The organism is Nocardioides aquiterrae, assembly GCF_039526625.1.
GTDB lineage: Bacteria > Actinomycetota > Actinomycetes > Propionibacteriales > Nocardioidaceae > Nocardioides > Nocardioides aquiterrae.
This window is the reverse complement of sequence record NZ_BAAAJE010000017.1, coordinates 1-55,928: the sequence shown is the minus strand read 5'-3', so window position 1 is coordinate 55,928 and position 55,928 is coordinate 1. Positions and strand designations below refer to the sequence as shown.

Below are 55,928 nucleotides of genomic sequence, written 5' to 3'. Positions count from 1 at the left end.
CACCCAGCGAGGTGTCGCCGTCCTCGTCGACGGGGGAGTCCAGCGAGACGTGCTCGCGGCCCCACGCCATCAGGTCCAGCACCCGGTCGACCTCCATGCCGAGCTCGGCCGCGATCTCCTGCGGCTCCGGGTCCCGGCCCAGCTGTCGCTCGAGGGTACGGCGCGCGCCGCCGACCTGGTTGAGCTCCTCGACGACGTGCACGGGCAGCCGGACCACGCGGGCCTGCTGCGCGATGCCGCGGGTGATCGCCTGGCGCACCCACCAGGTGGCGTACGTCGAGAACTTGTAGCCCTTGGTGTAGTCGAACTTCTCGACCGCCCGGATCAGGCCGGTGTTGCCCTCCTGGATCAGGTCCAGCATCGGCATCTGGGCCCGCCCGTACTTCCGCGCGATCGAGACGACCAGGCGCAGGTTGGCGGTGATGAACGTGTCGACGGCCTTGCGGCCCTCCTCGGCCAGCCACTCGAGCTCCTCCTGCGTGGCCTGCATCGGGGCGCCGCCCTTCTTGCGGCCCACGCGGCCCTCCTTGAGCAGGTGCTCGGCCATCAGGCCGGCCTCGATCGTCTTCGAGAGCTCCACCTCGGCGGCGGCGTCGAGGAGGGGGTTGCGGGCGATCTCGTCGAGGTACAGTCCGACGCTGTCGCGGCCTTCGATCTCGCGCACGCCGGCGGTCGCAGTACGTGTTGCCATGGGACGCCCTCCTCTTCCTAGCAGTGGACGGCGCCGCTGCGCCCCCACACGTCCTGTACAACGCCCACGGTGACCGGTGGATTCCCCGGCCAAACGTCGGCCTGTCAACCGGATCGACGGATGAGGGGCCGCCCGAGTTGCGTGGGGAGCGAACTCTCAGGGACTTTTCAGGGGCGCCGGCTCAGGCGCGGCCGGCCAGACCCATCCGGTCCAGCATCCACGCGAGGGTGAACGCGCGGTCGTGCCAGGACTTGTACCGGCCCGAGACGCCGCCGTGTCCGGCGGCCATCTCGGTGCGCAGCAGGAAGTCCCGCCGGCCCACCGCGGTGGCCCGCAGCCGCGCCACCCACTTGGCCGGCTCGACGTAGAGCACCCGGGTGTCGTTGAGCGACGTCTCCGCCAGGATCGGCGGGTAGTCGACGGCGGCGACGTTGTCGTACGGCGCGTACGCCGCCATGTAGTCGTAGACCTCCGGGTCCGCCTCGGGGTTGCCCCACTCGTCGTACTCGGTGACGGTCAGCGGCAGCGTCGCGTCCAGCATCGTCGTGAGCGCGTCCACGAACGGCACCCCGGCGACCACGCCCGCGAACAGCTCGGGCGCCTGGTTCGCGACCGCCCCCATCAGCAGCCCGCCGGCGCTGGCGCCCTCGGCGAGCAGCATCTCCGGGGCGGTCCAGCCGGCGTCGACGAGGTGGCGGGCCGTGGCGACGAAGTCGGAGAACGAGTTCTGCTTGCGGAACAGCTTGCCGTCGTCGTACCACCGCCGGCCCATCTCGCCGCCGCCGCGCACGTGCGCGATCGCGAACGCCGCGCCGCGGTCGAGCAGCGACAGCCGGGCGATCGAGAAGTACGGGTCGATCGAGGTCTCGTAGGCGCCGTACCCGTAGAGCAGCAGCGGCACCGGCCCGGTCCGGCCCTTCCGTGCGACCAGCGAGATCGGCACCCGCTCGCCGTCGTCGGCCGTGGCCCAGAGGCGGTGCTCCTCGTAGTCGTCGGGGTCGTAGCCGCCGAGCACCGGGGCGCGGCGCAGCAGCGTGAGCTCGCGGCTGCGCACGTCGTAGTCGTAGACCGACGAGGGCACCGCCATCGTCGTGTAGCCGAGCCGCACCACCGGCTGGTGGAACCCGGGGTTGCCGGCGGACCCGACCGTGTAGATCTCGTGGTCGAACTCCACCAGGTAGTCGTCGCCGAGGCCATCGACGCCCAGTTCGACGATCCGCAGCTGGGTCAGGCCGTCGCTGCGCTGGTGCACGACCAGGTGCCCGGCGAACGCGTCGACGTCCTCCAGCCGGACGGCGGGGTCGTGCGCGATCAGCGGCCGCCAGTCGTCGGGTGCCGTCGGCTCGACGGGCGCGGTCGCCAGCTCGAAGTCCGGGCCGGTGCCGTTGTGCAGCACGAGGAAGACGTCCTCGCCGGCGATCACGGCGTGGTCGAGGGAGTACTCCAGCCCCTCCCGGCGCTCGCTGAAGACGCGGAGCCCGAGCTCGGGCCGGTCCGCGTCGAGGACGCGGTACTCCGAGGTGGTCTTGGAGCCGCTGGCGACCACGATGAACCGGTCGCTCCGGGTGCGGCCGACCCCGACCCAGAACCGGCCGTCGGTCTCGTGGTGCACGAGCTCGTCGTCGGCCTGGGCGGTGCCGAGCCGGTGCCGCCAGATCTTGTCCGCGCGCCAGGTCTCGTCGACGGTCGTGTAGTAGAACGCCGTGCCGTCGCGCTCCCAGGTCGCCCCGCCGAGCACGCCGGTGATCTCGTCGGGGAGGAGCTCGCCGCCGGCCAGGTCCTTGACCCGGATCGTGTACCGCTCGTCGCCGACCACGTCGGTGGAGTAGGCGAGCAGCATGCCGTCGGGGCTGACCGACGAGCCGCCGAGCGAGAAGAACTCGTGGCCCTCCGCGAGCCGGTCCAGGTCGAGCAGCACCTCCTCGCCGGGCAGCGCCGGCTGGTCGGGCGCGGTGTCCTCGGCGGGCCTCGGCGGCGTCCAGTCGTCCGGGTCCGCGACCGGGACGCGGCAGCTGGCGCCGTACTCGCGGCCCTCGAAGGAGCGCCCGTAGTACCAGTACCCGCGGTTGCGGGTGGGCACGGAGAGGTCGGTCTCCCGGGTGCGGGCCTTGATCTCGTCGAAGATCGCCTGCCGCAGGTCGGCGAGGTGGGCGGTGCGGTCGCGGGTGTAGTCGTTCTCGGCCTCGAGGTACGCCGTGACCTCGGGGGACTCCTTGTCGCGGAGCCACTCGTAGTCGTCGGTGCGCGTGCGCCCGTGGTGCTCGGTGGTGTGGGGGCGCCGGTCGGCGACGGGGGGCTGCATGGGCGCGACTGTAGCGTCGGCCGCATGGCGCGCATCGACCTGAACGCCGACCTCGGCGAGGAGGTCACCGACGACGCCGGGCTGCTCGCCGTCGTGACCAGCGCGAACGTCGCGTGCGGCTACCACGCCGGCACGCCCGCGATCATGCGCGCGGTGTGCGAGCAGGCGGCCGACCGCGGGGTCGCGGTGGGGGCGCAGGTGTCGTACGCCGACCGCGCGAACTTCGGCCGCGTCCCGCGCGACGTGCCGTTCGAGGTGCTGCGCGAGCAGGTCGCCGACCAGGTCGGGACGCTCGCGGCGATCGCGCGGGAGTGCGGCACCGAGGTGCGCTACCTCAAGGCGCACGGCGCGCTCTACCACCGCGTGCAGGCCGACGAGGAGCAGGCCGCGGCCGTGCTCGCCGGCTCCGAGCCGCTGCCGGTGCTCGGGATGCCGGGCGCGCTCCTGACCCGGGCCCGCGAGGCGGGGCGGGGGGTCTTCCACGAGGGGTTCCCGGACCGCGGGTACACCGCCGACGGGCGGCTGGTGCCGCGTTCGGAGCCCGGCGCGCTGGTGGAGGCCGAGGCCGACATCGTGGTCCAGGCCCTGGCGCTGGCCGGGACCGTCCACTCGCTGTGCCTGCACGGCGACTCGCCGGGGGCCGTGCGGCACGCGACCGCGGTCCGGGGCGCGCTGGGCGAGGCGGGCTGGGAGATCCGCCCGTTCGTGTGAGTCCACAGGTCTGGACCGGACCCTGTGGAGTGTGCACTCGTGTTGTGGATGGGCGCCGTCCGGCTGTGGACGAGCCTGTGGGTTACCGGCACCCCTTGTCGCGGGTGACCGGGACCACGTAGAACTCTGCCTACCGAGTCCGCCGCAAGGCGGGGTCGGCGATCGGACAGGAGCGAGGATCCGTACCGCGAGGCAACTCGCGGCGTCGGCCCGGTGACGGGGTCGGCGGGGTCGGAGCGAGGGTCCGGTGGACCGGGCGTCACTCGAAACCGGTCGATCCGAAGGGCCCCTGGTGCTCATACCACCGGGGGCCCTTCACCATTTCCGGCCATTTCCGGCCATTTCCGACCGCGGGCACCGAGAGGATGGTGCCCATGGAGCTGCGCCCGGTCGGACCGAAGGCGGTCCTCGCGGAGGTCGGTGACCCGGCCACGGCGCGCGCGCTGGCGACCTGGGCGCGCGGGCGGGTCGCGGCCGCGGAGATCGTGCCGGCAGCCACGACGGTCCTGTTCGACGGCGTCACCGACGTCTCGGCGCTCGCGGACTGGACCCCGGCCGCCGCGCCGCCGCTCGGCGCCCTCGTCGAGATCCCGGTCGTGTACGACGGCCCGGACCTGGCGTTCGTCGCGGCGCGGTGGGGCACCGACGAGGCCGGCGTGGTGCGCCGGCACACGTCGTTCGAGTACGTCGCGGAGTTCTGCGGGTTCGCGCCCGGCTTCGCGTACCTGGCCGGCGTCCCGGACGACCTCGCCGTACCCCGCCTGGAGTCGCCGCGGGCGCGGGTGCCGGAGGGCTCCGTGGGCCTGGCGGGCACGTGGTGCGGGGTCTACCCGACGGCGTCGCCGGGCGGCTGGCGGCTGCTCGGGCGCACCGATGCCGTGCTGTGGGACCAGGAGCGGGAGCCGCCGGCGCTGCTGGAGCCCGGGACCCGCGTGAGATTTCGAGACGCCTCGTCCCTCGGCTCCTCAATCCAAGGGTTCGGGGCATGAGCCTGGAGGTGCTCGAGGTCGGGCCGCTGGTGACGGTGCAGGACCGCGGCCGGGTCGGCTGCGCGCACCTGGGCGTGCCGCGCGCGGGGGCGCTCGACGCGCCGGCCGCCGCGCTCGCCAACCGGCTGGTCGGCAACGACGAGGACGCCGCGGTGCTCGAGGTGCTGCTCGGCGGCCTGGTGCTCCGCGCCGACACCGGCTGCTGGGTCGCCGTCACCGGCGCCGCCGACCGCGGCGGCGCCGAGTGGCTGCCCGCGGGCGCCGAGCTGCGGGTCGACGTCCCGGCGACCGGGCTGCGGTCGTACGTCGCGGTCGCGGGCGGGATCGCCGTGCCGCCGGTGCTCGGGTCGCGCTCGACGGACACGCTGGCGTGGGTCGGGCCGCCCCCGGTGTCGCCCGGCACGGTGCTGCCGGTGGGGGAGGCGCGGGCCCAGCCGCGGCCGCTGGACACGCCGCGCGCGCCGCGGCCGGGTCCGCTGCGGCTGGTGCCGGGACCGCGCGACGACTGGTTCGTCCCGGACGCGCTGGACCTGCTGTGCGGGTCGGCGTACACGGTCGGCGCGGACTCGAACCGGGTCGGCCTGCGCCTGGAGGGCCCGGCGCTCCGGCGGGCCCGCGAGGGGGAGCTGGCGTCGGAGGGCATGGTGCTCGGCGCGGTGCAGGTACCGCCGAGCGGGATGCCGGTCGTGTTCCTGGCCGACCACCCGCCGACCGGCGGCTACCCGGTGATCGGGGTGGTCGCGGCCGACGACCTGTGGCAGTGCGCGCAGCTGCGGCCCGGTGACCAGGTGCGGTTCACGTGCCGTCCTCGTCCTCCGGCTCCGGAGGTCGCCACGGCGTGAGGTCGGGGTCGTCGTCCTTGAAGGACCGGACCGGCCCCGGCGGGGTGCTCGCGGTCTCGAAGCGGACCGTCACGACGCCGCGCCCCGACCCCCACACCCAGCCGCGACCGTGCTCGGCGTGCTCGACGTCCATGCCCGGCGCCCAGGTACGGCGGGAGTGGTGCGGCACCTCGACCTCCGGGAGGACCTCGACCTCCTCCTCGGCGGCCTCGCCGAACAGGTCCTCCTGCACCCAGTCGGCCAGGCCCGAGACGCCGACCCCGAGGAGGCGGACGCCGCCGGTGGTGTCCAGGTCGGCCAGGAGGGTCCGGGCCAGCCGGGCGATGGTCGCCGCGCTGTCGGTGGGCGAGGGGAGCGTGGACGAGCGGCTGAGCGTCGTGAAGTCGTGCAGCCGGACCTTGATGGTCACGGTCCGGCCGGACAGGCCGCCCTTGCGCAGCCGCCCGGCGACCTCGTTCGCCTGCCGGGTCAGCAGGCTCTCCATCAGCTTCCGGTCGGTCAGGTCGGTGTCGTAGGTGCCCTCGACGCTGACGGACTTGGCCTCGCGCTCGGCCACGACCGGCCGGTCGTCCTCGGCCCGGGCCAGGCTGTAGAGCCAGTGGCCGTGGGCGTTGCCGAGCAACCGCACCATCTCGTCCTCGCTGACGGCCTCGAGCTGCTCGACGGTGTGGATGCCGACCCGGCGCATTCGCTCGGCGGTGGCCGGGCCGACGCCCGGGATGACCCGGACGTCCATCGGGCGGAGCAGGTCGCGCTCGGTGCCCGGCGCGACCACCACCAGCGCGTCGGGCTTGCGCAGGTCGCTGGCGACCTTGGCGATGAACTTCGACGTGCCGATGCCCACCGAGGCGGTGAGGCCCCCGGTCGCCTCCATGACCCGCGCGCGGAGGTCCTCGGCGAACGCCGTCACCGTCTCGACCGAGAGGTCGGGCAGGCCGGCGTGCGCGAGGTCGACGAACGCCTCGTCCAGCGACAGGGGCTCGACCAGCGGCGACGCGGCGCGCAGCAGCCCCATCACCTGGCGGCTGGTCTCGCGGTAGGCGTGGAAGCGGCCCGAGAGGAACGCCGCGTGCGGGCAGCGCGACCTCGCCTCGCGCGTGGACATCGCGGACCGGACGCCGTACACCCGGGCCTCGTAGGAGGCCGTCGACACCACGCCGCGGCCGCCCACGCCACCGACGACGACCGGCTTGCCGCGCAGCGACGGCTTGTCGCGCTGCTCCACCGCGGCGAAGAAGGCGTCGAGGTCGAGGTGGAGCACCGACGCTTCCGCACGCACGGGCGGCACGGTACCGCCCGGCGCCGACGGGCCCCTCATCGTCCACAGCGCACCGCTCCGACAGGTCCCTCCACAGCCCGGTCCGCCAGGGCCCGCCGGTGTCCGTCCCGGCGGGGAGCGTCCCGGCATGACCACCCTCTCCTTCACCGCCCGCACGCCGGAGGACGTCCTCGCGCTCGTCCCCGTCCTGCTCGGGTTCGTGCCCCACGACTCCGTGGCGATGCTGACCTTCGGCGCCGGGCAGCCGTTCCACGCCCGGCTCGACCTGCCCACCGACCCCGACGAGCTGCCCGCGGCCGTCGACCAGCTGCTCGCGCCCGCCCGGCAGCACCGGGTCAGGTGCGTGCTGTTCGTCCTCTACACCGACGACGCCGCCCTGGCGCTGGTCGCGGCGCGCGAGCTCGGGGACGCGTTCACGGGCGCGGGCATCGAGGTCCTCGAGCCGATCCGGGCCGACGGCGCGCGGTGGTGGCCGGCGGTGGGCGCCTGGGACGGGGTGCCGCCGGAGGGTGTCGCGTACGACCTCGCCACCCACCCGTTCAGCGCGGAGGCGGTGCTCGACGGCCGGGTGCTGCACGGGTCCCGTGAGGAGCTGCGGGCGACGCTGCACGCCGATGCGCGCCTGGTGACCGGGGTGGTGGGCGCCCTGGTCGAGGTGGCCGACGACCCGCCGGAGCCGGCCTGGGTCGAGGCGCTGGTCACGCGGCACGCCCGCGACGGGACGGTCCCGACCGACCGCGAGGTGGCCCGGCTGCTGCGGGGGCTGCTGGACGGCGAGGTCCGCGACGCCGCGACGGCCGGGCTGAGCCGGGCCACGGCCCGCGAGCACGTCGGGTTCTGGACCGACGTCGTGCGCCGCAGCCCCGAGCCGCTGCTGCCCGGTGCCGCCGCCCTGCTGGCGCTGGCCGCGTGGCAGGCCGGGCACGGGGCGCTGGCCTGGTGCGCGCTGGACCGGTGCGCCGAGGTGGACGAGCACCACCCGCTCGCCGGGCTGGTGGCCCAGGTGCTCACCCGGGCGCTCCCGCCGCAGGTCTGGGACGAGATCAGGTGGTGATGGTCACGATCGGCCGGTGGGTTGCCCGGTGCGGGCGCCGGGTACTCGCCGCGCATGGTGCGACGGGTGGGCCTGGAGGAGGAGCTGCTGCTCCTCGACCCGGGCACCAGGGACGTGGCCCCGGCCGCGCACACCGTGCTCAAGGAGTTCCGCGAGCACGGGCGCGGCCGGGCCCAGCCCCGCCGGGCGAGCGACGAGGTCGACCAGGAGCTGTTCCGGCACCAGCTCGAGACCCGCACCGACCCGACGACCGACCTCGGCGACGCGTTCGACCAGGTGCGGAGCGCCCGCCGGACCGCGGGGGAGGCGGCCCGCGCCGTCGGCCTGGCCACGGCCGCGTGCGGGATGGTCCCGCTCGGCGGCGAGCAGGCCGTGGTCAGCCCCGACGACCGGTACCGCGACATGGTCCACCGGTACGGCGACGTCGCCCGCGACGGCGGCACCTGCGGCATGCACGTGCACGTGGAGATCGAGTCCGACGACGAGGGCGTCGCGGTCCTCGACCGGATCGCGCCGTGGCTGCCGGTGCTGCTCGTGCTCAGCGCGAACTCGCCGTTCGCGCGTGGGCACGACACCGGGTACGCGTCGTGGCGCGCGCAGGTCTGGGCGCGGTGGCCGAGCGCGGGGCCGACCGAGCAGTTCGGCTCGCTGGAGGGCTACCGGGAGACCGTCCGGATGCTGCTGGAGACCGGGGCCGCCCGCGACGAGGGCATGCTCTACTTCGACGCCCGGCTGTCGGTGCACCACCCGACCGTCGAGGTCCGGGTCTGCGACGTGTGCACCGATCCGGTCGAGGCGGTCACCATCGCGGCGCTGGCACGCGGCCTGGTCGAGACCGCCGCCCGGGCGCACGCCGACCGGCGGCCGGTGCCGCGGTGGCGGGCCGAGGCGCTGCGCGCCGCGCACTGGCGGGCCTCCCGCTACGGCCTGTCCGACCGCCTCGTGCACCCGGGCGAGGGTGCGCTCCGGCCGGCGCGGGCGGTGCTCGACGCGCTGGCCGCCGAGGTGGGGCCGGCGCTGGGCGACGCCGGCGACCTGGACCTGGTCCGCACCGGACTGGACCGGGCGCTGCGCGAGGGCGGCGCCGCGCGGCAGCGCGCCGCCTACGAGCGCAGCGGCTCGCTCGAGGGTGTCGTCGACGACCTGGTGGCCCGGACCGAAGCGTCCTGGGACGCCCCGCAACCGGCCGTCAGGTCCTAAGGTCTCGTCATGGGCGAAGAGGTGGAAGCTCAGGAGTTCTCCCGCGCCGACCGCACGCGACACCGCGAGAAGGTGCGCCGCAACCTCGACGTGTTCGCGCGGATGCTCCGCGAGGCGCGCTTCGACACCGACGACCCGATGACCGGGCTCGAGGTCGAGCTCAACCTGGTCGACGACGTCGGCGACCCGGCGTTCAAGAACGCCGAGGCCCTCGCCGCGATCGCCGACCCCTCCTTCCAGACCGAGCTCGGGCAGTTCAACATCGAGATCAACGTGGCCCCGGCCAGGCTGCGGGAGCAGGGGCTGACGACGTTCGAGGCGAGCCTGCGGCGCAGCCTCAACACCGCCGAGGCCGAGTCGGCGGACGTCGGGGCGCACATGGTGATGATCGGCATCCTGCCGACGCTCGCCCCCGGGCACATGGACCTGAGCTCGCTGAGCGCCAACCCGCGCTACAAGCTGCTGAGCGAGCAGATCCTGGCTGCCCGCGGCGAGGACATCACGATCGCGATCGACGGCCCGGAGCGGCTGCGCACCACGTCGGACTCGATCGTTCCCGAGGCGGCCTGCACCAGCACGCAGTTCCACGTGCAGACCTCGCCCGACGACTTCGCCGACTACTGGAACGCCTCCCAGGCCATCGCGTCGGTGCAGGTCGCGCTGGGCGCGAACGCGCCGTACCTGCTCGGCAAGGAGCTGTGGCGGGAGACCCGGATCCCGCTGTTCGAGCAGGCCACCGACACCCGCAGCGAGGAGCTCAAGGCGCAGGGCGTGCGGCCCCGGGTGTGGTTCGGCGAGCGGTGGATCACCTCGGTGTTCGACCTGTTCGAGGAGAACGTCCGCTTCTTCCCCGCGCTGCTCCCGGTGACCGACGACGAGGACCCGCTCGAGGTCCTCGAGCGCGGGGACACACCCACGCTGCCGGAGCTGCGCCTGCACAACGGCACGATCTACCGCTGGAACCGGCCGGTCTACGACATCTCGCGCGGCATCCCGCACCTGCGCGTCGAGAACCGCGTGCTGGCGGCGGGCCCCACGGTCGCGGACACGATCGCCAACGCCGCCTTCTACTTCGGGCTGGTCCGGGCGCTGGCCGAGAGCGAGCGGCCGCTGTGGTCGCAGATGTCGTTCAGCGCCGCCGAGGAGAACTTCCACACCGCGGCCCGGCAGGGCATCGACGCCCAGATCTACTGGCCCGGTGTCGGCCAGGTCCGAGCCACCGAGCTGGTCCTGCGCCGGCTGCTGCCGATGGCCCGCGAGGGCCTCGAGGCGTGGGGCGCCTCGGGCGAGGAGATCGACCGGCTGCTCGGGATCATCGAGCAGCGGTGCCTGACCGGCGTGAACGGCGCGGAGTGGTTCGTGCGGCGGATGCACGCGCGCCGGTCCGACCTCGAGCGCTGGGACGCGCTCCGGGCCACGCTGCGCGACTACCGCGAGCGGATGCACAGCAACGAGCCCGTGCACACCTGGGACTAGCGTTCCCGCAGGCGCTTCCACTGCCGGCGCACCAGGCTCCGCGGGTCGATCCACCCGTGCCGGGTCACCACGACCATCGTCAGCGTCACCCCGGCCTCGGCGGTGGCCGTGCGGGCGGCGGACAGCCAGGCGGCGTCGACGTCCTGGAGCTCCAGCGGACCGGTCCGGGTGAGCCAGACCAGGGGGACCGCGCCCGCCGAGCGCCGGACGCGCTGCAGCATCGCGGCCAGCACGTCGGCCCGGATCGCGTGGTCGGCCGGGTCGCCGGGCACCTCCGCGAACACCTCCTCGGCGCCGCCGGGGAAGCCGACGTGCAGGAGCGGCGCGAAGCCGCGACGGCGCTCGGCGCCCGCGTGGTCCAGCGCCGCTCGTCGCAGCACCGTCGTGAGGTCGCGCGGGACCGGCTCGTGGATGCCCTCCCTGCTCGAGTCCGTGCGCCGGTCCATGTGCCGAGCCTGCCCCGCGCCGGCCGCGCGCGTCGTCCGTCGTCCACAGGTGCCGCCGCCGCGCCGATCGGATAGCGTGCCGGGCAACTGCACCGCTCGTCTCGGACAGGGAGGCTCGATGGGGACCGTCGTCGTGGGTTACGTGCCCAAGCCGGAGGGAGAGGCCGCGCTGAACCACGCGGTCGCCGAGGCCAAGCTCCGCGGCGCGAAGCTCGTGGTGGTCAACTCCCACCGGGGCGGGAGCGAGTTCGACGCCGACGCCTCCACCCAGGCCGAGCGGGACATGAACGCGGTCCGCAGGATCCTCGACGGCTCGGGCGTCGAGTACGACGTGCGCCAGCTGGTCCGCGGGTTCGAGCCCGCCGAGGACCTGATCAGCATCGCGGAGGCGAACGCCGCCGAGCTGATCGTGATCGGGCTGCGCCGGCGCTCGCCGGTCGGCAAGCTGATCCTCGGCAGCAACGCGCAGCGGGTCCTCCTCGACGCGCACTGCCCGGTGCTGGCGGTCAAGGCCGACTGACCGCACCGACCTCCCGACGTCCCGGCGAGGTCGTGACGTTGGCCCCTGCCCTGGGGCGGTCCCGGCGACGACGCTGGGAGCATGACCGGGCAGCACCCGCTGGTGGGGGTCGGGCCGCGGGACGTCGTTCCCCTGGCCACGCTGGTCGACGGCTGGCTGCAGGCCGGGCTGATCAGCGCCGAGCAGGCCGCCAGGCTGACCACGGCGGCCGCGCTGCCCGCGACCGCACCACGGCGGGAGGGCGTGCCGGTAGTGGCCGAGGCGCTGGCGTACGTCGGTGGCGCGGTCGTCCTCGCGGGATCGAGTCTGTTGACGGCGTACTACTGGGGCGAGCTGGCGGCCAGCTGGCGGTTCCTGCTCCTGGCCGTGGCGACCCTGGTGCTGCTCGGCGCCGGAGCGGCCGTCCCGCGTCGGCTCGCCGCGGCCGGCCGCCGGCTGCGCGGCGTGCTGTGGCTGGCCGCGACGGCGGCCTGGGCCGGTGCGGCGGCCGTGCTGGTCGGCGAGGTCGTCCCGGACGCGTTCGGGTCCGAGACCGAGCCGGTCCTGGTCGCGGGGACGACCGTCTGCCTGGCCGGACTCTTGTGGGCGTTGCACCGCTTCGTCCTGCAGCAGCTGGCCCTGCTGGTGTCCGGCGCGGTGCTGGTCGGCACGGCGATCGCCTGGTCCGGCCTCCCGGTCGAGCCGGGCGTCGGCGTCTGGGTGCTCGGTGCGTCGTGGGCGGCGCTGGGCGCGACGCGGGTGGTCCAGCCGGCGGAGACGCCGATCCTGCTCGGCGCCGCGACCGCGGTGTTCGGCTCGATGACCGCGGGCGACTCCGACGCGGGCATGGTGTTCGTCCTCGTGACGGTCGCGGCCGTCGTGGCCGCCGCGATCGCGCGGCACGACCTCGCCCTGCTGGGCCTGGGCGCCCTGGCCACGATGGTCAACGTCCCCGCGGCGATGTCGCGCTGGTTCGCGGGCTCCGTGCCGGCCGCCACCGCGCTCGTGGTCGTGGGACTGCTGCTCGTGGCCGTCGCCGTGTCGATGACCAGGCGCGGGAGGCCGGCGCCGCCCCGCTGAGCGCCGACGCGACGGCCTCAGCCGAGCGTGGTGAGCAGGGCGTGCAGGGCCTGCTGCTCCTCGGCCTTGTCGGGACTCGAGGCGCGCACCGCCGAGAGCACGGGATCGATCTTCTGGTCCACGTAGGTCCAGGCCTGGCAGTCCTTGGGCTGCAACGAGTCCTGGTCGGCGTCCCACGCCGTCTCCAGGTCGGTGACGCGGTGCGCCGCCCCGGGCTGGTCCCCGGAGTTGACGAGCTGGAGGGTGTCCTCGGCGATGGTGCGGTAGTGGGCCACGGAGGAGGCGGGGAACTTCGACGACACCTGCTGGGCGGCCCGCGCCTGGTCGAGCGGGGAGCCCGAGCAGCTCGGCGCCGGACCCTCCGCCTCGAGGGCACTCGCGTGGGGCTGCTGGTTGGCCCACGCGAGCAGGCCGACGGTCGCCAGGGAGACCGCGACGAGGGCGCCGAGCAGGGCACGTTCGCGCTCGGGACGCGCATACCGGCCGGTCGGGCGCGCCTCCCGGCTCTCGATCACGTCCGTCCTCGAGATCGAGAGGTACACGACCGTGGCGAGGATGGCGCCCAGGAAGACGACGCTGGTGACGAAGGTGCCGAGCCCCAGGCCCTTCTCGCTGCTCGGCGTGGCCAGCCAGTCGCCGATGTTCGCCCCGAGCGGCCGGGTCAGGATGTAGGCGAGCCAGAAGGTCAGGACCTCGTTCGCGCCCAGCCGCCAGGCGAGGGTGACGATCCCGATCAGGGTGAGCGGCAGCAGCACGGACTTGCCCGGACCCCAGCCGGTGAGCTCGAGCGTCCAGTCGCCTGCGGCCGTCCCCAGCGCGAAGGTCACCAGGACCGCCAGCCAGTAGAACGCCTCCCGGGGCAGGGTCACGATGGAGTGGATCGAGAGCGTCCGCTCCCGGGCGTACCAGATGCCGAAGACCGCGGCGAGGAGCACCGAGAACACCGTGGTGCTGATCCAGAGCGGCACGCCCAGCTGGTCGGTCAGGATGTCGGTGTAGAGGGTTCCGGTGACGCTCACGACGACGACGGTGAGCCAGTAGGCGACCGGGACGTACCGGCGCAGGCTCATCTGGATCGTCAGCACGACCGCGAAGATGATGGTGAACAGGACCGCGGTGTTCACGAGCCCGACGCCCAGGGTCATGTTGATCCAGTCCGCGAAGCTCTCGCCGACGGTCGTGCAGAGGATCTTGATCACCCAGAACCAGATGGTGACCTCGGGGACCTTGTTGAGCATCTGCCGTGCGCCGACATCGACGGGGGTTGCTTGCTGGGTCATGGATCCACCGTCGCGTGCCGTGCCTGCGCGCAACCTGAACGCGTGTCCCACGCGGCGTGGCAGGCGTCACACGGCTCTCGGCATCGTGCCGGCGCCGGTGCCCGCCGTTCAGGTTGGGTGCAGGTGCCGCGGAGCAGGGTGGCGCCATGGTGCCGCTGCTGCCCCCGCTGCTCGACCACGACGGTCGCCACGCACGAGTCTCGATCGTCACCGGAAGCTACGGGGCCGGCCACGACGCAGCTGCCCGGGAGCTCGCCCGCCACCTGGGCGACGCCGGCTGTGCGGTGACGATCCATGACGTCGCCGAGCTCCTCCCGCTGCGGCTGGGCCCGCTGCTGCGCTCGACGTACTACACCCAGCTCCGCCGTCGCCCCGACTCGTGGGACGCCACGTTGCGTCGCCTGGAACCGGGTCGGTCGATGCATCGGCTCGCGACGACCGGCCTGCGCATCGGCGCCGGCCCGGTCGCGCGCGCCGTCGCCGGGGCGGACCTCGTGCTGACGACCCATCCGTTCGGTGCCCAGGCGCTCGGCCATGCGCGCCGGCGCGGTTGGCTGGAGGCGCCGGCGGTGACGTACCTGACGGACGCGTCCGTGCACAGCCTCTGGGTGAGCCGGCACGTGGACCTGCATCTCGCGATCCACGACGTCGCCGCGGATCAGGCCCGCGCCTACGGTGGCCGGGCGGTGACGATCCGGCCGCTGGTCTCCCCGCCTGCAGGTCCCGGGGCGGACCCCCTCGCCGCGTTGGAGATCATCGGGCCCCGAGCCCTGGTGGTGGGCGGGTCGCTCGGCATCGGCGAGCTCGAGCAGGCCGCCCACGACATCCTCGCCACCGGCGCGATGACGCCGGTCGTGGTGTGTGGCACCAACACGACCCTCAGGAGGCGTCTCGACGCGGTGCCCGGCGTCGTCGCGCTCGGTTGGCGCGCGGACCTCGCCGCCCTCCTCACGACCAGCGACTGCGTGGTGCAGAACGCCGGCGGGTTCACCTCTCTCGAGGCGCTCGCATCCGGGACGCCGGTCATCACCTACCGGCCCATCCCGGGTCATGGGACCGCCAACGCGGACAGCCTCGACCGGGCCGGGCTGGTCCCGTGGGTCCGGACGTCCGAGGACCTGCGGGCGGCTCTCACGTCGGCACTCCGGGAGCCCCGCGTCGACCGGCTGCCCGCGGGTGCTCCGACGGTCCTCGACGCCCTCACCGCCGTCGACGCGCCGGACGGAACCCTGGAGGCCGCGTGACCGGCGCAGCGCTCAGCGTGGCGTCCTCGATCCACCCGCTGCGACGCCGCCTGACCCCCGCGCGGGTGCCCGACCGGCTGTCCGGCAACAGCAACCGACGCCACATCGCGTTGACGTTCGACGACGGCCCCGACCCCGCGAGCACTCCCCACTTCCTCGCGCTCCTCGAGCGGCATGGTGTCCGCGCGACGTTCTTCCTCCTCGGCCGGCACGCCGCCGCGGAGCCAGACCTCCTTCGCCGCATGGTCGGCGAGGGGCACGAGCTCGCGGTGCACGGGTGGACGCACCGCTGCACAGCGCTGCTGCCTCCCCAGGCCCTTCGAGAACAGCTCCGCGCCGCTCGTGACGTCGTGGAGGAGGCCGCTCGGGCGCCGGTCCGCTGGTACCGACCGCCCTACGGGGTCCTGGCTCCCTGGACGGTGCGGGTGGCCGCCGACCTCCGGCTCGAGACCGTGCTCTGGTCGGCGTGGGGCCGTGACTGGGAGCGGAGGGCGACACCGTCTCGCATCGTCAGCACGGTGCGGCGCGAGCTGCGGCCGGGCGGCACCGTGCTGCTGCACGACACCGACCGGAGCTCGGCGAAGGACTCGTGGCGGGCGACGCTGGCCGCCACCGAGCTGCTGCTGCGGGACCGGGCGACACCGTTCGGCCCCCTGGCGGAGCACTGGGGATGACCAGCCTCGCGCTGGATCGGCCGGCACCGACGCGACTCGACCCGGCACGGCGCCTGTCCTGGTATGGGTTGATCGCGGTCGTGGCGGCACTCGTGCGGCTGCCGTTCCTGACCCAGCCGCTCAGCCCGGACGAGGGCGGGTACCTGCTGGTCGCCTCCCAGTGGTCGGCCGGGAGATCCCTGTACGGCGCCTACTTCGTGGACCGACCACCGTTGCTCATCGGTCTCTACTGGCTCGCGGACGAGCTCGGCGGCGCCGTCCCGCTGCGGATGCTCGGTCTGGTCGCGGTCGTCGCCTCGGTCGTTCTCGCGGCTCGGCTGGCCGGGGTCACCGGGGCGCTCGTGTGTGCAGCGCTGTTGTCGACCCCGCTGTTCGACGGCATGGAGATCGACGGCGAGCTCCTCGCGGTGCCGTTCGTGCTGGGCGCACTCGTTCTCCTGGCCCGCTCGGTGGCGGCCCGCACCGACGTCGCTCGGTACGCCCTGCCCTTCCTCGCCGGTGTCCTCGCCGCCGCCGCGGCGCTGGTGAAGCAGAACATGATCGACGGGATCGTCGTCGCGGCCGTGCTGCTGGCCGGCCTGGGTCTGCAACGGCGGTGGTGGGAAGCAGCCTCCCGGGCGACCGCGTTCGCCGCCGGTGGCGTGGGCGCCCTCCTGGCCGCGCTGATCTGCGCCGATCTCCGCGGGACCGGTCCGCGCGGGCTGTGGGACGCCCTGGTCACGTTCCGTGCCCAGGCGGCGACCGTCATCGACAGCTCCGCCGCGAGCACCAATGCCGAGCGCTTCCACACGCTCCTCCTGGCCGGTCTGGTCGCCGGTCTGCCGCTGCTCGTCGCGGCGGCACTGGTCGGGGTACGGCGCCCGCGGCGCGAGCCGCTGCTGCCGTGGGCGTCCGTCACGGTCCTGGCGTGGGAGCTGGCCGGCGCCGCGCTCGGTGGCAGCTACTGGCAGCACTACCTGATCGCGGTCGTCCCGGGCGTGGTGCTCCTCATCGCCGCCTCCGACGGCGGGCGGTGGCTCCGGCTGGCGACCGGATACACGGCGACCTGCGCGGTGCTCGCGCTCGCGCTCGCGGTCCGACATCCGCTGCAGCTGTCGTCGGACGCGGAGGTCGCCGGCTACATCCGCACCCTGTCCCGCCCGGGCGACACGATGGTCGTCGAGCTCGGCCACCCGAACATCGTCCGTGCCGCCGGTCTGCAGAGTCCGTATCCGTACCTGTGGAGCCTGACCGCGCGGGTTCGCGACCCGCGCCTGGCCGATTTCAGCAGCCTCCTGGTCGGCCCGGAGGCCCCGCGCTGGGTCGTCGTCTCCGGTGGATCGCTCGCGACGTGGGGGATCGACGCGACGCGCGCACAAGGTGTCTTCGACGCCCGCTACCGCGAGGTGACCGCGGCCGGCGACTGGCACGTGTTCGAGCACCGGTGACGGAGGGCCTCAGCTGCCGCCGGAGTCGCCGTCGCCCTCGATGACGACGACCTGGTAGCTCTCGTCGAGGCGGACGTCGACCGTGGTGCCGTCGGGCTTGGTGACCTCGACCTCGTAGGTCGCGCCGTTCTCGTCGTCGGTCTCGACGCTGTTCGCCGTCCCTCCGCCGGTCGCCTCGAGGGCGGCCTTCGTCGCAGCGTCGGCCTGCTCCTGGGTGTACCGGCGGCTGGTCGCCCCGTCGTCCCCGCTCGTCGCGACGGCGACACCGCCGGCGGCGACGGCCAGTGCCGCCCCTGCTCCGGCAGCGGCGATGACTGCTCGCTTGCGCATGACTGTCCTTCCATCGGGTTCCTCCCGGGTCTGCACCGGGATGCGGCCAGCCTGCGACGTCCCTGCTGAAGCGACGCTGAATCACCCGTGCTCACGGGCTCTGGATCGCGGCACCACGGGCAGGGGGGACGTCGTCGAGCCGGTACCCGTGCCCCCGCAGGGTGCTGATCCCCGGGACGGTGGCGGGGGGATCGAACGACTGGGTGGCCGCATCCAGGCGGTGGCGCAGGGAGGCGATGTGCACGTCCAGGGTCTTGGTCGACCCGAACCAGTTGCGGTCCCAGACGTCGTCCATCAGCGACTCCCGGCTCACGGCGCGCCCGGCATCCGCGGCGAGCCGGGCGAGCAGGTCGAACTCCTTCGGACGCAGGACCACCTCGCGGTCGCGGATCAGGCATCGTCGTGCCCCGGGGTCGACGGTGAGGTCACCACTGGTGAACACGCCCGGTACGAACTCCGCGACCGCGGCCCGGCGCAGGTGGGCGCGCACCCGCGCGAGCAGCTCGGTCATCCGGAACGGCTTGGTCAGGTAGTCGTCGGCACCGGCCTCCAGGCCCTCCACGACGTCCATCTCGTCCCTGCGGGCGGTGAGCATGACGACGACGCACTGGGGCTGGGCGCGCTTGAGGGAACGGCACACCTCCACGCCGTCGACGTCGGGGAGCCCGAGGTCGAGGAGCACCAGGTCGATCGTGCCGGCCCGGGCGGCGCGGAGCCCTTCCGCGCCGGTCCGGCGCCAGTCGACGTCGTGTCCGTTGGCGGTGAGGGCAGCCGCGAGCAGGTCGCCGATCCGGGCCTCGTCCTCGATGACGAGCACCGTTGCCATGCCCAGAGCCTAGGTGCCGCGGAGCAGGTCCCGGGCGCGAGCGCGGGCCCGGCGGGTGACCAGGACGGTGCCGGCGAGCACCGAGGCCGCCGCTCCGACGACCACGACGGCGAGGTACGTCCACGGCACCGCCAGGGAGGTGGGCGGTGGGTCGAAGACACCGGTGAGGACCGTGACCGTCAGGGAGGCCAGGGCCCAGCCGGCCGCCAACCCGATCACCGTGCCGACGACGAGCACGTAGACCGGTTCCGTGGCCGCGAGGCGCCGGGTCTGCCGCACGCTGGCACCCAGCGAGGTGATCAACGCGATGCCCCGCTGCCGTTCGGCGAGCCCGAGGCCCAGGACGAGACCGCCGGCGGCCATCGCGAGCAGCAGGGCGAAGGCGAGCTCGAGGCGCGTGAGTCGAGACAGGTCGACCGAGGTCAGGCTCGATCCCACCAGCCCCCGGGCCTGGAGCAGGGTGCCGACGCTCCCGTCGGTGCCGACGACCGCCGAGACCCGGTCCGCCACGCCGGTGATGTCGCGCCCACCGGTGTCGATCAGGAACGTGCCGACCGCGTCGCTGTGTGTGCGCGCGGCGACGTAGTCGGCGTTGGCGACGATGAAGCTGTCCTTCGGCGCGGTCGGGAACTCGTTGACGATGCCGACGTAGTGGAAGGGCACCGTGACGTACCGGTGGGTCCGTGCGTCCTGGATCCGCAACCGGACCAGGTCGCCGGGGCTGAGCTGGAAGTCGTTGACGGTCTCGGCGCTGACCAGGATCCCGTCCGGGCGGGCCTGCAGCCCGGCGAGCGCCTGCGTCGCGGTCGCCTGCTGGAAGTAGGAGTCCTGCAGGTGCGTCGCCCGGGTGATCCCGGTCGGGTCGATGCCGTACAGGTCCTGGAGGTCGTTGCCGACGTAGGCGAAGCGGTGCAGCATCGGTTCGACCGACCGGACGCCCGCGACCTGGCCCAGTCGATCCGCGTAGGACGGCGGCACGTCGGCGCCGACGGGTTCGGTGACCGTGACGTCGGCGCCGTTGGTGAGCTGCGCGTCGACCTCGGCCTGTTGCCGGTACGTCGAGTTGAAGGTGGCGGTCGAGCACGCGTAGGCGATGGCGAGGGCGAGGAGCACGGTGGAGCGCGCGATGACCCGGCGGCGCCTGCGCAGCATGGAGGCGCCGGTGGGCGCGAGCGCACCGAGGGAGGGACGCGCCGCAGCCGTGACCAGGCGCCGCCCGCGGGTGAGGATGCCGTCGGCCACTCGCCAGCACAGGAGGCCGGCGCCGGCCCACGCCAGCGTGGGACCCAGGAACGCCCAGTAGCTGACCGACACCGTCGGAACTCCCTCGGGCGCGAGCACGAGCGTGTACTTGTTCTGGCCGGACACCCGGACGATGACCAGCCCGGCGGCGATCAGCAGCAGGTCCAGCCCGTAGCGCATCCACGCGGGCCGGCTGCGGCTGCGGCTGCGGGCCGCCTGGTCGGCCGCCAGCGCGCGGACGTCGCGGACCGCCGGCGCGGCCACGACCAGGGCGGCGACGCCCACGCCCACCGTGGCGGCGGCGACGTCCCAGCTCAGCACCGGGGTCGCGCCCGTGACCCACGCGACCGCCAGCCCCACGAGGACGCCGACGAGGCCGACCAGGCCGGCCTCCAGCAGCGCCAGCCGCACGAGCCGGCCGGGGGCCGCGCCGCGGGCGCGGAGCAGCGCCTGCTCGTTGCGTCGTCGCTCGGCCCCGGCCTGCGCGACCGCCCCCGTCAGGCCGGCCGCCAGGACCGCGCCCGGCACGGCGAGGAACAGGAACAGGATGCGGGCGTACCCGGCATCCTCCCGGGCGGCGTCGAGGGCGGCCCCCAGGTTGTTGCCGACGACGGCCGCGCCCGAGGTCCTCACCTCGAGGTTGTTCGCAGCGCCGGTCTCCTCGGTGAAGGCGGCGTCGGGGGAGTGCGGGAGTGCGGCGTGGTCCCGCGCGACGTGGATCTGGGTCGAGACCGGGGTGCCGGCGTACACGGCGTCGAAGCGCGCCGTGGGCAGCAGCACGACGTTGTCGGGTGGCGCGACCGGCTGCGACTGCGGCGGTGCGCCGATCCGCTGGAAGAGCGAGTCGGCCTGGGGGAGCTCGACGACGCCGGTGATCCGGACCTGGTACGGCGGCCGGCCGGCTCGCCGGATCGTGATGGTGTCGCCGGGGGTGACGTGGAGGTTCGCCGCGGTCTGCTGGGCGACCACCGGACCGTCGGTGTTCCCGACGAGTACGCGCACCGCCTGGGGGAAGGTGGCCCGGTAGGTCGGGGGCAGGCCGAGCACCCGGGCGGCGCCGGTGTCCTGGACGGTTCCGCCCGACCGTGCGTGCAGTCCCGGGGCATCCGCGAAGCCCACCCGGACCGCGGCGGTCGTCCGCGGGTCGGCACGCAGCGCGTCGACGACCTGCGCGGGGTCGTGCCGTGGCGCCACGGCCACCTGCCAGTCGACGGCCACGCCGGCCGCGACCCGGTCGGTCATCGTCTGCTCGGAGCCGACGACGAACCCGCCGAGCGCCGCCAGCAGGGACACGGCGATGGCCACGCCGGCCGCGGTCGCCAGCAACCGGACGGGTCGCTTCCGGGCGAGCCCGGCCAGCCAGCGCCAGGTCATGGCGTCACCAGCTCGCCGTCGTGGATGGCCCACGTGCGGTCCATCCGGCGGGCCACCGCGTGGTCGTGGGTGGCGACGACCAGTCCGGCGCCGACCTCCGCGCACGCGTGGAGCAGCAGGTCGACGACGTGGGCGCCGGTGGCGCTGTCGAGCTTGCCGGTGGGCTCGTCGGCCAGGAGCAGCGCCGGCCGGGTGGCGAGGGCGCGGGCGATGGCCACGCGTTGGGCCTGGCCGCCGGACAGCTCGTCCGGCTCATGGCTCGCGACCGCGCCGACCCCGAGCAGGTCCAGCGCGTCGCCGGCCCGCTCGCGGGCCTCGTCCGCGGCCACGCCCTGGACCAGCAGCGGGAAGGCCGCGTTCTCCGCAGCCGACAGGGACGGGATCAGGCTGGCCTCCTGGAACACCACGCCCGCCCGTTCGGGATGCCCGAACGGGGACCCGTCCCAGGTGGGCCAGGTCACCGTGCCGGAGGTGCTGCGGTCGAGGCCGGCCATCAGCTGCAGGAGGGTCGACTTCCCCGACCCGGACGGGCCGGTCAGGGCGATCCGGTCCGTGGCTCGGACGGCGCAGGTGACGTCGTGCAGGGCGACCACGGCTCGCTCGCCGCGGCCGTAGGTGCGGCCGACGTGGTCGCAGTGGACGAGGAGGTCGGTCATGCCAGCTTCCCGTCCTCGAGGTACAGGGTGCGGTCGGCAGCCCGGGCGACGGCCTGGCTGTGGCTCGCGACCAGCACCGCGGCGCCGTTCTCGGCCCGCTGCCGGAGCAGCGACAGCAGCCGTGCCTCGGTCGTCTCGTCCAGCTCTCCGGTCGGCTCATCGGCGAGGAGGACGCTCGGCCCGTTGGCGAGTGCGACGGCCAGCGACGCCCGGACCAGCTCGCCACCCGACAGCTGGTCGGGCCACGCGTGGGCACGCGTGCCGATGCCGAGCTCGGCGAGCAGCTCGCTGGCATCCGGCAGGTCGCGGCCCTGGGCGAGGGACTGGGCGAGGCGGAGGTTGCCGAGGACGGTCAGGTGGCCGAAGAGGTTGCCGGACTGGGACATCGCCCCCACCCGGCGAGCGCGGATCCGGGCGCGCTCCGCCTCGGTGCGGCCGCTGACCCGTTCGCCGGCGATCCACACGGTGCCGCCGGAGGGCTCGTCGATGCCGGCCAGGCACGCGAGCAGCGTCGACTTCCCCGATCCCGACGGTCCGCACAGGGCCACGACCTCGCCGGCAGCCAGCTCGAGCGTGACGCCCTGGACGGCGAGCGTCTCCTCGTCCCCAGCGCGGTAGAAGCGGTAGACCCGGTCGGCGCGCAGCCGGGTGTCGGTCATCGCCACTGGACGGAGTCGCTGACGATCTGCCAGGGGTCGACGTTGTCGGCGCCCTGAGGCCCGGCGAGGGTGAGGATCGCCTCCTCGCCCGCGTGCCAGAACTCGAACCGTTCGACAGCATCGCGCACGACCTTGCCGGTCACCGGGTTCGGCGCGGAATCCATGAGGTAGGCGAGGTGCACGGCCGAACCGTGCTGGCGGGTCACCTCGGTGATCGGTCCGCCCTGGAAGCTGGCGACGCTGCGCCGGATCTCCGGGACGTCGACGCGGCGCGCGCTGGCCACGGTCGGTGGCCGCTTGGCCGGGCGGACCTCGATGCTGATGCTGTTGTACTTGTCGGTGTACGTGGTGACCCCGTGGGTGGTCGTGCGCGCCCAGCCCTCCGGGACCGTGAAGTGCACCGCCGAGCCTGGCGCCACGTGGTCGACGAACACGGCGTCGTCGGGGATGTCTCCGGGCGGGTTGAACTCGGTCGGGTGTGCCGAGTCGGGCGCCGAGGCTGGGGTGCTGGCCGGTGGGCCCGGCCTTCCTGAGTGCCCGGCCGACGCACTCGACGTCGGAGAGCCCGCTGCCGTCGGCGCCGAGGACGGTCCGCTCGCGGAGCTGCACCCCGCGAGGGCGGCTGCCGCGAGGGCGACCACGCTCGCGATGGCCGCCGTGGTCGCAGCGCGGGCGTTCCGGGGATTCGTCATGCTCTCGACGCTAGGAACCGGCTCCCCAGCGGATGGCCAGCGGAAGGTTAGCGGCAGGTGAGAACTCGGTCGCGGGGACGCGGGCGGTGAGAAGGTGGCCGGGTGCGACGCCGGATCCTCGTGGTGGCCCTGTCGGCCGTGCTGTTGGCGGTCCTGCTGCTGGGTGTGCCGCTCGCGGTCGCCATCCAGCGCGACGCGGTCGGTGAGGAGCGCGGTGAGCTGGAGCGGGCGGCGCTGACCGCGGCGACCGCGGTGTCCCCGAGCTACCGGACCGGTGACCCGGTGGAGCTCCCGGCGGTGACGGCGCCGATCGAGGTGTCGTTGTACGACCCCGCCGGGCACCTGGTCACCGGTCCCGGCGCGCGTGAGCTCGAGGCGGCGCGACTGGCTGCCCGCACCGGGAGGGTCGAGGACGCGGACCACGGCGACGTACTGGCCGAGGCCGTGCCGGTCAGCGTCGACGAGGAGATCATCGGCGTCGTCGTCGCGTCGTCGCCCCGCGCGGACCTGCACGCCACGCTCGCCCGCCGGTTCCTGGGTCTGACCGCGTTGGGCCTGGTGGCGTTCGCCGGCGCCGGCGTCTTCGCCTACTGGCAGGCGCGACGTCTCACCCGGCCGATGCGCGAGCTCGCGCGTGCCGCGACGAGGATGGGCGCCGGGGACCTCGGCGCCCGGGCCGAGCGCTCGGGCGTGCCGGAGATCGACGAGACGGCGGACGCGTTGGCGACGACCGCGGTGCGGCTGTCGGCGTTCGTGGACCGGGAACGTTCCTTCTCGGCGCGCGCCTCGCACCAGCTCCGTACGCCGCTGACCCGGCTGCGCCTGGAGCTGGAGGCAGGCATGGTGAGCGAGGCGTTGGCGACCGCGGATCACCTGTCCCAGGTGGTCGACGACGTGCTGGCGGTGACGCGCGAGCCGGCGCCGCACGCGAGCGGCTTCGCGGTGGAGCCGGTGCTCGCGGACGTCGTGGACGCCTGGCACGGCACGTTCGCGCTCGACGGTCGGCCCCTCCGGTTGCGGGTCGACGCCGGCCTGACGGCCGGCGCGTCGGAAGCCGCGGTCCGGCAGGTGCTCCAGGTCCTGCTGGACAACGCCTACCGGCACGGTGCGGGAGCGGTGACCGTCACGGGCCGCGAAGCCTCCGGTGTGGTGGCGATCGACGTGGTCGATCGCGGTGGGTCGCCGGTGCCGTGGCCGCCCGCCGAGTCCGGCGGTCGGATGGGGCTCGCGCTCGCGAGGACGCTGGCTCGGTCCCAGCGGGGTCGGCTGTTGCTGAGCCAGGACGAGGACGGAACGCGCTTCACGCTGCTGGTGCCGCGTTCAGGTGCTGAGCAGGTTGATCCCGGCACCGTCGGCCCATGACGGAGAGCTCGCGTCCAGCCCGCGTCCTGGTGGTGTGCCACGGGACCGCGTTCACGCCCGACCTGGTGGCGGCCGTGCGCGAGCGCGCCGCGCGGAGCCCGGCCCGCTTCCGCCTGGTCGTCCCGAACCCCGCGCGCGGGGAGGTGCACCTGCTCCATCCGGAGCGCCACGACAAGGCCGAGGAGGCGGAGCGGGAGCTGATGCGGGCGCTCCCGACGCTGGAGGCTGCGGCCGGCGGCCACGTCATCGCCTCGGTGTCGGTGCGGAACAACCCGATGGACGCGATCGAGGAGATCCTGTTCGGGGAGCCGGTCGACGAGATCATCCTCGCGCTCGCCCGGCACCCGGTCGCCGAGCGACTCCACCAGGACCTGCCGCACCGGCTCCAGCACTTCGGGCTGCCGATCACCACGGTCGGGGCCGCCGCGACCCCGTAGCGGCCGCGCCCGCTGAGCCGCCGGTCGGCATCGGGCATGCTGGGCGCCATGGCACTGCACATCACCGGCGACCCGCACGCCGACGAGCTCCTGAGCACCGATCCGTTCGCCGTTCTCGCTGGCATGATGCTCGACCAGCAGTATCCGATGGAGCACGCCTTCCGCGGCCCTGCCAAGGTGCTGGACCGCTTCGGGACGTTCGACCCGGCCCGGATCGCCGCGGCCGACCCGGAGGAGTTCGCCGCGCTGTGCAGCACGCCGCCGGCGATCCACCGGTTCCCCGGGTCGATGTCCGCGCGGCTGCAGGAGCTGGCCCGCATCGTCGCCGACGAGTACGACGGCCGCGCCGAGCGGATCTGGACCGAGGCGGCCGACGGTCGTGACCTGATGAAGCGGGTGCAGGCGCTGCCCGGCTTCGGCAAGCAGAAGGCCCAGATCTTCGTGGCGCTGCTGGCCAAGCAGCTCGACGTCCGGCCCGAGGGCTGGGAGGCGGCGGTCGGCGCCTATGCCGAGGACGGGTTCCGCTCGGTCGCCGACGTCGTGGACGAGGCGTCGCTGCAGAAGGTGCGCGACTACAAGAAGCAGAAGAAGGCCGCCGCGAAGACGAGCGCGGGATCGGGACCCGGGGTCAGCCCGCAGCGCTGACGTGGGGTGAGGTGCCCTTGGCGATCAGCCAGATCGCGAGCGGGATCTCCTGCACGCCGAGGGGCAGGGTCAGCACGGTGTTCGCGGTGTCGTCGGCGGTGATCACGCCGAAGACCACCAGCAGGCAGCCGGCAACGGCGAACGGCACGGCGATGATCCCCCAGAGGGCGAGCCAGCGAGGGATCAGGCGGCCGACGTAGAACAGCACGTGGTAGATCGCCGCGCCCAGGCTCCAGGCGAGGATCGCCAGGACCGAGGCCGTCCACTCGTAGCCCCCCCCGCAGTGCCGTGGCGAGGGCGGCGTCCGCTCCCGCTGCCTCCCCGCCGAGCGTCGACAGGGACAGCAGGATGCCCGCCGCGACGATCATGAGGACGGTCTCGAAGGAGCGCAGCACCAGCGACCACGTGGCCCAGGCCCTGTCGACGCGGGCCAGCGCGCCGTACAGGAACACGACGATGCCTGAGCACGCGAAGGCCATCACGAGCTGGAGGACGGCGGCCCAGGCGAGCCGGTGCTCGTTGCCGGGGATCGCTGCCAGCGGGTCCTCGGCGTCGAGCACCGGCCCGGTCAGGGCCACGACCCCGACGCCGGTGAAGCCGAGGAGGAGCAGTACGCCGGCGATGGCGGCGTTGCGCCGTTCGGTGGTGGCCGGGTCGGTGCTCATGTCCACTCCTCGGTGCGTCCCGACCAGCCTCCGCACCCGGGACGGGCTCCGCCAGAGGCGAAGGACCCGGCCCCGCGGCGCGCCTCAGGCGTCGACGAGCTCGCGCTCGGGTTCCCGAGCGGGGGCCGGCGCCGGACGGGTACCGGTGAGGGCGGGGCGGTTGCGGGCGAGGTACGCCATCAGTGCCCCGAAGCCCAGCGCGCTGGCCAGCAGCGCCCACCGCGGCAGCTGGTAGTCGGTGAGGTAGAGCGGGACGGCATGGGTCAGCACCAGCACCAGGCCGAGGGATGCGGCCCGCGAGATCCACGCGGGTCCGCCGCCCCGGAAGGCGAACTCGAAGAGCCCGAGCAGCCCGGCGCTGAGCAGCGCGGCGACGAGGAAGCTCAGGACCGGCGTGCCCCAGTCGCCGGCCTTCATGTCGAGGGGCGTCGAGAGCCCGGACGCGACCAGCGCGGCTCCGAGCGCGAGCGCCGGCGGCCAGAGCCGGGGGAGCCAGGCGCGATGCTGCTGGACCAGGTGGCCGGCGCCCACGAAGAACACCGCCACGGCCCCGACGCCGACCGACCACGGAACCGTGGCGATGTGGTCGTGGACGAAGGTCAGGGGGAGTGCGAGCAGCGAGGCGGCCTGGGCGCCCCGCGCGCCCAGGAGGGCGTGCAGGGCCCGGTAGAGCAGCGCCGCGACGGCCAGCGCGGGCAGGAACCAGAACGCCAGGAACGGGTTGTGGAGGTAGGTGCCCCCGTGCACGAACGACGAGAGCCGCTCGCCGACCGTGGCCCGCGAGGTGAGGTCGTCGTACGCCAGCAGCGGCAGGCCGATGATCGCGACCCACGCGAGGTAGGGGACCAGCAGCGACCGCCAGCGGCGGCGGGCCTCGTCGGCGAGCGTGCGGTCGGGCTTCCAGAGGTAGCCGGCCAGGAAGAAGAACACGGCGACGTGCCACGGGTAGACGGCCTCGCGGACGCGATCGTCCGGAATGGCGTGGCCGACGACGATCGCGACCAGGCCGAGCAGGCGCAGCGCGTCGGGGCCGACCGCCCGGGTAGCACGCATTGGGTGAGGGTGACCGCTGGTCGGGGTGTTCAAACCGCCGGTGTCTGGACGGCAGGCCGGAGTTCGGGCCCATTGCCGGGATCGGTGCCGGGATCTCAGGGTGGCCGTGGCAGAATGAACTCCGCGGCTCTTGACGACACCGGGATGGGCCGCGCCCCGGAACCGTTTGACCGTCGTTTCACGAGAGGTGTTCGTGTCCTCGAACGCGCGCAAGATGCTCCCTGCCGAGGTGCTCACGCACCCTGCCGTCGTGGCCCTCATCGAGCGAGGCACCCCCACCGGCAGCATCACCCCCGAGGAGGTCAGGCAGGCCAGTGAGGACGCCGCGGTCGAGCCGCGCCACCTCAAGGCACTGCTGGCCCACCTGAGCGGGCTCGGCATCTCGGTGCAGATCCCGGCGAGCTCGCGGGCGGTCGCCGCCACCTCGGCGCGCAAGACGACGACCGCGAAGGCCGCCGCGAAGAAGGCGCCGGCCACGAAGACCGCCACCGCCCCGGCGAAGAAGGCCGCCCCCGCGAAGCGGGCCGCCGCCCCGACCAAGGCCGCCGCCACGCCGGAGCCCGGCGAGGACGTCGCCGTCGAGGTCGCCGTCGAGGAGGTCGTCATCGGCCCGGACGGCAAGAAGGTCCTGCCGGACCTGCCCGACGAGCAGTTCGAGAAGGACGTCGCCACCGACCCCTCCATCGAGGAGGACGAGAAGGAGGCGTCGTTCGTCGTCTCCGCGGCCGACGACACCGACGAGCCCGAGCAGCAGGTCATGGTCGCCGGGGCGACCGCCGACCCGGTCAAGGACTACCTCAAGCAGATCGGCAAGGTCCCGCTGCTCAACGCCGAGATGGAGGTCGAGCTCGCCAAGCGGATCGAGGCCGGCCTGTTCTCGGAGGAGAAGCTCGCCAAGGGCGGCAAGATGTCCCCGAAGCTCCAGGAGGAGCTGGAGTGGATCGCCGAGGACGGCCGCCGCGCCAAGAACCACCTGCTCGAGGCGAACCTCCGCCTGGTCGTCAGCCTCGCCAAGCGCTACACCGGCCGCGGCATGCTGTTCCTGGACCTGATCCAGGAGGGCAACCTCGGTCTGATCCGTGCGGTCGAGAAGTTCGACTACACCAAGGGCTACAAGTTCTCGACGTACGCCACCTGGTGGATCCGCCAGGCGATCACCCGCGCCATGGCCGACCAGGCCCGCACCATCCGCATCCCGGTGCACATGGTCGAGGTCATCAACAAGCTGGCCCGCGTGCAGCGCCAGATGCTCCAGGACCTGGGCCGCGAGCCCACGCCGGAGGAGCTGGCCAAGGAGCTCGACATGACCCCGGAGAAGGTCATCGAGGTCCAGAAGTACGGCCGCGAGCCGATCTCGCTGCACACCCCGCTCGGCGAGGACGGCGACTCCGAGTTCGGCGACCTGATCGAGGACTCCGAGGCGATCGTCCCGGCCGACGCCGTGTCGTTCACGCTCCTGCAGGAGCAGCTGCACGCCGTCCTCGACACCCTCTCGGAGCGCGAGGCGGGCGTCGTGAGCATGCGGTTCGGCCTCACCGACGGCCAGCCGAAGACCCTCGACGAGATCGGCAAGGTCTACGGCGTGACCCGCGAGCGGATCCGCCAGATCGAGTCCAAGACCATGTCGAAGCTGCGGCACCCGTCGCGCTCGCAGGTGCTGCGCGACTACCTGGACTGACCCGACCTGAGGTCGGCGAGGGCGGCGTTCGCCGCCAGGTAGCCGCACATGCCGTGCACGCCGGGCCCCGGAGCGGTCGACGACGAGCACAGGTAGGCGCCCGGCACGCCGGTCCGGTACGGCGCGCGCAGCACCAGCTGCGGAACCGTCACCGCGCCGGAGGCGATGTCGCCGCCGACGTAGTTGGGGTTGTACGCCGCGAACCCGGCCGGGTCGGTCACGTGCATCCCCACGATCCGCTCGCGCAGCCCGGGCGCGAACCGCTCCAGCTGGTCCAGCACCAGGTCGGTCGCGTCGCCGGCGTACGCGTGCGGGACGTGGGCGTAGGCCCAGACGGGGTGCACGTCGCCCGCCGAGCGCGTCGGGTCGGCGAGGTACTGCTGGCCGACCAGCACGAACGGCCGCTCCGGCAGCTGCCCCTTCGCGGCCTGCTCCTCGGCGTGCGCGATCTCCTCGATCGTCCCGCCGACGTGCACGGTGCCGGCCCGGCGGCACGCCTCGGCCGTCCACGGCACGCCGCCGCGCACCGCGAGGTCGAGCTTGTACGCCGCCATGCCGTACTTCCAGCGCGGCCGGGGCCGCCGCGCGATGTCGGCGAACCCGGTCGGGGTGGTGTCGAAGAGCGCCACCCGGGCGTCGGGGAGGTCGGCGAGCGAGCCGACCCGCACGCCGGTGCGGACCTCGCCGCCCAGGGAGCGCAGCAGGCTCGCCAGCGCGTCGGTGATCGCCCGCGAGCCGCCCTCCGCGACCGGCCAGCCGTAGCGGTGGCCCGCGCCGATCATGAACGCCCCGATCGACGCGGTGGCGGGGCGGTCCAGCGGCCGGGAGATGTGCGCGGCCACGCCCGCGAACAGCGCGCGGGCGGCCTCGGTCCGGAACGCGCGCGCCAGCACCGTGGCCGACAGGCCCGCCCGCAGCCCGAACCGGGCCATCAGCACCGGCCGGCGCGGGACGTGCAGGATCGGCCCGAGCACCTCGGGAGCGAGGTCGTCGTACCGCTCGGCGGCGAGGCCGAAGACGGCCCGCCAGCGGTCGCCGTCGACGCCCAGGCCCGCGGCGGTCTCCCCGATGTCGCGGACCAGCACGCCCGCGGTGCCGTCGTCGAGCGGGTGCGCCAGGTCGATCTCGGGGTGCCGCCAGAGCAGCCCGTGGTCGGCGAGCGGCAGGGACTGGAAGAACGGCGACCCGATGCCGAACGGGTGGATCGCGGAGCAGACGTCGTGCCGCACGCCGGGCACGGTGAGCTCGGCGGTGCGCGTGCCGCCGCCGATCTCGTCGTGGCCCTCCAGCACCGTGACGGCGAGGCCCTGCCGGGCGAGGGTGATGGCGGCGGAGAGCCCGTTCGGGCCCGAGCCGACGACGACGGCGTCCATGCGTCTCTCGTTACCCACGCCGCCGCCCGGTACTCAGCCCGCGGCGACCAGGACGACGGCTCCCGCGCAGAGGGCGAGGCCGAGCGCCTGGGTGCGGTGGACGTGCTCGCGCAGGACGGTGGCGGCGAGCATGACCGTGAACGCCGGGTACAGCGAGGTGATCACCGCGGCCACCGTGAGGTACCCCTGCTGGGTGGCCACCTGGAAGAGCCCGGTGGCGAGGGCGCCGAGCACCCCGCTGAGCAGGCCGCCGAGCGCGTACCGGTTGCGGGGGAGCCACGGCTGCCGGAGCGCGGTCGCGACCAGGATGATCGCCCCGCCCGCGACCAGCTGGTTCAGCGCGAGCGGGAGGAAGCCAGCCTCCTCGGGGATCTGGGCCAGCGCGGCGAACAGGGTCCCGAACCCGAGGCCGGCCAGCACGCCGTCGCCCAGCCCCGATCCCGAGCCCGTCGTCGGCCCCTCGACCGGCTCGCGCGAGACCAGCCAGATGGCGGGGAACGCGAGCAGCACGCCGAGCAGCACGAGCGAGCCGGGACGCTCGCCGGTGAGCAGGCCGACCACGACCGGCACCAGCACCGACCCGACCCCGGACACCGGCGCGACGACGCCCATCCGGCCCGAGGACAGGCCGCGGTAGAGGAACGCGGTGCCGAACCCGTTGGCGACGCCGGCGAGCACCGCCCACGCCAGGTCGGTCGAGTGCGGGGAGCCGCCGTCGAACAGGACCACGACCAGCACCAGCGCCGTGCCGCCGAGCTGGGCGAGCAGCGAGACCGCCCAGGCGCCACCCCGGCGGGAGAACAGGCCGCCGTTGAAGTCGCTGAGCCCGTAGGACAGCGCCGCGCCCAGCGAGAGCAGGATGCTCATGTCGCGACCACCCCGGCGACCCAGACGGCGGTCGCGGCGAGTGCGGCGGCGAGCTCGATGACGATGCTCAGGCCCACGGCCTTGAGCGAGTGCAGGGTCGACGGCCACGCCTGCTTCGAGCCGACCCGGGCCAGCTCGGCCAGGTAGATGCCGAGCGCGAAGCCGAGGAACAGGCCGACGACCGGGACCACGAAGAACCCGACGACGCCGAGCAGCACGCCGGCCCACTGGGTGGTGGCCGGGATCCCGGCGACCTGCAGCCGGCGGCCCGGTACGACGTACTTGACGACGGTCCCGGCGACCACGAGCGCGGTCGCGACGCCGGCGACGGCCCACGCGGTGGGCCCGCCGACCGCGATCGCCCAGCCGACGACGCCCGCGACCACGAGGATCGAGCCGGGCAGGATCGGCACCAGGATGCCGACCAGGCCGACGGCGATCACCAGGGCGGCGATCAGGTCCGTGGTGGTCACGCGGAGATCCTAGGGAGGCCGGAGACGCACGAGGGCCCCGGACTCGCGTCCGGGGCCCTCGTGAGCGACCTGGGCGTCAGCGCTCGTCGTCGGGAGCGATGGCGGGGGTCGTGGTGAGCTTGTGGGTCTCGTCGACGACGTTGGCGGCGATCTCACGGAGCTTGTCACCGTGCTCACGGGCGTGGTGGGCGCAGAAGAGCAGCTCACCGCCCGACTGGAGCTCCACGCGAAGGTAGGCCTGGGCTCCGCAGCGGTCGCAACGGTCCGCAGCGCTCAGCGCGGCGGAGTTGGAAGCAAGTGCAGTGGTCACATCGGCCTCATTTCTTCTTCTGCCTCGGTGTCTGGCTCAACGTACTGACCGGATCCAAGATTCCCGCTTCGACGTGGTACCCGACACGTCAATCCAATCACGTGTTCTCTTCCCGCTTCCGGGTTTTCCATGCTTCGGATGCCCGCGATGTGAAGAGGACGACAGTGCTGGACGGTGGTGCGGTTGCCGCTGCGCTGGTGGTGCTGGTGCTGCCGTGGGTGGTGCAGGTGGTGCGCGGGGAAGTGCTGCCCACGGTAGCCCCGGCCCCAGCGGGCGAGCCTTCATCGGCGTCCGGCGTGTCGCAGGTAGATTCGGAGCGGAGAAGCCCACGGATTTCGGCAGGAGCCCCACGATCGACAACACGTACAACGCCGCACATCTCCTCGTCCTCGAGGGACTGGAGGCGGTGCGCAAGCGTCCCGGGATGTACATCGGGTCGACCGACACGCGGGGCCTCATGCACTGCCTGTGGGAGATCATCGACAACGGCGTGGACGAGGCCCTCGCCGGCGCCGCCCACCGGGTGGAGGTCACGCTGCACCCCGACGGGTCGGCCGAGGTGCACGACGACGGCCGCGGCATCCCGACCGACAAGGAGCCGAAGACCGGCCTCCCGGGCGTCGAGGTGGTGGCGACCAAGCTGCACGCCGGCGGCAAGTTCGGTGGTGGCTCGTACGTCGCCACCGGCGGCCTGCACGGCGTCGGCCTGTCGGTCGTGAACGCGCTGTCCGCCCGCATGGACATCGACGTGCAGCGCTCGCCGTCCGAGCAGGGCCTCTCCTTCCGGCACGGCACGCCCGGGGTGTTCGTCGGCGAGGGTCCGGACGCGTCGTTCGAGCCGAAGTCGGGCCTCACCCGCAAGGGTGCCCGGGTCGCGAAGGGCCGGTCCGGGACCCGGATCCGGTTCTGGCCGGACCGCCGGATCTTCACCAAGGACGCGACGTTCGTCTACGACGAGCTGATCGGCCGGGCCCGGCAGACGTCGTTCATCGTGCCCGGCCTGGAGCTGGTGATCCGCGACCTGCGCGGTCCGGACCCGGTCGAGGAGAAGTTCCGCCACGACGGCGGCATCGCCGAGTTCGCCGACTTCCTCGCCCCCGACGAGCCGGTCACCGACATCCTGCGGCTGCAGGGCTCCGACACGTTCACCGAGACCGTGCCGCTGCTGGACGACAAGGGCCACATGACGCCCCAGGAGGTCGAGCGCGAGCTGCACGTGGACGTCGCCGTCCGCTGGGGCACCGGCTACGAGACCGTGCTGCGGTCCTTCGTGAACGTGATCGCGACGCCCAAGGGCGGCACCCACCTCAGCGGCTTCGAGCAGGCGGTCACCCGCACGTTCAACGACGCGATGAAGGCCACCAAGGTCCTCAAGGTCAACGACGACGACGTGATCAAGGACGACGTGCTCGAGGGCATGACCGCCGTCGTGACCGTCCGGCTCGCGGAGCCGCAGTTCGAGGGCCAGACCAAGGAGATCCTCGGGACGCCGGCCGCGCGCACCGTCGTACGCCGGGTCGTGTCCGCGGAGCTGAAGAAGTTCCTCACCTCCACCAAGCGGGCGGAGAAGGCCCAGGCGCGGCTGGTCATGGACAAGGTCGCGGCGGCCGCCAAGACCCGGCTCGCGGCGCGCCAGCACAAGGAGACCCAGCGCCGGAAGAACGCGCTGGAGTCCTCCGCGCTGCCCTCGAAGCTCGCCGACTGCCGCGCCGTGGACAACGACCGCACCGAGCTGTTCATCGTCGAGGGCGACTCGGCGCTGGGCACCGCCAAGCTGGCCCGCAACTCCGAGTTCCAGGCGCTGCTGCCGATCCGCGGCAAGATCCTCAACGTCCAGAAGGCCTCGGTCGGCGACATGCTCAAGAACGCCGAGTGCGCGTCGATCATCCAGGTCGTCGGCGCCGGTTCGGGCCGGACCTTCGAGCTCGAGGCGCGCCGCTACGGCCGGATCATCTTCATGGCCGACGCGGACTCCGACGGCGCCCACATCCGGTGCCTGCTCGCGACGCTGTTCTTCAAGTACATGCCGGACCTGATCGCCGCCGGCCGCGTCTACTCCGCGGTCCCGCCGCTGCACCGCGTCGAGATCTCCAGCCCGAAGAAGGGCCAGGACAAGTACGTCTACACGTACTCCGACGACGAGCTGCAGCGGAAGCTGGCCGAGCTGAAGAAGAAGAACGTGAAGTGGAAGGAGCCGGTCCAGCGCTACAAGGGCCTCGGCGAGATGGACGCCGACCAGCTGGCCGAGACCACCATGGACCCGCGGCACCGCACGCTGCGCCGGCTCACCATCGACGATGCCGAGGGCGCCGCGGGCGTCTTCGAGCTGCTGATGGGCTCCGACGTCGCGCCGCGCAAGGAGTTCCTGGTCCAGGGCGCGTACGAGGTCGACGTGGAGGCGCTGGACGCCTGATGTTCCGGCGCAAGTGGAGCCCGCTGCGCACTCTGGGGCCGCTGGTGGGTGGCGTCCTGCAGACGGTGGCACTCGGGCTGCCGCTGCTGGTGGCCGGGGTGGTCGAGGGTGGCTATGACCTGGCCCTCACGTGCGGCGCCGCCGGGCTGACGTGGATTGTCGCGTCGGTCAGCTTCCCGATGCCCTCGATGAGACGGTCCTGGGCATGGTGGCTGATGTCGTGGGCGGCGAGGAGGTCGAGGTCGTCGGCGACCGTGATGCCGGCGTCGGCGATGAGCCGGTGGCCTAGCCACCGCAGGCGAACGTGCTCAACGTCGACGACGCCCGGGGTGGTGGCGAGGATGATGCGGGCCTGGTCGGTCATCGCGGGGTCGACGGCGTCCATCAGTCGGCGGTAGATGTCGCGCGCCGCCCCGCGCAGGACCACGAGAATCGTGACGGTGATGAGCAGCCCGACCAGCGGATCAGCGAGCGGGTAGCCCGCCAGCACGCCGAGAGCGCCCAGCACGACGGCGAGAGAGGTGAACCCGTCCGTACGTGCGTGCAAACCGTCGGCGACCAGGGCCGCGGAGCCGATCTGGCGTCCTACCCGGATCCGGTAGGAGGCGACCAGCTCGTTGCCGGCGAAGCCGATCATCCCGGCGGCCATGAGCACCCAGGGGTGCGCCAGGTCCGCAGGATCCAGCAGCCGGCGGACCGACTCGACCCCGGCCACGATGGCGGAGATCGCGATCATGGCGACGATGAAGATCCCCGCCAGGTCCTCGGCGCGCCCGTAGCCGTAGGTGAACCGGGCGTTCGGACGGCGCCGCGCCAGTGCGAACGCCACCCACAGCGGGACTGCGGTCAACGCGTCGGAGAAGTTGTGGATCGTGTCGGCCAGCAGCGCGACCGAACCGGTCACCGCGACCAGCGTGGCTTGGCCGAGCGCCGTCAGCCCAAGGACGACCAGGCTGATCTTCACCGCGCGGATGCCCTGAGCGCTCGCCTCGAGCGCGTCGTCCACGGAGTCCGCGGTGTCGTGGCTGTGCGGGCGGACCAGCTCGCTCAACCAACCCTTCACTCCGCCCGGGTGCTGGTGCCCGGGCCCGGGCGCGTGGTGGTGTCCGTGGTGGTCGTGATCGTGGCTCATGCGGTCGCTCCGATCGAGTCCATCCAGGCGCGGCTGAACTGGCGCAGCGCGCCGACGTCGATTTCCTGGCAGGTCATCTGGTGGTTCGCGGTCACGGCAACGACCTCGGTACCCGAACCGCTCTCGCTCTGGTCTTCCGTGGCGCGGGCGCCGGCCAGCACGCCTCTGGGGTCGTCGGAGGTGACGAACTCGCGCAGTGCGGACACATCGCCTTCGGGGATGTTGTCGGCGTACAGGACGATGACGTACCCGTCGGCGAGCGAGTGCCCGAAGCTCGCGATCGGCAGCTCCTCGTCGGGCTCGTAGAACGCCTTGTCGGTGTGGCCTCCGCCGGCGGCCGGGAACGTCTCGGTGCGCTCCGCGATCGTGCACTGTGAGCCCTCGGGCAGCGCGACGTCGAGGTTCCCGTCACTCGGACCGACCTCGGTGAACCCCTGGTAGGCCAGCACCGGCGCTGCGATGGCAGCGACGTTGAACAGGACCACGAACGCGGCCGTGGAGAGGGCCGAGTCGTGCTTGCCGCTGAAGATCATCGACGACACGACGCCGGCGACGGCAAGGATGGCGACGATGGCGGTCAACTGGCCGATCTCGATGCCCACGTTGAACGCGATGAGCCGCCACACCATCCCGTCCTCGGGGACCCCGAGGGCCTGGAAGCGCGTCGAGAGTCCGAGTCCGTGCACCAGGCCGAAGCCGAACACGATGGCGGTGAAGAGGTCCCAGCCGAACGGCTTGCCCAGGATTCCGTACGCGCCGACGAACGCCACCGACAGCACGATGACGACGTCGACCAGCGTGGGGCTGACCTTCCAGCCGGCGAGCGTGGCGACGATCAGGGTGAGGCTGTGTCCCAGCACGAACGCGGTGATGGTCTTGGCCCCGCGGCGCGGGTCGGCGGCTAGCAGGACGACGCCCGCGACGAACAGCAGGTGGTCCCAGCCGAGCAGCATGTGCTCGATGCCGATGCCGACGAACCCGCCGACGCTCGAGGTGGCCGCGTCGCCGCCGATGCCGTGCGCCGAGGCGGGCAGTGCGGTCGCCACGACCCCAGCGGACGCCACCAGCACTGCGGAACCGCCGCGGCGAACAGCGGCAGACGTTTGGGACGGCATGAGTGTCTCCATCAGGGCCGGGACGTGCGGCGACCATCGTAAGACATATGAAAAGTCGTTCATATTCGGCGTAGGCTCGGCGCGTGGGACACCAGCGCAGCGGCAACCATGACGCAACAAGCGCGGGTGAGGGACTGGACGCCGACGCAGCGAAGACCGTCGCGTCAATCCTTCAAGGCCTCGCGACCCCGAGCCGGCTGCACCTGATCACCGCGCTCCACGGCCGGACCCTCACAGTCGGGGAGGTGGTCGAGGCCGTCGGTATGGAACAGTCAGCTGTCTCCCACCAGCTGCGAAACCTCCGCCACCTCGGTTTCGTCACCGCAGAACGCCAAGGCCGCAACATCGTCTACCGACTCTTCGACGACCACGTCATCGACATCATCGACCAGGCACTCTCGCACGCCGAACACCTCCGACTCGCAGCGCCTCGTGTCGGCGACGATGCCACCGAACCGTGACTCGATCTCGGCTGAATCGCCAGGTTCACAGAGCACGCCATGTCGTTCCACCTCGGCAACGCTGCGCCTGCCACGGCTCGATCCTGGGCGGCCGGTAACGGCCTCAGCGCCGAGAACGAGGCGTGGCCGTCGGTCAGGGCGTGCTCGAGGCACTCGCAGGTGTGGTCGTCTCGGCGGACGGCGTCGCGGTGGTGGTGGGCGTCGGTTCGGCCGTGTCCGAGGGCGTCGGGGTGGGGGAGGACCCTCCGGAGGACCCCTCGGAAGGCTGTGCCGAGGAGCTGTCGGACGGCGTGCCGACGGTCGCTGTGGGCGTGGGTGAGCCGGACGGATCGGCCGAGGGCGTCGCGCTGGTACCCGTGGTGGGGGAGGAGGACGGGTCGGTACTCGGCGATGTGCTCGGGCCGGCTCCGAGGCCCTGGTCCTCCTCGATGATCGCGAGCACCTGGCTCTCGTACTCGCTGAGCTGGGCCTGGATCTGGTCCAGCGGGACGTCCTCCAGGTGACCGGCGAACGCCATGATCTGCTGCCACAGCTCGTCGAGCCGGGTCATCGCCGCGTCGCTCAGCGGGCCGTCGAGGGTGACGAACAGCTGCACCGCCAGCGCGTAGGTGAGGCAGCCGACGCAGCCGCTGGTCACCGAGACCGAGACGTTCTGCGGGATCGCGACGTTGGTCTGTCCCGTCACCAGCACGACCTGGAAGGCGACGGCGACGGCCGCACAGCCGTCGCAGCTGGCCAGCGCATAAGCCTCGTTGGTGTTGTCGACGGTCCCGTCCCCGTCCTCCCAGACGAGGGCGAAGGCGACGTCGTAGGTCACGGTGTCGTCGGTGGTGTTCACCGCGAGCGCCTGGTTGTCGCCCTCTTCCGGGGCGAGGGGCTGGTCGATCGGGAAGACCCAGGGCTGCGGCTCGGTGGCGGTCGACCCGGTCGATCCGGTCGAGCCGTCGTCGGCGGCACCCGCCTGGTCCGCCGTCGCGGGTGCCTGCCCGGTGCCGTGCGGCACCAGCACCGCGGCCAGCATCGGATGGTCGCGGGTCGGGGCCTGCCGCCCGGGGGGCAGGTAGATGGCGGCGCGGCCCTGCGCACCGACCTCGGTCAGCGCGGCCGGGCGCGCCAGCGGGATCGCGTCGGTGAGGGTGCCGCCCTCGTACGCCTGCACCGGCCGGTACCGGTCCGGCGACGGCCACCACACCCACGCCAGGCCCGCGACCAGAGCCGCGGCGGTCACCAGGGCGACTCCGCGGCGTACCGGCCGGCCGTCCGTCCGGGTCCACACCGACCGGGCTCCACGACGGGCGAGCCTGCCGAGCGCCACGCCGATGGCGAGGGGTGGGAGCAGCACGATGAGGGCCGCCAGCCCGCGGGCCACGACGGCGATCAGGTCGCCGTGGTCGGCAGCGGCGGTCAGCTGGTCCCACTGGAGCCGGCTGCTGGCCAACGCGCTCCCGACGACCCGCGGGAACGTCGTCACGATCAGCAGCAGCGTGATGGCGAGGACGGGCACGACGGTCAGCACCCACACCGAGACCACCGCCCGCGCCCACGGCTTCAGGACGCGCGCCTCCCGGTCGCGCCAGTGCCACGGCAGCAGGCCCTTCAGGGTCGGCCCGATCCGCTGGAAGAGGTCCGGTACGCCGGTGAGGTCGGCCAGCACGTGGTAGCCGTCGAACCTCACCAGGGGCAGCAGCTGGTGCAGCATCTGCAGCACCTGGGTGGCGACCAGCAGGAGCAGCGCGTCGTAGTCGGTGGCCCACCAGGTGAGGGTCGTCGCGACCGCCACCAGGGCGTTGAAGTACAGCCCGCCGAGGTCGGTGCGCAGTCGGCCGCCCCGGCCGAGCCGGTAGGAGTCGGTGACGTCGGTGTAGAAGGCGGGCCAGATCAGGTAGAGACCGACGCCCATCGCTCCGGGAGTGGCGCCCCCTCGGCGCGCCGCGGCCGCATGGCCGAACTCGTGGAAGCCGGCCGAGAGGACGGTGATCGCGAGGACCGCCAGCAGCAGGCCCGGCCGGGCGAAGGCGTCGTGGGTCGCGCTCGCCAGGCCGCGCTCGAACAGCACCCACCAGGTGATCCAGGCGAAGACCGCGACGACCGCCAGCACCAGGACCGGGTTGAAGAGCCGGGCGAACGGCGCCGTCAGCCGCCGAGTCCGGTCGGGGTCGGAGACCACCGCCTTGAAGCGGAGCGCCAGGAGCGGGTTGCTGCGCCGGAGCTCGGGCTCGGCGCCGTCCGTCGTCGCCGCGAGCCCGAGCCGGCGCAGCTTGTCGGTGAGCTGCTCGACGTTCTCGGCGGAGACCTGCCGCCCGGTCGCCGTCGACAGGGCGTCCGCCAGCTCGGCAGGCGTGCGGTCGCCGTCCAGCTCCGAGAGCAGCAGGTAGAGCAGCGGCGTCAGCTGGACGACCTGGCCGTCCGCCCGGCGCGCGAGGGCCGGTGTCTCCCGGTAGCCCGAGCCGGGCATCTCGCCCATGAGCTGTACGCCGGCCGCCCGAGCGGGCGCCGGCGCCGCGGGAGAGCGGGCGGTGTGGCGCGCGGGCTCCTCCCGCTCTCCCGTCGTGGTCACGGCTGCGTGATGTCGGATGCCTGCTCGGAGGTGGCGGTCGCCGAGCCGTCGATCGTCTGGTTGATGATCGCGTCCTGCTGGGAGATCGACACGGCGTTGCTGTCGACCGAGCCGACGTTCGCGGCCACCGCGGCGTCGATCGGGGCAGCGACGTTGGCGTTGGCCGCCACGGCACCGTTGATCGGAGCCGCGATGTTGGCGTCGCCGTCGAGATTGACGTCGACGTTCAGCAGGTCGCCGTCCGCCGCGCTGCCGACCGCCGTGCCGAGGTCGCCGGCGGTGGAGCCGACGTCGCCGGCCGCCGTGCCCAGGTCGCCGGCGGTCGTGCCGACCGCGGTCGGGTCGACCGGGTCCGTGCCGACCGCGTCCGTACCGGCTGCCGCGGCCGCGGCGTCCGGAGCGGCGCCCTGCTCCAGGGTGCTGTCCTGGGCCGCGTTCGCGGTGGCATCGGCGTTGACCGCCTGGTTGACGAGCGCGCCCTGGTCCGAGAGCGCCTGGGCGGTCGAGCCCTCGGAAAGCACGTTGGCGCCGACGGCCGCGTCGATGGGAGCGGCGACGTTCGCGTTCGCGGCGACACCCAGGTCGATCGGCGCGGCGGCGTCGATGGCGAGGTCGAGGTCGGCGTTGAGGTCGAGGATCGACACGACCTCCTTGTCGGGCAGCGCGACGCCGTCCTCTGCTGCGAGCTCGGCGTCCGAAAGTCCGGCGGTAACTTCGGGGTTGTCCATGGTGAATGCACCTCGGTCACGATGAGACGACAGTGCGATCGCCGTACCCGGCGTCGAGTCCGGTGAAACAGACTCCCGGAGGTGCCGGCCGGGTTACGGTGAGCCATGGCCATCGGGATCCTCGGGTTGCTCGTCGGCATGGTCCTCGCCGTCGTCGGGCTGACCATCCTCTACTTCGTGATCCGGTACGCCGTCCGCGACGGCGTGATCGACGCTCACTACAAGCTCGACTCCGACCGCGTCCGCGCGGAGCTCCGGATCGGCCCGGAGCGGAGCCCGAACTCGCGCGGCTGACCACCGCCGCGCCTCGGTGTCGACTGCTCGCCGTCGGCGTCGGGTTGCGACCGGCAAGGACGAACGAAGTGGTCACCGCCCAGAGATCCGTGCCCGGTGGTCGAGCTCGTCGAGACCCCGTACGACGTCGCGGTGGTTGAGGTGCGAAGGCGCCCCGGCGCCTGAGCCTCGAAACCACCCCCGCCGGGGTTGATGCCCGCCACGCACCGTCCGCCCGTGTTGCGACCGACGAAGACGAACGATGTGGTCACCGCGGTCTGGGGTTGCGGTGGCCGGTTGCGGCCGCCTCCCGGCTCACGGTCCGTCCGGGTCGACCGTTGTGGTCACCGCCGGCGAAGAGACCTTGCGCAGCGCTGACCAAGATTTTACCTTCCGAATTTCGGGAAGAGGCCCAGAACCCTGTGGATACCGGGGTTCTGGGGGTCTGAGTGTCGGTGGCGGGTGCTTGAGTGGAGTCGTGATCGAGATCGACAGCACTCACCAGCCGCTCGTGGTCGAGGACCTCGACGCGGACTGGCTGCTGGCGCTGTGCGAGGACACCGCGACCGAGTCCCGGCGGCTGGAACGCAAACGGCTACGGCTGGCGCTGCACTGGGCCCGGATGCACCCCGCCGACCCCGACGACGCCGCGAAGGGACACGTGGAGACCGTCGGCGGGCCCGGCACCCCCGCGGTGGAGGAGTGGTCCACCGAGTCCCTGGCCGCAGCCCTGGGGATCACCACGCACGCGGGCCTGCAGCTGGTCTCCGACGCCCTCGACCTGGCCTACCGACTCCCGCGCCTATGGGCGCGGGTCGAGGCGCTCGAGGTCCCCGGCTGGCGGGCCCGCCGCATCGCGCAGGCCACCTGCGGGCTCAGCGCCGCCGACGCCGCCGCCGTGGACGCGCTGCTGGCGCCGAAGGCGGATCGGTGCGGGGTCCGGGCCATCGACCAGGCCATCGCCGAGGCCACCGGAGTCGTGGAGCAGACCGAGCAGGAGACCCTCGACCGCACGAAGTGGGACGTGGAGCTCCTCCACGGCCCGATGGTCGGCCCCGGACGGTGGGCCGGGACCTCGACCATGGTCATCACCGGCGACACCTTGGACCTGACCGGGTTCTACGACCTGATCAACACCGAAGCCACCCGGATCGAGACCGACGACCCGATCGGGGTCCGCCGCGCCATGGCCGTGGGCAACCTGGCCCGCCGGATGGGCGGCGACCAGCCCCCGCGGGTCCGGCTGTACGTGCACGCCGACCTGGCCGACCTGCTCGACGACACCATCGGCACCGGGTCCGTGGAACGCCTCGGACCCCTCACGATGGCCCGGATCAAGGACTGGGCCAGCCGATCCCAGGTCACCGTCCTCCCCGTCCTGCGCATGGCTCGTGACGACGCGGTCGACCAGCACGACCCACCCGCCTGGATGCGGGAGCTGGTGATCCTCCGCGACCGACACTGCGTGCACCCCCACTGCCAGACCCACGCCCGCGCCTGCGACCTCGACCACACCATCCCCTGGCCACTCGGCCCCACCACCCCCACCAACCTCGCACCGCTGTGCCGGCGCCACCACCGCGCCAAAACCCGACGACGATGGCACTACCAACGCGAACCCGACGGCTCCTACACCTGGACCGGACCCCACCAACGCCGATACCGCGTCGACCAGAACGGCACGACCCCGCTGCCGCCCGCGTGAGAGCCCTCAGCCCCGCGCTGCGGCTGCGGCGGGAACGTAGCAACCCAGTCTCGCGGCGCGCACGGCGGCGAGCGTCCTCGACGGAGCGTCCAGCTTGACGAGGACGTGCTCCACATGCGCGGCGACCGTGCGCAGGGTCACCGCGAGCGCCCGGGCGATCTCCTTGTTGGCACGCCCGTCGATCAAGAAGCCCAGGATCTCGAGCTCGCGCGCAGTGAGCCCGTGCACGTCGCCGGAAGGGGACAGCAGCACCATCCCCAGGGACACAGGGGGCACATCGTTCGGCCCCGCCAGGACCGTGACGCGGACATGGCCGTCCGGGGCGTGCCGATCGCCGCGTGGCCACAGGAAGGACGTGAAGACCTGGCCGGCCCGGAGGGCGTGGCCGGCGGCGTCCAGGAGAGCGGTTCCTCGGCCGAGCAGAGCGTCCTCAGCGAGGCCGGGAAGCGGGGCGGTGCCGCCGTCCTGGCACAGGACCACGCCGGCCGTCGCTCCCTGAACGACGGACGCGGCGACAGCCAGCGAGCGCATCGGGTCGATGCCACGGGCGATGATCGGGGCCAGCTCGCTCAGGCTGCGCCGCATCTCCGCCGTCGGACGCCGCCCACTGGCCGAGAGCAAAGCCAGGTGACCCACGTGCCGCCCCCCTGGTGCGAAGAGTCCTACGCCGAGAGCCTCGCGGTAGCCGGCGGGAAGGAGGCACTCGGCCCACGTCGGGATCTCCTCGAGTGGGACCGGAAGGTCCGAAGGACTCATCGGGGCTCGTTCGCGGTTCGCTCCGCTGATCTCGAGGTCGCGCGCCGCCTTCGGCCCGCCGAGGTAGTCGGTCGTGCTCCGGTCCAGGGACCTGGCGGCCACGGAGGCGTAGCCGGTGCCGAACGGTTCGGCCATCGCCAGCCAGGAGCCGTCGAAGGGAACGTGTCGTTGCAGCTCCTCGACCAAGGCCTGGGCGCGTTCGGGGATCGGTCCGGGATCGGCTGCGATCTCGGCAAGGCGGAGAGCCACATCCGTGGACATCACATCTCACCGACCGCCGGTGCGTCGTTCACGGCTCTCCGACCAGGCCTGGTGGAAGGCGTATCCCGCCACTCACGGCGCGCACTGCGGCGACCGTGAGATCGGCTGTTCCTAGAGCGGTCAGGCTTCGAGCGAGCGAGTCGAACACGGTCGGAGTCGGGACACCGAGCGCTGCCGCGAGCGCGGAGACATCGCTGACGCCCTCCACCAGGTGACCCAGCACCCGGAGGTCCAGAGTGGTGAGACCACGCACGTCGCCCGGTGGGCACAGGAGCACTGCAGCGGAGAGATGGTCGAGCACCTGGCAGCTGAAGTCGAGCGCGACCACCCGCACGAGCTGCTCGGCTTGGGTGTCCGGCGTGCGTGCGAGGAACGAGATGTACGGGCCGCTCTGGGCCAGCTCCTCCGCAGCGACGGCGAGAACGCGTGAGCCGGGCGACAGCAAGCGGGCGTCGTCGAGACCTGGGAGCGGCAGCACGTCGCCACCCCGGGTGAGCACCACGCCGGCGCTCGCGCTGTGCAACATCCGGGCGGTCTCGGCGATGTCCTTGGTGCGGTCCAGGTTGGTGGCGATCGCCGTGGTGACCGCCGCGGCGAGCCGACGGTCAGCGTCGTTCGGCCGCGATGCATCCCCGGAAAGCAGACGCAGGGAGCCGATGAGCCGCCCCTCAGGGGTGAACAGCCCAGCCGCCAGGCCCTGCTGGAAACCGGCCGGGATCAGGTGGTCGGCCCACGAACGCAGCTCGGGAAGTGGGATCGGGCTCTCGCTGGCGAGCATCGGCGGCCGGCGCCGGTTGAGGCCCAGTCGGTCCACCTCCTCGTCTGCCTCCGGACGAGCGAAGTAATCCTGCAACGGGGCGGCGGAACCCGTGGTGGCGACCGGAACGTGCCGGCTCCGTTCGGGGTCGCGCACGGCGAGCCAGCCGACGTCGAACGACAAGACCCGCCCGAGCTGCTCGAGGATCGCAGCGCCGCGCTCCTCGATGTTCAGGGAGGAAGCGGCAAGACGCGCCAGCTCCTGCCGAAACTCCGCCGGCTTCGGTCCCAGCTCGCTCATGGCAACGGTCGCCGCGGGGCCATGCTCTCGTCCATGGGTGCAGCCACCTCTCTCGAGAGATCACGACGACGTCCGGTACCTCTCGACGCCTGACTTCCAACCTATCCGTACCACGACCACGAGGCTGAGCGGGTCAGAGCACGTAGCGGCTGCTGGGCCAGATGTCGGTGAGCGGGATGTCGGGGAACCGCTCGGCGACGGCGGCGTACACGCCTCGGTAGTGCTCGGCGATGGTCCGCACGGTGTCCTCGGGGAGCTCGGAGGTCTTCGGCGAGAAGTGCACCCGCTGGTCGAAGTCGGGCTCCACGTAGTCGACGCCGGCCATCGCGCAGAGCCGGCGGGTCTCGGCCTCGGTGAAGAGCCGTTCGTAGAAGCCGTAGTAGACGTCATCCGGCCCGAAGACCGCGTCGAGCTTGCGGATGGTCTCGTCGAACGCGGTGCGGGCGGCGTACGCCGGACGCGTGTAGTTCGCGGCGACGTACTCGGTGATCTCCTCGGCGCGGGCGGCCTCGTGGCGCTTGTAGAGGCGCGCGTGCATGCGGGCCTGGGACCAGATCCGCTCGACCGGGTCGCGCATCAGGAAGACCGGCAGCGTCCGGACGCCCCGCCGGGCGAAGCCGTCGCGGACGGCCTCGAACCGCTCGACGGGCAGCATGCCGTACGACGGGGTCATGTCGGCGGCGACCCGGGTGTCCGGGGTCCGGTGCAGCAGCCCGGTGAAGTAGTCGAAGTAGAACTGCTGGTCCAAGAACATGCTCAGCCGGTGCGCCGAGGTCGCGGCCAGGCGGTTCCCGGGCTCCGGGTCGCCCGTGATCTGCTCAGCCGCGCGGGCCAGGAGGCGCTTGCGGGCCTGCTCCTCCGACGGCAGGTCGAGCGAGTCCAGGACGTGGTACTCCTTGCGGTACCCGTGCGCGAACTGCGGCGACCGCGCCAGGTACTGGTAGAGCCACGTGGTCCCGCCCTTCTGGCACCCGGCGCCGAGCAGGAACGTCTTCGTCACCCGCCGGAGGCTACCGGCTCCGGTCAGACCCGCTGGTCCAGGAGCCCCGTGTCGACGTCGTAGATGAAGCCGCCCACCTCGACGGTCTCCGGGATGAGCGGGTGCGAGCGCACCTTCTGCACGTCCTCGCGGAGGGCGGCGTCCTGGTCGTCGACCACGTGGAAGGGCTGCCAGGAGGCGTCCACGCCGGCGGAGGCGGTCACCCGCTCGCGCAGCTCCGCCTCGCTGTTGCTGGCGACCGCGCAGCGCGTGTGCGGGACGACGAGGATGCGCTCCACGTTGAGCAGGTGCGCGCCCAGCACCAGGGCCTCCAGGGCCTCCGGCGTGACCCGCCCGCCCGGGTTGCGGAAGATCTTCGCGTCGCCGGCCTTGAGGCCGAGCATCCGCAGCGGGTCGATGCGGGAGTCCATGCAGGTGACGATGGCGACGCCGGCGTGGGCGACGCCGTCGAAGCCGGACAGGTCGAAGTCGGCCGCGAACTCGCGGTTGGCGGCCACCAGGTCGTCGAAGCTCACGGTTCGCGACGTTAGCCCACGCTCATCCGCCGGAGCGCAGCAGGTCGCCCGTCGAGACGGCGCGGGTGGCGGCCGAGCGGAACAGCAGCAGCGCGAGGACGCCGGCAGCCACGGCGCAGACCGCGGCGCCGGTGAAGACCGTGTGCTCCTGCGCGATCCCGGCGACCTTCAGCAGGTCCGTGAACTCCGAGCACCGGCTCCTCCCGTCGCACACCTCGCGCGCGGTGGGGAGGTCCGCCTGCTCGGCGTAGTAGCGCCGCAGCCCGATCGTGGTGAGCGCCGAGATGCCGACCAGCATCCCGACCATGCGGGACACCACCACGAACGCGCTGGCCAGGCCGTGCACGTCGGCGTCGGTGCTGGCCAGCACCGCGGCGTTCACCGGCGCCAGCGCCAGCCCGAACCCGAGACCGCCGAGCAGCAGCGGGACCGTCGCCACGGGGTGGTCGAGGCTCTCGAGGTCCCAGGTCGCCATCCACAGGAAGGCGGCCGCGGCGCAGGCCATCCCCGCCGCGGTCACGACGCCGGCCGGCAGGGCGCGGGTCAGGTAGCCGCCGGCCACCGCGCCCACCGGCAGCGCGACGAGCAGCCGCACCAGCACGAGGGCGGCCATCAGCTGCGAGTCGGGGTAGACCGTGGTCCGGGCGAACAGCGGGATGTCGATGAGCGCCGCGATCAGCGCCGCCCCGACGAAGAAGCTGACGAGCATGGCCCCCCAGGCCGGGGTACGCCGGAGCGCGCCGGCCGGCACCAGCGGCGCCGCCGAGCGGCGCAGGTGCAGCGCGAACAGGAGGGCGGCCAGCGCGGCGCCGGCGAGGTACCAGAGGCCCCGGTCGGAGAACACCTGCACCTTCGGGTCCGCGGTCGCGAAGGCCAGGATCACCCCGGCGAGCGCCAGGGCGAGGAGCAGCGCGCCGACCAGGTCGGCCTCGCGGAGCGTCCGGGCCCAGGCGGGCAGGTCCAGCAGCGGCCGGCGGGCCGTGCAGCAGCGGACGACCAGCAGCGCGAACGCCCCGATCGCGGCCAGCCCGACCGGGGTGAGCCAGCGCCCCGCGCCGGCAACGGGGACGAACAGCTGCCCCCAGGTCACGTCGCGCATCAGGGCGGCCGGCTCGGTGAGCACCAGGACCCCGGCCACCAGCGTGAGCACGGCGAGGGCGAGGCCGACCCAGTCGAAGCCACGCCCTGCCTTCCGTTCCGGGGTCTCGACAGGCTCGACCAACGACCGGATGGCGGCGGCGAGCACCAGGCCGACCGCCAGGTTGACGGCGAAGATCGCCCGCCAGTCGGCCACCGCCAGGACGAGAGCGCCGAACAGCGGGCCGAGCACGCTGCCGAGCTCCTGCACCGCGGAGACCACACCGAGCGGGACGCCCCGCCGCTCCGCCGGGTAGAGGTCGGCGACCAGCGCGAGCGTCGCGGGCACCAGTCCGCCCCCGCCGACCCCCTGGAGGAAGCGGCCGGTGACCATCGACGGCAGGTCGTAGGCCAGCGCGGTCACCAGCGACCCGAGCGCGAACACGAGCAGCGCGGCGACCAGCACCGGCACCCGGCCGCGCAGGTCGGCGATCCGGCCGATCAGCGGCAGCATCGCGACGTACCCGAGCAGGAACCCGGAGACGATCGGTGCCGCCCGCTGGAGCTGGTCGATGGGGATGCCGGTGCTCGCCATCATGTCCGGGAGCGCCAGGACGACGACGTAGGTGTCCGCCGCCGCGAACGCCACGGCGACTGCGGCGAGCGCGAGCAGCCACCGGGGCGATGCGGTCATGGTGCCGAGATGTCCTTCTCGGTGCCGTAGTCCTCGAAGGTGACCGTGTAGGTCATCGGGTCGGAGTCCTGGTAGAAGACCCCGGTCAGGTCGGCCTCGCGGAGCTCGCCGGCGTCGGTGATCTGGTAGGTGACGTCGAAGTCGCCGGACGCGGTCGGGATGATGTGCGACACGACGTCGCCGGACACCTGGCCGGAGTACTCGGTGAGCACCTCGCTGTTGTCCTTGCCGCCGCGGACGCTGTCGCCCATCGTCGCGCCCGTCGTCTCCGCGAGCAGCGAGGAGAACCCGTGGTCGGGGCTCATCAGCTGCGCCGGGTCGGGCGCGCCGTACTCGGCGGGGTCGATGTCCTGCCAGCCCGGCGTGAGCGGCACCTGCGCGTACACCTTGCCGCCCACCGCGACCACCGGCACCTGGAACGCCTGGCCGGACAGGGTCACGGTGATCGTGCCGTCGAACGCCGGCGCGTGGGTGGCCACGCCCTCGGCGTCCTCGACCCCGGTGACGCCGGCCGGCAGGTCGTCGGTGTGCAGCGTGAGGTGCACGCCGCTGGTGTCGTCGAGCGCCTGCTTGGCCGCGGCCAGCGCCTCGTCGGGCGGCTTGCCGGAGCCGGAGTCGCTGCACGCGGTCGCGGTCAGGAGCAGGACGCCGGCGGCAGCCGCCAGCCGGAGGGGAGCGGGCACGGCGTCAGCCTTCCACACGGACCCGCAGCGCCACCGGGCCGGCGACGGCCGCGATGGGCTGGCTGCCGGGCACCCCGGAGCCGTCGCGCCGGCCGGTGGCCGGCGGCAGCTCGACCGGTGCCCCGCTGGACGCCGAGGCGCGGGCGGGCGCCGTACCGGCCCAGGCGAGGATCAGCGCGTCCTCGCCCTTGAGGAACCGGTGACAGCGGACGCCGCCGGTCGCCCGGCCCTTGGCGGGGTACTCGGAGAACGGCGTCACCTTGACCGCGCCCGGCTCCGTGCCGGGCAGCGCGGTGGACGAGCCGGACGCCGTGACGACCACCGAGCCCTCCGGCGCGTCGGGGTCGATCACGCCGAACCACACGACCCGCTCGCCGGACGCGACCCGGACCCCGGCGATGCCGCCGCCCGAGCGGCCCTGGGGTCGGACGGCGTCCGCGCCGAAGTGCAGCAGCTGCGCGTCGGAGGTGATGAAGCACAGCGTCTCGCGGCCGGTGCCGAGCTCGACCGCGCCGACCACCTCGTCGCCGTCCGCGAGCCGGATCACCTCCCACTCGTCCTTGCCGAGGACCTCGGGGTTGACCCGCTTGACCGTGCCCTGGCGGGTGCCGAGGGCGATGCCGGGGCCGTCGGTCGCGAGCGTGCACAGGGCGAGCAGCCGCTCGCCGGTCTCCAGCGGCAGGATCTCGCTGACGGGGAGCCCGCCTGCCAGGTGGGGATCGTTCGCGGTGTCGGGCAGCTGGGGCAGCTCCAGGACGCCGATCTTCACCAGCCGCCCGGTGCTGGTCAGGCCGCCGACCTCGCCGCGGGCCGTGGCGCGCACCGCGGACACGATCACGTCGTGGTTGGCGCGGCCGCCGCCCTGGCCGGGCTGCTCGGCGTTCGCCGTGCGGGCCAGCAGGCCGGTCGACGAGAGGTAGACGAAGCACGGGTCGTCGGCCACCTCGAGCGGGACCGCCGCCGCGGAGACGGCGGTGCCGGCCGACTCGAGCAGCACGGTGCGGCGCGGGGTGCCGTACGTCTTGGCGACCTCCGCGAGCTCGTCGCCGACGACCTTCCAGCGCAGCTTGTCGTCGTTGATGATCGCGTCGAGGTCCTCGATGGTGCGCTGCAGCTCGTCCTGCTCCTTCTCCAGCTCGATCCGGGAGAACTTCGTGAGCCGGCGCAGCGGCATGTCGAGGATGTAGTCGGCCTGGATCTCGGTGAGGTCGAAGACCGACATCAGCCGCTCCTTCGCGGCGGCCGCGTTGTCGCTGGAGCGGATCAGCTGGATGACCTCGTCGATGTCCAGGATCGCGATCAGGAGGCCCTCGACCAGGTGCAGCCGGTCGGCGGCCTTCTTGCGGCGGAACACCGAGCGGCGCCGGACGACCTCGAAGCGGTGGTCGAGGAAGACCTGCAGCATCTCCTTGAGCGCGAGCGTCCGGGGCTGGCCCTCGACCAGGGCGACCGCGTTGATGCCGAACGAGTCCTCCATCGGCGTCAGCTTGTAGAGCTGCTCGAGCAGGGCCTCGGGGACGAAGCCGTTCTTGACCTCGATGACCAGCCGCAGCCCGTTCTCGCGGTCGGTGAGGTCCTTGATGTCGGAGATGCCCTGGAGCTTCTTGCCCTGGACGAGGGTCTTGATCCGCTCGATGACCTTCTCGGTGCCGACGCCGTACGGCAGCTCGGTCACCACGATGCCCTTGCGGCGGTTCGTGACGTTCTCGACCCGGGCGGTGGCGCGCATCCGGAAGGTCCCGCGGCCGGTCTCGTACGCGTCGCGGATGCCCTCGAGGCCGACGATCTTGCCGCCGGTGGGCAGGTCGGGGCCGGGGATGAAGCGCATCAGGTCGTCGACGCCGGCGTTCGGGTGGGTGATCAGGTGCCGCAGCGCCTGGACGACCTCGACCAGGTTGTGCGGGGCGCAGTTGGTGGCCATGCCGACCGCGATGCCGGTCGTCCCGTTGACGACCAGGTTCGGGATCGCCGCCGGCAGCACGCCCGGCTCGAGCTCGCGGCTGTCGTAGTTGGGCCGGAAGTCGACGGTGTCCTCGTCGATCGAGGCGGTCATCGCCACCGCGGGCGGCGCCATCCGGCACTCGGTGTACCGCATCGCCGCCGGAGAGTCGTCAGGACTGCCGAAGTTCCCGTGGCCGTCGATCATCGGCAGCCGCATCGACCACGGCTGGGCCATCCGGACCAGCGCGTCGTAGATCGCGCCGTCGCCGTGGGGGTGCAGCCGGCCCATGACCTCGCCGACGACGCGGGCGCTCTTGACTTGGCCGCGGTCGGGCCGCAGGCCCATGTCGTTCATCGTGTAGAGGATCCGGCGCTGCACCGGCTTCAGCCCGTCCCTCGCGTCGGGGAGGGCCCGGGAGTAGATGACGGAGTAGGCGTACTCGAGGAACGACGACTCCATCTCCTGCTTGATGTCGGTGTCGAGGATGTGCTCCTCGAAGTCGTCGGGGAGGTCCTGCTTCGTCGTACGCCGTGCCATGTCGTGATCCTCTCAACCACCGCCGACGGAAACGCCGCGGCCACGCCGTTGTCACCCCGGCAGGCTAGATTTCACCGCGTGACCGCGACCGACGCACCCCGCCACTGGGAAGCCGACGTCCTGCTGCGCGACGGCCGGACCGCGCACATCCGGCCGATCCGGCCCGACGACCGCGAGACGTTCGTCGACTTCTACAGCCGGGTCTCGGACCAGTCGAAGTACTTCCGGTTCTTCTCGCCGATGCCGCGGCTGTCCGAGCGCGACCTGGACCGGTTCATCAACGTCGACCACCACGACCGGGTCGCGTTCGTGATGACGCTCCAGGGCCGGATCATCGCGGTGGGGCGGTACGACGTGGTCCGGCCGGGGGAGGCGGAGGTCGCCTTCCTCGTGGAGGACCAGCACCAGGGGCGGGGGATCGGGCAGCTGCTCCTCGAGCACCTGGCGCAGGCGGGCCGCGAGCGGGGCGTCGAGCGGTTCATCGCGGAGGTGCTGCCCGACAACAGCCGGATGATCCAGACCTTCCGCGACGCCGGCTACCGGGTGGTCAGCGAGTACGACGAGGGCGTGCTCCAGCTGGAGTTCCCCATCGACCCCACCGACACCGCGATCGGCGTGATGATGGGCCGCGAGCACCGGGCCGAGTCCGCCTCGATCGAGAAGTTCTTCAAGCCGCGCTCGGTCGCGGTGATCGGCGCCAGCCGGCGCCAGGAGACGATCGGCCAGGCGCTCGTGCGCAACCTGGTGACCGGCGACTTCACCGGCCGCGTCTACGCCGTCAACCCCAGCGCGAGCGCGGTCAGCGGGCTCCCGACGTACAAGACCGTGGCCGACATCCCCGACGACGTCGACGTCGCGATCGTCGCCGTGCCGGCCGAGTCCGTGCAGGACGTCGTCCTCGACTGCGCCGCCAAGGGCGTGCACGGCCTGGTCGTGATCTCGTCCGGCTTCGCCGAGACCGGCGAGGAGGGCCGGGTGCGGCAGCGCAAGCTGGTCGGGCTCTCGCGTTCCTACGGCCTGCGGCTGATCGGGCCGAACGCGCTCGGCATCATCAACACCGACGCCAACGTCTCGCTGAACGCCTCGTTGTCGCCGCTGATGCCGCCCCGCGGCCGGGCCGGGTTCTTCTGCCAGTCCGGCGCGCTCGGCACCGCGATCCTGGAGAAGGTCTACAACCGCGGCCTGGGCCTCTCGACGTTCGTCAGCGCGGGCAACCGGGCCGACGTGTCCGGCAACGACCTGCTCCAGTACTGGGAGGAGGACGACTCCACCGAGGTCGTGCTGCTCTACCTGGAGTCGATCGGCAACCCGCGCAAGTTCTCCCGCATCGCCCGGCGGGTGTCGCTGCGCAAGCCGATCATCGCCGTCCGCTCGGGCCGCACCACGCAGGGCGTGCCGATGGGCCACGCGGTCCGCAAGATCGCCGCGCCGCCCGCGGCCGTCGACGCGATGTTCCGGCAGGCCGGGGTGATCCAGGTGGACACGCTGGAGGAGATGTTCGACGTCGCGCAGCTGCTCGCGCACCAGCCGCTGCCGCGGGGCCGGCGGGTCGCGATCGTCGGCAACTCCGACGCGCTCGGCCTGCTGGCCGCGGACGCCGCCGCCGCGATCGGGCTGGTCGTGAACAAGTCCACCGCGCTGGGCGCCGAGGCCAGCGCCGAGGACTTCGAGGACGCACTGGACGCCGCGATCGACGACCCCGAGGTCGACTCGGTCGTCGCGGTCTACGTGCCGCCGATCAACGTGTCCGGCGAGGACGTCGCGAACGTGCTGGCCGCCGTCGGCGAGCAGTCCGACAAGCCGCTGGTGTCGTCGTTCCTGGGGTCCGAGGGCGTGCCCGAGCTGCTCCGCGTGCCGGACGTCGCCGGGTCGACCGCGGGCCGCGGCTCGGTGCCGTCGTACCCCGGCGTGGAGGCGGCGGTGCGGGCGCTGGCCCGGGTCGTCGACTACGCGGTGTGGCTGCGGACGCCGGACGGCGCCCCGGCCGACGCGGCCGAGGTGGACGCGCTCGCCGCGAAGCGGCTGGTCAACGAGCTGCTGTCGAAGCACCCCGAGGGCGTCGAGCTGGACGCGGACGCGCTGACCGAGCTGCTCGCGGCGTACGGCATCGAGCTGTGGCAGACCCGGCCGGTCGCCACCCGCGAGGAGGCGGAGGCCGCCGGCGCGGCGCTCGGCTGGGACGTCGTGCTCAAGGCGACCGCCGAGCACCTGCGCGAGCGGCCGGACCTCGCCCACGTGTGGCGCAACATCGACAACGTCGAGGAGATGCGCGACGCCTGGGACTCGCTGACCGCCCTGATCACCCAGCCCGAGCGGGCCGGCTTCGTCGTGCAGAAGAACGCCCGCCCCGGCGTCCCGGTGGCGATCCGGAGCATCGAGGACCCCCTGTTCGGCCCGGTCGTGTCGTTCGGCATCGCGGGTCCGCTGACCGAGCTCCTCGCGGACAAGGCGTACCGGATCCCGCCGCTGGGGGAGCGGGACGCCGCGGCGATGGTGCGCGAGATCAAGTCCGCGCCGATGCTGTTCGGCTACCGCGGCAGCGAGGTCGTGGACGTCGCCGAGGTGGAGCGGCTGATCCAGCGGGTCGCCCAGCTGCAGAACGACCTCCCGCAGATCAGCTCGCTGGAGCTGTCGCTGGTGCTGGCGGGGGCGGAGGGCGCCACGGTGCTCACCGCCGCGGCCCGCGTGGACCCCGTCAGCGACCCGCGATCGGACTGGTTCGTGCGCCGGTTGCCGACCCCCGTGGGCGATACGCTCCCCAGCTGAGGCAGCCCCTAGGATTCCGGCATGGTCATCAGCGACGCCCACAAGCTGCTCTTCGTGCACGTGCAGAAGACGGGTGGATCGACCATCGACAACCGCCTCGACGAGGTGCTCGAGGACGCGCGACACGTCCCCGGCATCGACCGGCACGCAACGCTCGGCCAGATCCTGCAGGCCGAGCCCGACCTCGCGGCGTACTGGACCGTCGGCTTCGTGCGGAACCCGTGGGCCCGGATGCTGTCCTGGTTCCGGATGGTGGAGCGGTTCAAGGAGCGCGCGGAGAAGGGCCGCCGGGGAGCGGACGCCTTCATGAAGAAGAACCAGTTCATCAAGGGCGTCGCGGAGTCCTGCCCCGACTTCGAGACCTTCGTGATGAAGGGTCCCGACCAGTGGACCCGGCTGCGCACCCCCCAGGTGCGGTACCTCACCAGCAAGACCCGCCGGGCCGACTTCATCGGCCGCCAGGAGACCCTCGAGGCCGACCTGCGCGCGATCTTCGCGCGCCTCGAGCTGCCCTGGGAGCCGCTGCAGAGCGTCAACGTCGACAAGCGCCGCCCGGACTACCACGAGATGTACACCGACCCGATGCGGCGGCGGATCGAGGAGCTGTTCGCCAAGGACATCGCGGCGTTCGACTACTCGTTCTGAGCCGCCCCTCCCTGCGTGACAGACTGACCGCCATGCGGAGCAGCAGGACCCCGGAGCTCAGGGACGCCATCGACCGGACCGGGTACTACCCGGACGTGGTCGCGGCCGGCGTCGACGCCGCGGTGGCCGGGGAAGAGGTCGTCTCGTTCTTCGTCCACCACGAGCCCACGTTCGACCGCGACGAGGTGCGCCGGCACCTGTCCGTCGTGGTGCTGACCCCCAGCCGGCTGATCCTGGCGCACACCGACGAGCACGAGGGCGACGACCTGCTGCCCGAGCCGTACACGTCCACCTCGACCGAGGCGATCCGGCTGTCGTCGGTGAAGTCCGTGGTCGTGACCCGCATGATCGCCAACCCCGCATCCGGCCCGAGCCGCCCCGCGGAGGCCGTGATGACGATCGGCTGGGGCGGCGTGAGCCGCGTGGACCTCGAGCCCGCGGGCTGCTCGGACCCGGACTGCGACGCCGACCACGGCTACACGGGCGTGCTGGCCTCCGACGACTTCTCGCTGCGGGTCTCGGCCGCGGCCGACGGCGTCGAGGCGGTCGACCGGCTGCTCGCGTTCGCCGAGTCGCTGTCCGCGCGGACCCAGTGATCCCCCGGTGACCGCGTTCGTCGAGCCGGCGTACGGACGGCGCTCGCTCGGGGACGTGGTCCCCGCGGTGGGTGCCGCCCTCGGCTTCCTGGAGCCCGGCGGGCTGGTGCTGCCCGAGGGATCGTCGTACGTCGTGTTCCTGGTCGACGGCCTTGGGGCTCGGCTCCTGGAGCGGTACGCCCACGCCGCGCCGTTCCTGGCCGCGCAGCTCTCGGCGTCGGAGCCGGCCACCGCTGGGGTGCCGTCGACGACCGCGACCAGCCTGACCTCGTTCGGCACCGGGCTGACGCCGGGGGCGCACGGGCTGGTCGGCTTCACGTCGCGGGTGCCGGGCACCGACAAGCTGCTCAACGCGCTGATGTGGGACAAGGAGGTCGACCCGGTCGAGTGGCAGCCGCACCCGACGGCGTTCACGCGGCTGCGCGAGCTGGGCGCGACGGTGACCGTGGTCAACAAGCGGGAGTTCGCGCGGTCCGGCCTCACCGTCGCGGCGCACCGCGGTGCCGAGTACGTCGGCGCCGACAAGGTCGGCGAGCGGATCGCGGCCGCGGTCGCGGTCTCCGCGGAGCGCGGGTCGCTGACCTACCTCTACGACGGCGACCTGGACTGGACGGGACACCGGTACGGCGTGGCCTCGCGGCAGTGGCTCCAGCAGCTCGCAATGGTCGACGCCGAGGCCGAGCAGCTGCGCGAGGCGCTCCCGTCGTCGGTCCGGCTGGTGATCGTGGCCGACCACGGCATGGTGGACTCGTCGGCGGGGAGCCGGGTCGACGTCGACGAGCACCCCGACCTGCGCGCCGGCGTGGCCCTGCTCGGCGGCGAGGCGCGGTTCCGCCACCTGTACTGCCACCGCGGCGCGGTCCCCGACGTCGTGGCCGCCTGGACCACGGTGCTCGGCGACCGGGCGGACGTGCTCACCCGGGACCAGGCGGTGGGGCGCGGCTGGTTCGGGCCGGTGGAGCCCGGGGTGCTGCCGCGGCTCGGCGACGTGGTCGTCGCGTGCCACGGGGACACCGCGATCCTGTCGACCACCGACTTCCCCTACGAGGCCACGCTGGTGGGCCTGCACGGGTCGCTCACCCCGGACGAGATGCTGATCCCGCTGCTCGTCGTCTAGATGTGATGCCCACCCAGGTTGTCCAACCGGGTGATGGGTGGCAGGCCACCGAGGGCTGAGTG

Annotated in this window: 50 protein-coding genes and 2 pseudogenes (1 of these 52 running past the window's edge); 23 read left to right on the top strand and 29 right to left on the bottom strand. The window is 73.0% G+C overall.

All coding sequences use genetic code 11. The features are described 5' to 3' along the window. Positions 1-691, bottom strand: partial view of a sigma-70 family RNA polymerase sigma factor gene (locus ABD086_RS16770; RefSeq protein ID WP_343908732.1) — the 5' portion only. 266 nt of this gene lie to the left of the window's left edge; only the first 691 of its 957 coding nucleotides appear in the window; the start codon lies at positions 689-691; its stop codon lies beyond the left edge, outside the window. 181 nt (positions 692-872) lie between these two features. After that, the gene (locus ABD086_RS16765; protein ID WP_343908731.1) at positions 873-2,993 is read right to left on the bottom strand and encodes a S9 family peptidase; all 2,121 of its coding nucleotides are present in this window, start codon (positions 2,991-2,993) and stop codon (positions 873-875) included. Positions 2,994-3,017: 24 nt separating this feature from the next. Between ABD086_RS16765 and ABD086_RS16760 the strand changes: the two genes are divergently transcribed. The 3 genes from ABD086_RS16760 to ABD086_RS16750 all read left to right on the top strand — a co-directional run bounded on the left by ABD086_RS16760 (position 3,018) and on the right by ABD086_RS16750 (position 5,535). Continuing rightward, positions 3,018-3,704 (top strand): LamB/YcsF family protein, encoded by a 687-nt coding sequence (locus ABD086_RS16760; protein WP_343908730.1) that lies wholly within the window; start codon positions 3,018-3,020, stop codon positions 3,702-3,704. 374 nt (positions 3,705-4,078) lie between these two features. Further along, complete coding sequence (locus ABD086_RS16755; RefSeq protein WP_343908729.1) at positions 4,079-4,693, top strand: 5-oxoprolinase subunit B family protein; 615 nt, start codon at positions 4,079-4,081, stop codon at positions 4,691-4,693. After that, positions 4,690-5,535 (top strand): 5-oxoprolinase subunit C family protein, encoded by an 846-nt coding sequence (locus ABD086_RS16750; RefSeq protein WP_343908728.1) that lies wholly within the window; start codon positions 4,690-4,692, stop codon positions 5,533-5,535. The genes ABD086_RS16755 and ABD086_RS16750 overlap by 4 nt, the downstream gene beginning before the upstream one ends. On the opposite strand, the gene ABD086_RS16745 is transcribed toward ABD086_RS16750, so the two are convergent. After that, complete coding sequence (locus ABD086_RS16745) at positions 5,489-6,814, bottom strand: DNA polymerase IV (RefSeq protein WP_343908727.1); 1,326 nt, start codon at positions 6,812-6,814, stop codon at positions 5,489-5,491. The two genes, ABD086_RS16750 and ABD086_RS16745, sit on opposite strands and share 47 nt — an antisense overlap. Positions 6,815-6,941: 127 nt before the next feature. Between ABD086_RS16745 and ABD086_RS16740 the strand changes: the two genes are divergently transcribed. Genes ABD086_RS16740 through ABD086_RS16730 form a run of 3 tightly spaced genes read left to right on the top strand, consistent with a single transcriptional unit; the run spans position 6,942 to position 10,544 of the window. Next, the gene (locus ABD086_RS16740; RefSeq protein WP_343908726.1) at positions 6,942-7,868 is read left to right on the top strand and encodes a DUF4192 domain-containing protein; all 927 of its coding nucleotides are present in this window, start codon (positions 6,942-6,944) and stop codon (positions 7,866-7,868) included. A gap of 54 nt (positions 7,869-7,922) precedes the next feature. Then, positions 7,923-9,068: a carboxylate-amine ligase gene (locus ABD086_RS16735; RefSeq protein ID WP_343908725.1), complete on the top strand. Its 1,146-nt coding sequence runs from the start codon at positions 7,923-7,925 to the stop codon at positions 9,066-9,068. A gap of 9 nt (positions 9,069-9,077) precedes the next feature. Next, positions 9,078-10,544: a glutamate-cysteine ligase family protein gene (locus tag ABD086_RS16730; protein ID WP_343908724.1), complete on the top strand. Its 1,467-nt coding sequence runs from the start codon at positions 9,078-9,080 to the stop codon at positions 10,542-10,544. On the opposite strand, the gene ABD086_RS16725 is transcribed toward ABD086_RS16730, so the two are convergent. Continuing rightward, positions 10,541-10,990, bottom strand: coding sequence for a hypothetical protein (locus tag ABD086_RS16725; protein WP_343908723.1), 450 nt, complete (start codon positions 10,988-10,990; stop codon positions 10,541-10,543). The genes ABD086_RS16730 and ABD086_RS16725 overlap by 4 nt on opposite strands. A gap of 118 nt (positions 10,991-11,108) precedes the next feature. On the opposite strand from ABD086_RS16725, the gene ABD086_RS16720 reads away from it, so the two are divergent. After that, the gene (locus ABD086_RS16720; RefSeq protein WP_343908722.1) at positions 11,109-11,510 is read left to right on the top strand and encodes a universal stress protein; all 402 of its coding nucleotides are present in this window, start codon (positions 11,109-11,111) and stop codon (positions 11,508-11,510) included. Positions 11,511-11,591: 81 nt separating this feature from the next. Further along, on the top strand, positions 11,592-12,569 hold the full coding sequence (locus ABD086_RS16715; protein WP_343908721.1) for a DUF2157 domain-containing protein: 978 nt from the start codon (positions 11,592-11,594) through the stop codon (positions 12,567-12,569). A 17-nt stretch (positions 12,570-12,586) separates the two neighbouring features. Here ABD086_RS16715 and ABD086_RS16710 read toward each other — a convergent pair whose 3' ends face one another. Then, positions 12,587-13,849, bottom strand: a complete 1,263-nt coding sequence (locus tag ABD086_RS16710) for a COG4705 family protein (RefSeq protein WP_343908720.1) — start codon at positions 13,847-13,849, stop codon at positions 12,587-12,589. Between the two features lie 146 nt (positions 13,850-13,995). Here ABD086_RS16710 and ABD086_RS16705 point away from each other — a divergent pair, with 146 nt between their 5' ends. The 3 genes from ABD086_RS16705 (at position 13,996) to ABD086_RS16695 (ending at position 17,194) form a co-directional block, all read left to right on the top strand. Next, positions 13,996-15,093 (top strand): MGDG synthase family glycosyltransferase, encoded by a 1,098-nt coding sequence (locus ABD086_RS16705; protein ID WP_343908719.1) that lies wholly within the window; start codon positions 13,996-13,998, stop codon positions 15,091-15,093. Next, on the top strand, positions 15,090-15,767 hold the full coding sequence (locus ABD086_RS16700; protein WP_343908718.1) for a polysaccharide deacetylase family protein: 678 nt from the start codon (positions 15,090-15,092) through the stop codon (positions 15,765-15,767). Before ABD086_RS16705 ends, ABD086_RS16700 begins: the two co-directional genes overlap by 4 nt. Before the next feature lie 80 nt (positions 15,768-15,847). Beyond that, positions 15,848-17,194, top strand: a complete 1,347-nt coding sequence (locus ABD086_RS16695) for a hypothetical protein (protein ID WP_343908717.1) — start codon at positions 15,848-15,850, stop codon at positions 17,192-17,194. A 9-nt stretch (positions 17,195-17,203) separates the two neighbouring features. On the opposite strand, the gene ABD086_RS16690 is transcribed toward ABD086_RS16695, so the two are convergent. The 6 genes from ABD086_RS16690 to ABD086_RS16665 all read right to left on the bottom strand — a co-directional run bounded on the left by ABD086_RS16690 (position 17,204) and on the right by ABD086_RS16665 (position 22,973). Then, positions 17,204-17,524 carry a PepSY domain-containing protein gene (locus tag ABD086_RS16690; RefSeq protein ID WP_343908716.1) on the bottom strand — a complete coding sequence of 107 codons (321 nt, stop codon included), beginning with the start codon at positions 17,522-17,524 and terminating at the stop codon, positions 17,204-17,206. A gap of 91 nt (positions 17,525-17,615) precedes the next feature. Continuing rightward, on the bottom strand, positions 17,616-18,350 hold the full coding sequence (locus ABD086_RS16685) for a response regulator transcription factor (RefSeq protein ID WP_343908715.1): 735 nt from the start codon (positions 18,348-18,350) through the stop codon (positions 17,616-17,618). A gap of 9 nt (positions 18,351-18,359) precedes the next feature. Further along, positions 18,360-20,966: an FtsX-like permease family protein gene (locus ABD086_RS16680; RefSeq protein WP_343908714.1), complete on the bottom strand. Its 2,607-nt coding sequence runs from the start codon at positions 20,964-20,966 to the stop codon at positions 18,360-18,362. Next, entirely contained in the window at positions 20,963-21,622 is a 660-nt protein-coding gene (locus ABD086_RS16675) for an ABC transporter ATP-binding protein (RefSeq protein WP_343908713.1), read from the bottom strand. Before ABD086_RS16675 ends, ABD086_RS16680 begins: the two co-directional genes overlap by 4 nt. Further along, positions 21,619-22,281, bottom strand: a complete 663-nt coding sequence (locus ABD086_RS16670; protein WP_343908711.1) for an ABC transporter ATP-binding protein — start codon at positions 22,279-22,281, stop codon at positions 21,619-21,621. Before ABD086_RS16670 ends, ABD086_RS16675 begins: the two co-directional genes overlap by 4 nt. Further along, positions 22,278-22,973 carry a hypothetical protein gene (locus ABD086_RS16665; RefSeq protein WP_343908710.1) on the bottom strand — a complete coding sequence of 232 codons (696 nt, stop codon included), beginning with the start codon at positions 22,971-22,973 and terminating at the stop codon, positions 22,278-22,280. The genes ABD086_RS16670 and ABD086_RS16665 overlap by 4 nt, the downstream gene beginning before the upstream one ends. 102 nt (positions 22,974-23,075) lie before the next feature. Between ABD086_RS16665 and ABD086_RS16660 the strand changes: the two genes are divergently transcribed. From ABD086_RS16660 to ABD086_RS16650, 3 genes are read left to right on the top strand one after another with little or no spacing between them, the layout of a single operon-like run. Further along, the gene (locus tag ABD086_RS16660; protein ID WP_343908709.1) at positions 23,076-24,335 is read left to right on the top strand and encodes a HAMP domain-containing sensor histidine kinase; all 1,260 of its coding nucleotides are present in this window, start codon (positions 23,076-23,078) and stop codon (positions 24,333-24,335) included. Continuing rightward, positions 24,332-24,772 (top strand): hypothetical protein, encoded by a 441-nt coding sequence (locus tag ABD086_RS16655; RefSeq protein ID WP_343908708.1) that lies wholly within the window; start codon positions 24,332-24,334, stop codon positions 24,770-24,772. The genes ABD086_RS16660 and ABD086_RS16655 overlap by 4 nt, the downstream gene beginning before the upstream one ends. A gap of 48 nt (positions 24,773-24,820) precedes the next feature. After that, a complete protein-coding gene (locus ABD086_RS16650; protein WP_343908706.1) occupies positions 24,821-25,417 on the top strand; it encodes an HhH-GPD-type base excision DNA repair protein in 597 nt (198 codons plus the stop codon). Here the strand turns inward: ABD086_RS16650 and ABD086_RS16645 are convergent. The 3 genes and pseudogenes from ABD086_RS16645 to ABD086_RS16640 form a co-directional block, all read right to left on the bottom strand. Continuing rightward, positions 25,401-25,670, bottom strand: a pseudogene (locus tag ABD086_RS16645) (DUF4386 family protein); the annotation flags it as partial. The gene ABD086_RS16650 and the pseudogene ABD086_RS16645 overlap by 17 nt on opposite strands. 55 nt (positions 25,671-25,725) lie before the next feature. Beyond that, positions 25,726-26,082, bottom strand: a pseudogene (locus ABD086_RS25345) (DUF4386 family protein); the annotation flags it as partial. Positions 26,083-26,166: 84 nt separating this feature from the next. Beyond that, entirely contained in the window at positions 26,167-27,135 is a 969-nt protein-coding gene (locus ABD086_RS16640) for an acyltransferase family protein (RefSeq protein WP_343908705.1), read from the bottom strand. Positions 27,136-27,349: 214 nt separating this feature from the next. Between ABD086_RS16640 and ABD086_RS16635 the strand changes: the two genes are divergently transcribed. Further along, positions 27,350-28,813 carry an RNA polymerase sigma factor gene (locus ABD086_RS16635; protein ID WP_425571644.1) on the top strand — a complete coding sequence of 488 codons (1,464 nt, stop codon included), beginning with the start codon at positions 27,350-27,352 and terminating at the stop codon, positions 28,811-28,813. On the opposite strand, the gene ABD086_RS16630 is transcribed toward ABD086_RS16635, so the two are convergent. The 4 genes from ABD086_RS16630 to ABD086_RS16615 all read right to left on the bottom strand — a co-directional run bounded on the left by ABD086_RS16630 (position 28,801) and on the right by ABD086_RS16615 (position 31,836). Beyond that, positions 28,801-30,186, bottom strand: a complete 1,386-nt coding sequence (locus ABD086_RS16630) for a phytoene desaturase family protein (protein ID WP_343908702.1) — start codon at positions 30,184-30,186, stop codon at positions 28,801-28,803. The two genes, ABD086_RS16635 and ABD086_RS16630, sit on opposite strands and share 13 nt — an antisense overlap. A 33-nt stretch (positions 30,187-30,219) precedes the next feature. Further along, positions 30,220-31,053 (bottom strand): EamA family transporter, encoded by an 834-nt coding sequence (locus tag ABD086_RS16625; protein WP_343908701.1) that lies wholly within the window; start codon positions 31,051-31,053, stop codon positions 30,220-30,222. Beyond that, the gene (locus ABD086_RS16620) at positions 31,050-31,526 is read right to left on the bottom strand and encodes a DUF456 domain-containing protein (RefSeq protein ID WP_343908700.1); all 477 of its coding nucleotides are present in this window, start codon (positions 31,524-31,526) and stop codon (positions 31,050-31,052) included. The genes ABD086_RS16625 and ABD086_RS16620 overlap by 4 nt, the downstream gene beginning before the upstream one ends. A gap of 76 nt (positions 31,527-31,602) precedes the next feature. After that, positions 31,603-31,836: a DUF7455 domain-containing protein gene (locus ABD086_RS16615; protein ID WP_343908699.1), complete on the bottom strand. Its 234-nt coding sequence runs from the start codon at positions 31,834-31,836 to the stop codon at positions 31,603-31,605. A 424-nt stretch (positions 31,837-32,260) separates the two neighbouring features. On the opposite strand from ABD086_RS16615, the gene ABD086_RS16610 reads away from it, so the two are divergent. Continuing rightward, the gene (locus ABD086_RS16610; RefSeq protein ID WP_343908698.1) at positions 32,261-34,249 is read left to right on the top strand and encodes a DNA gyrase/topoisomerase IV subunit B; all 1,989 of its coding nucleotides are present in this window, start codon (positions 32,261-32,263) and stop codon (positions 34,247-34,249) included. 112 nt (positions 34,250-34,361) lie between these two features. Here ABD086_RS16610 and ABD086_RS16605 read toward each other — a convergent pair whose 3' ends face one another. Together ABD086_RS16605 and ABD086_RS16600 are read right to left on the bottom strand one after the other, a co-directional pair. After that, entirely contained in the window at positions 34,362-35,381 is a 1,020-nt protein-coding gene (locus ABD086_RS16605; RefSeq protein WP_343908697.1) for a cation diffusion facilitator family transporter, read from the bottom strand. Beyond that, entirely contained in the window at positions 35,378-36,427 is a 1,050-nt protein-coding gene (locus tag ABD086_RS16600) for a HupE/UreJ family protein (RefSeq protein WP_343908696.1), read from the bottom strand. Before ABD086_RS16600 ends, ABD086_RS16605 begins: the two co-directional genes overlap by 4 nt. A 152-nt stretch (positions 36,428-36,579) precedes the next feature. Here ABD086_RS16600 and ABD086_RS16595 point away from each other — a divergent pair, with 152 nt between their 5' ends. After that, positions 36,580-36,957: an ArsR/SmtB family transcription factor gene (locus ABD086_RS16595; protein WP_343908695.1), complete on the top strand. Its 378-nt coding sequence runs from the start codon at positions 36,580-36,582 to the stop codon at positions 36,955-36,957. Positions 36,958-37,090: 133 nt separating this feature from the next. On the opposite strand, the gene ABD086_RS16590 is transcribed toward ABD086_RS16595, so the two are convergent. Both ABD086_RS16590 and ABD086_RS16585 read right to left on the bottom strand, forming a co-directional pair. After that, a complete protein-coding gene (locus ABD086_RS16590; RefSeq protein WP_343908694.1) occupies positions 37,091-39,514 on the bottom strand; it encodes a hypothetical protein in 2,424 nt (807 codons plus the stop codon). Further along, positions 39,511-40,242 (bottom strand): hypothetical protein, encoded by a 732-nt coding sequence (locus ABD086_RS16585; RefSeq protein ID WP_343908693.1) that lies wholly within the window; start codon positions 40,240-40,242, stop codon positions 39,511-39,513. Before ABD086_RS16585 ends, ABD086_RS16590 begins: the two co-directional genes overlap by 4 nt. A 105-nt stretch (positions 40,243-40,347) precedes the next feature. Between ABD086_RS16585 and ABD086_RS16580 the strand changes: the two genes are divergently transcribed. After that, positions 40,348-40,536 (top strand): DUF6019 family protein, encoded by a 189-nt coding sequence (locus ABD086_RS16580; protein WP_343908692.1) that lies wholly within the window; start codon positions 40,348-40,350, stop codon positions 40,534-40,536. Positions 40,537-40,993: 457 nt separating this feature from the next. Beyond that, complete coding sequence (locus ABD086_RS16575; RefSeq protein WP_343908691.1) at positions 40,994-42,220, top strand: HNH endonuclease signature motif containing protein; 1,227 nt, start codon at positions 40,994-40,996, stop codon at positions 42,218-42,220. Between the two features lie 6 nt (positions 42,221-42,226). On the opposite strand, the gene ABD086_RS16570 is transcribed toward ABD086_RS16575, so the two are convergent. The 7 genes from ABD086_RS16570 to ABD086_RS16540 form a co-directional block, all read right to left on the bottom strand. Then, positions 42,227-43,237, bottom strand: coding sequence for a helix-turn-helix transcriptional regulator (locus ABD086_RS16570; RefSeq protein ID WP_343908690.1), 1,011 nt, complete (start codon positions 43,235-43,237; stop codon positions 42,227-42,229). Between the two features lie 28 nt (positions 43,238-43,265). Continuing rightward, a complete protein-coding gene (locus ABD086_RS16565) occupies positions 43,266-44,294 on the bottom strand; it encodes a hypothetical protein (protein ID WP_343908689.1) in 1,029 nt (342 codons plus the stop codon). A 133-nt stretch (positions 44,295-44,427) separates the two neighbouring features. Beyond that, on the bottom strand, positions 44,428-45,294 hold the full coding sequence (locus tag ABD086_RS16560) for a sulfotransferase (protein ID WP_343908688.1): 867 nt from the start codon (positions 45,292-45,294) through the stop codon (positions 44,428-44,430). A 23-nt stretch (positions 45,295-45,317) separates the two neighbouring features. After that, positions 45,318-45,809, bottom strand: a complete 492-nt coding sequence (locus tag ABD086_RS16555) for a beta-class carbonic anhydrase (RefSeq protein ID WP_343908687.1) — start codon at positions 45,807-45,809, stop codon at positions 45,318-45,320. Between the two features lie 22 nt (positions 45,810-45,831). Beyond that, positions 45,832-47,580 (bottom strand): MFS transporter, encoded by a 1,749-nt coding sequence (locus ABD086_RS16550; RefSeq protein ID WP_343908686.1) that lies wholly within the window; start codon positions 47,578-47,580, stop codon positions 45,832-45,834. Beyond that, a complete protein-coding gene (locus ABD086_RS16545; RefSeq protein ID WP_343908685.1) occupies positions 47,577-48,263 on the bottom strand; it encodes an LppX_LprAFG lipoprotein in 687 nt (228 codons plus the stop codon). The genes ABD086_RS16550 and ABD086_RS16545 overlap by 4 nt, the downstream gene beginning before the upstream one ends. 4 nt (positions 48,264-48,267) lie before the next feature. Beyond that, a complete protein-coding gene (locus ABD086_RS16540; RefSeq protein ID WP_343908684.1) occupies positions 48,268-50,742 on the bottom strand; it encodes a DNA gyrase/topoisomerase IV subunit A in 2,475 nt (824 codons plus the stop codon). Between the two features lie 78 nt (positions 50,743-50,820). Here ABD086_RS16540 and ABD086_RS16535 point away from each other — a divergent pair, with 78 nt between their 5' ends. From ABD086_RS16535 to ABD086_RS16520, 4 genes are read left to right on the top strand one after another with little or no spacing between them, the layout of a single operon-like run. Further along, positions 50,821-53,508, top strand: a complete 2,688-nt coding sequence (locus ABD086_RS16535; RefSeq protein WP_343908683.1) for a bifunctional acetate--CoA ligase family protein/GNAT family N-acetyltransferase — start codon at positions 50,821-50,823, stop codon at positions 53,506-53,508. 21 nt (positions 53,509-53,529) lie between these two features. Beyond that, positions 53,530-54,153, top strand: coding sequence for a sulfotransferase family 2 domain-containing protein (locus ABD086_RS16530; RefSeq protein ID WP_343908682.1), 624 nt, complete (start codon positions 53,530-53,532; stop codon positions 54,151-54,153). A gap of 32 nt (positions 54,154-54,185) precedes the next feature. Next, positions 54,186-54,749 carry a DUF5998 family protein gene (locus ABD086_RS16525; RefSeq protein ID WP_343908681.1) on the top strand — a complete coding sequence of 188 codons (564 nt, stop codon included), beginning with the start codon at positions 54,186-54,188 and terminating at the stop codon, positions 54,747-54,749. A 7-nt stretch (positions 54,750-54,756) separates the two neighbouring features. Beyond that, the gene (locus ABD086_RS16520) at positions 54,757-55,866 is read left to right on the top strand and encodes an alkaline phosphatase family protein (RefSeq protein WP_343908680.1); all 1,110 of its coding nucleotides are present in this window, start codon (positions 54,757-54,759) and stop codon (positions 55,864-55,866) included. Positions 55,867-55,928 lie beyond the last annotated feature (62 nt).

Bases quoted from the DNA above. Each gene is read 5' to 3' on its own strand.
- ABD086_RS16740 (WP_343908726.1), top strand. From the start codon at position 6,942: ATGACCACCCTCTCCTTCACCGCCCGCACGCCGGAGGACGTCCTCGCG.
- ABD086_RS16550 (WP_343908686.1), bottom strand. From the start codon at position 47,580: ATGACCGCATCGCCCCGGTGGCTGCTCGCGCTCGCCGCAGTCGCCGTG.
- ABD086_RS16750 (WP_343908728.1), top strand. From the start codon at position 4,690: ATGAGCCTGGAGGTGCTCGAGGTCGGGCCGCTGGTGACGGTGCAGGAC.
- ABD086_RS16655 (WP_343908708.1), top strand. From the start codon at position 24,332: ATGACGGAGAGCTCGCGTCCAGCCCGCGTCCTGGTGGTGTGCCACGGG.
- ABD086_RS16765 (WP_343908731.1), bottom strand. From the start codon at position 2,993: ATGCAGCCCCCCGTCGCCGACCGGCGCCCCCACACCACCGAGCACCAC.
- ABD086_RS16610 (WP_343908698.1), top strand. From the start codon at position 32,261: ATGTACATCGGGTCGACCGACACGCGGGGCCTCATGCACTGCCTGTGG.
- ABD086_RS16715 (WP_343908721.1), top strand. From the start codon at position 11,592: ATGACCGGGCAGCACCCGCTGGTGGGGGTCGGGCCGCGGGACGTCGTT.
- ABD086_RS16650 (WP_343908706.1), top strand. From the start codon at position 24,821: ATGGCACTGCACATCACCGGCGACCCGCACGCCGACGAGCTCCTGAGC.
- ABD086_RS16635 (WP_425571644.1), top strand. From the start codon at position 27,350: ATGCTCCCTGCCGAGGTGCTCACGCACCCTGCCGTCGTGGCCCTCATC.
- ABD086_RS16680 (WP_343908714.1), bottom strand. From the start codon at position 20,966: ATGACCTGGCGCTGGCTGGCCGGGCTCGCCCGGAAGCGACCCGTCCGG.
- ABD086_RS16525 (WP_343908681.1), top strand. From the start codon at position 54,186: ATGCGGAGCAGCAGGACCCCGGAGCTCAGGGACGCCATCGACCGGACC.
- ABD086_RS16640 (WP_343908705.1), bottom strand. From the start codon at position 27,135: ATGCGTGCTACCCGGGCGGTCGGCCCCGACGCGCTGCGCCTGCTCGGC.
- ABD086_RS16565 (WP_343908689.1), bottom strand. From the start codon at position 44,294: ATGAGCGAGCTGGGACCGAAGCCGGCGGAGTTTCGGCAGGAGCTGGCG.
- ABD086_RS16665 (WP_343908710.1), bottom strand. From the start codon at position 22,973: ATGACGAATCCCCGGAACGCCCGCGCTGCGACCACGGCGGCCATCGCG.
- ABD086_RS16735 (WP_343908725.1), top strand. From the start codon at position 7,923: ATGGTGCGACGGGTGGGCCTGGAGGAGGAGCTGCTGCTCCTCGACCCG.
- ABD086_RS16685 (WP_343908715.1), bottom strand. From the start codon at position 18,350: ATGGCAACGGTGCTCGTCATCGAGGACGAGGCCCGGATCGGCGACCTG.
- ABD086_RS16755 (WP_343908729.1), top strand. From the start codon at position 4,079: ATGGAGCTGCGCCCGGTCGGACCGAAGGCGGTCCTCGCGGAGGTCGGT.
- ABD086_RS16720 (WP_343908722.1), top strand. From the start codon at position 11,109: ATGGGGACCGTCGTCGTGGGTTACGTGCCCAAGCCGGAGGGAGAGGCC.
- ABD086_RS16580 (WP_343908692.1), top strand. From the start codon at position 40,348: ATGGCCATCGGGATCCTCGGGTTGCTCGTCGGCATGGTCCTCGCCGTC.
- ABD086_RS16540 (WP_343908684.1), bottom strand. From the start codon at position 50,742: ATGGCACGGCGTACGACGAAGCAGGACCTCCCCGACGACTTCGAGGAG.
- ABD086_RS16570 (WP_343908690.1), bottom strand. From the start codon at position 43,237: ATGTCCACGGATGTGGCTCTCCGCCTTGCCGAGATCGCAGCCGATCCC.
- ABD086_RS16675 (WP_343908713.1), bottom strand. From the start codon at position 21,622: ATGACCGACCTCCTCGTCCACTGCGACCACGTCGGCCGCACCTACGGC.
- ABD086_RS16630 (WP_343908702.1), bottom strand. From the start codon at position 30,186: ATGGACGCCGTCGTCGTCGGCTCGGGCCCGAACGGGCTCTCCGCCGCC.
- ABD086_RS16605 (WP_343908697.1), bottom strand. From the start codon at position 35,381: ATGAGCCACGATCACGACCACCACGGACACCACCACGCGCCCGGGCCC.
- ABD086_RS16730 (WP_343908724.1), top strand. From the start codon at position 9,078: ATGGGCGAAGAGGTGGAAGCTCAGGAGTTCTCCCGCGCCGACCGCACG.
- ABD086_RS16530 (WP_343908682.1), top strand. From the start codon at position 53,530: ATGGTCATCAGCGACGCCCACAAGCTGCTCTTCGTGCACGTGCAGAAG.
- ABD086_RS16760 (WP_343908730.1), top strand. From the start codon at position 3,018: ATGGCGCGCATCGACCTGAACGCCGACCTCGGCGAGGAGGTCACCGAC.
- ABD086_RS16705 (WP_343908719.1), top strand. From the start codon at position 13,996: ATGGTGCCGCTGCTGCCCCCGCTGCTCGACCACGACGGTCGCCACGCA.
- ABD086_RS16725 (WP_343908723.1), bottom strand. From the start codon at position 10,990: ATGGACCGGCGCACGGACTCGAGCAGGGAGGGCATCCACGAGCCGGTC.
- ABD086_RS16690 (WP_343908716.1), bottom strand. From the start codon at position 17,524: ATGCGCAAGCGAGCAGTCATCGCCGCTGCCGGAGCAGGGGCGGCACTG.
- ABD086_RS16710 (WP_343908720.1), bottom strand. From the start codon at position 13,849: ATGACCCAGCAAGCAACCCCCGTCGATGTCGGCGCACGGCAGATGCTC.
- ABD086_RS16625 (WP_343908701.1), bottom strand. From the start codon at position 31,053: ATGAGCATCCTGCTCTCGCTGGGCGCGGCGCTGTCCTACGGGCTCAGC.
- ABD086_RS16670 (WP_343908711.1), bottom strand. From the start codon at position 22,281: ATGACCGACACCCGGCTGCGCGCCGACCGGGTCTACCGCTTCTACCGC.
- ABD086_RS16585 (WP_343908693.1), bottom strand. From the start codon at position 40,242: ATGGACAACCCCGAAGTTACCGCCGGACTTTCGGACGCCGAGCTCGCA.